Here is a 56317-nt window from a genome sequence, read left to right on the forward strand (position 1 = left end):
GCCCCCAGCCACGCCGCAAGCACCGTCAGCCGCGCCGCACCTGCCCCCAGCCCGTCCCACGCACCCCCGTCCCCTCCCACGCCCCCTCAGTCCCAGTCCCAGGTGATCCCCAGCACCCCCGCGCGGACCTCGGGTTGCACCAGATGCACCGTCCGGTGTGCGTTGAGCGTCAGCTCAACTAGCCCATCCCGGGCGGCACTTGGGGATGTACGGGTGAAGCGGCGGCAGCGCACCGGCAGGGCGCAACGGTCGAAGGCGATCTGCAGCACGTAGTCACCACCCCCGTAGGTGAAGCCCCGCACGTACTCGTCGGACGGTGCGCCGGTGCCGTCTTCGAACCGGTAGCCGAGTACCGCGGTGTCGCCGGTGCGCAGTCGGGCGTCGAGGAGCAGCTCCGCGACGATCATCCCGGAGTCGGCGTGCCTACGGACCCTGCCCACGCGGCAGTTGTTGACCGCTGTGACGCGTATTCGGTCCACGTCGCACCCCGGGTCGCCCTGGTGGATGCTGAGGTAGCGGTCGACGCCGTCGCGGTGGGCGCGCACCACGTGGTGCGAGTCGCGGTACAGCAGTTCACGGTGGGCGCCGATGCGCACCTGCTCGTAGTGGGCGACGGTGTGCAACCCGCCGTCTGTGGGCGCCTCCAGACCGGCGAGGAGGGTTTCGAGTGCCGATGCCGGTGCCAGCACGCTGCGGTAGGGGCGGGCGACCGGTTGTTCGGTGCTGGGTGGTCCCAGCAGTCTGGTCAGGGCGTGTGCGGGTAGTTCCAGTACCTCTTCGAGCGCGGTGACGGCGCGCAGTGACTCGGGGCGGTCGGGGCGCCGGATGCCGCGCTGCCAGTAGCTCAGGCTGGTCACCCCCACTCTTATGCCGCGTTGGGCGAGCCGGTGTTGGACCCGGCTGAGGGCCAGGCCCCGGGCGGCGAGGGCGGCGCGCAGCGCGACCGGGAACGGGCCGGTGTGCAGCGCGTCGGCCAGGTCGGCTTCCAGGCGGCTGGTTTGGTGTGCTCTGGGTCGGGCCGGATTGCCCTTTGAATTCGCTTGTTGTAGGCCTTGTTGGGCTGGCTCTGCTGACTGTGCTGGCATGGTTCCTTCCCCGCGTCTGGTGAAAGCCGTTGCCGCAGGCGGCGATTGCCGCGCTGGCGTTGTGGTGTGGTGTGGTGTGAACGTTTACTTCCGGGCGCGCGGGACCGGTATCCGCGTGCCGGGGGCATCCGCTGTTATCGGCGGTGTGTTCACAAAGTACGGCTGGTGTTCACACCCCAGCCACCCCTGTGGATAACTTCATTGACCTGAACCCGACAACTGCCTGATGCTGCTGTCGCAGCGTCCGGACGCGCTCCTCCATCAGCCCCTGACAGCGAGGAACGCCATGTTCAAAACCCCCCACCTCGGGCCGCCCGGCCAAGGCCGCAGACGCTTCGCGGCGGCGGCCCTGGCGCTGGTAGCGGCACTGTCCGCGAGCATCGCGACGGCCGACGGCGCGAGTGCGGACAGCGGCTCGAAGCAACTGAACGTCACCATGCAGGCGCAGCAGCAGAGCAACTGGTGCTGGGCCGCCAGTGGCAACACCATCGCCACCTGGTTCGGTCGCGACTACACCCAGAACCAGTTCTGCGACGCCGCCTTCAACGAGCCGCAGGGCACCCAGTGCGGCAACTGGCAGGCGGCACTGGACGATGTGCAGAACGCCCTGGACTGGATGGGCATCAACCCCGGTTCATATGTGACCGGTTATCTGCGCTACAGCACGGTGCAGAGCGAAATCGACGCCAACCGCCCGATCGAGACCCGTATCGAGTGGAGTTCCGGTGGTGGGCACATGCACGTGCTGTACGGGTACGACACCTCCAGCAACTGGGTGTACTGGGGAGACCCGTGGCCGTCCAACTACCGCTACAACTGGGCGGATTACAACTACTACGTGAGCAACGACTCGTTCACGTGGACCCACTCGCTCTACCGGATCGGAGCGTGACCGCCATGAACCCGATCCGCGGGTGCGCCGCCGGTCTGCTGGCGGCCACCGTGCTGACCGTCGGTGCCGCCTCCGTGGCGCACGCCGACTCCCCGTCCGTCCCGGCCCCGTTCACCGCGGCGCAGACCGCCCAGGCGCGCGCCGCGGCAAACGCCCCGGCCACCCTGGCCACGCTCTCGCGGTTCTTCGCCCGCGACGGCAGGCACCCGGCGGCGGCCGCCCAACCGCGTCTGGCCGGGCCGACCGTCACCGTGTTCACCCTCGACCCCGGATTCGTCGCCGGACGCGCGGGCGCCCCGGTGGCCGATCCGGACTTCCTCGCCAGCAAGGCGGTCTCCGCGGACGGCCAGGCCGCCTCGCTGTGGACGGTGCGTACCGCCACCGGCTGGAAGGTCGTCAACATCGCCACCGGTGGTGACGAGGTCGACCGCGTCACCGCGGCGCACGGAGACGGCACGGTCTTCCGTGAACCGCAGATCGACGCCTGGTACGTGCTGCGTTCCGGGCGGGTGCTGCCGCTGGACGCCGAGGCGCGGCACGCGGTGGGCGCCGACGGTGTCACGCTCGCCGACTACCAGCGGCTGGTGCACCGCGAGTACGGCGACAAGCTGCCGGGCTCGGCGTATGACCGGGCTGGCAGGGCCGGTGGCTACGGCGGCCAGGCCGCCCCGGCCGCCGTAGTGCGCGAACCGGCCGCCGCCACCGGCGCATCGGCCGCCGCGGCCGGTACCGCCGCCGCGGCGGGCGTGCTGCTCGCCGGGGCCGCGGCCCTCGCCGCCCGCCGGTTGCGCCGCTCCCACCGCACCGCCTGACCCGCACCCGCCCCGCACCGGGCGTTCCGGCCCCGGTGGTGCCCCCACGCGCCGCCGGGGCCGGGATTGTCGGTGGGCGCCAGTAGGGTTGACCTCATGGCCGACCCCTCCAGCTACCGCCCGAAGCCGGGGCAGATCCCGGACTCTCCCGGGGTGTACAGGTTCCGCGACGAGCACGGTCGTGTGATCTACGTCGGCAAGGCCAAGAGCCTGCGGCAGCGGCTCTCCTCGTACTTCCAGGACCTCGCCGGACTGCACCCGCGCACCCGGACCATGGTCACCACAGCCGCCTCCGTGGAGTGGACGGTGGTCACCACCGAGGTCGAGGCGCTGCAGCTGGAGTACTCCTGGATCAAGGAGTTCGACCCGCGGTTCAACGTCAAGTACCGCGACGACAAGAGCTATCCGTCGCTCGCCGTCACGATGAACGAGCAGTTCCCGCGTGTTCAGGTGATGCGCGGCCCGAAGCGCAGGGGCGTACGGTACTTCGGGCCGTACGCGCACGCGTGGGCGATCCGCGAGACGGTCGACCTGCTGCTGCGGGTCTTCCCCGTGCGCACCTGTTCCGCCGGGGTGCTCAAGCGCTCGCAGCAGATCGGCCGCCCCTGTCTGCTCGGTTACATCGGCAAGTGCTCCGCGCCCTGCGTGGGCAAGGTGACCGCCGAGGAACACCGCGAACTGGCCGAGGAGTTCTGCGACTTCATGGCCGGGCACACCGGCACCTATCTGCGCCGCCTTGAGCGGCGGATGCAGGAGGCGGCGGCCGAGATGGAGTACGAGAGGGCGGCCCGGCTGCGCGATGACATCGAGGCGCTCAAGCGTGCGATGGAGAAGAACGCGGTGGTGCTCGCCGACGCCACCGACGCCGACCTGATCGCCGTCGCCGAGGACGAACTCGAAGCCGCCGTGCAGATCTTCCACGTACGCGGCGGGCGGGTGCGCGGCCAGCGCGGCTGGGTCACCGACAAGGTGGAGGCGGTCGACACCGCCGGGCTGGTCGAGCACGCCCTCCAGCAGCTCTATGGCGAGGAGAGCGGAGACACCGCCGGAGCGGGCGGGAGCGGAGGTGTGCCCAAGGAGGTGCTGGTACCGGCGCTGCCCGATCCTGTCGAGCCGCTGGCGCAGTGGCTGACCGCACGGCGCGGGTCCAACGTCAGCCTGCGCGTGCCGCAGCGCGGCGACAAGAAGGACCTGATGGCCACCGTGCAGCGCAACGCCCAGCAGGCGCTGGCGCTGCACAAGACCAAGCGCGCCTCGGACCTGACCACCCGCTCGCGCGCCCTGGAGGAGATCGCCGAGGCGCTTGGGCTGGACTCGGCGCCGCTGCGCATCGAGTGCTTCGACATCTCGCACCTGCACGGCGAGGACGTGGTGGCGTCCATGGTCGTGTTCGAGGACGGGCTCGCTCGTAAGAGTGAGTACCGGCGCTTCCAGATCAAGACGTTCCAGGGGCAGGACGACGTACGGGCCATGCACGAGGTGGTCTCCCGGCGGTTCCGCCGCTATCTGCGGGAGATGCAGAAGGCCGGGGAGTGGGGGCTCGCCGAGGGCGGGGCAGAGCGGGAGCAGGACGCGGCTGCCCATGAGGATCTGGACGCGGCGGTGGGCGGCCCGATCGACCCGGACACCGGTCGGCCGCGCAGGTTCGCCTACCCCCCGCAGCTGCTGGTGGTGGATGGCGGCCAGCCGCAGGTCGCGGCGGCCCGGCGGGCACTGGACGAGCTGGGCATCGAGGACGTCGCGGTCTGCGGCCTGGCCAAGCGCCTGGAGGAGGTGTGGTTGCCGGCCCAGGAGGACCCGGTGATCCTGCCCCGCACCAGCGAGGGCCTGTACCTGCTGCAGCGGGTGCGGGACGAGGCGCACCGCTTCGCCATCAGGTACCAGCGCGGCAAGCGCGGCAAGGCGATGAGGGCCGGTGCGCTGGACGCCGTCGCCGGGCTGGGGGAGACCCGTAAGCAGGCGCTGCTGAAGCACTTCGGCTCCCTCAAGCGGCTGCGTGCCGCCACCATCGACGAGATCTGCGCGGTCCCGGGCATAGGCCGCAAGACGGCTGAAGCCGTCGCCGCGACGCTCGCCCAGGCTTCACCTGCTGTTCCCGCTGTCAACACCGCCACAGGAGAGATCATGGAAGACGAGCTGGCGGCCACGCAGGGGACCGCCCAGGGAACGCCTCCGGCGGAGCCGGGGGACGAACGGGGGCTGGAAAGATGAACCAGGTCAATCACAGCGATGACCACGACACGTACGGAGCACAGGTGACGACGGGCGGAGCGGGCGAAGCTGCCGAGGCCATCCCGGAACTGGTGATCATCTCGGGCATGTCCGGGGCGGGCCGCAGCACGGCGGCCAAGTGTCTGGAGGACCTCGGGTGGTTCGTGGTCGACAACCTGCCGCCCGCGCTGATCCCCACCATGGTCGACCTCGGTGCCCGCTCCCAGGGCAACGTGGCGCGGATCGCGGTGGTGGTGGACGTGCGCGGCCGCCGCTTCTTCGACAACCTGCGCGAGTCGCTCGCCGACCTGGACACCAAGAGTGTCAAGCGCCGGGTGCTGTTCCTTGAGGCCTCCGACGACGCGCTGGTGCGCCGCTTCGAGTCGGTGCGCCGCCCGCACCCGCTGCAGGGTGACGGCCGCATCGTGGACGGCATCGCCCAGGAGCGCGACCTGCTGCGCGAGCTGCGCGGCGAGGCCGACCTGGTGATCGACACCTCCAGTCTCAACGTGCACGAGCTGCGGGCGAAGATGGACGCCCAGTTCGCCGGTGAGGAGGAGCCGGAGCTGCGGGCGACCGTGATGTCGTTCGGCTTCAAGTACGGGCTGCCGGTCGACGCCGATCTGGTGGTCGACTGCCGCTTCCTGCCCAACCCGCACTGGGTTCCGGAGCTGCGCCCGTTCACCGGCCTCAACGACGAGGTCGCCACCTATGTGTTCAACCAGCCCGGCGCCAAGGAGTTCCTGGACCGCTACGCGGAGCTGCTGCACATCATCGCCGCCGGATACCGGCGCGAGGGCAAGCGCTATGTGACCATCGCGGTCGGCTGCACCGGCGGCAAGCACCGCAGCGTCGCCATGTCGGAGCGGCTGGCCCGGCGGCTGTCCTCGGACGGGGTGGAGACCGTTGTGGTCCATCGCGACATGGGGCGCGAGTGATCACTTCCAGGACCACCAGGCGGCTGCGCCGCACCACCCGTCGCTCCGGTGCCACCCCGAAGGTGGTGGCGCTCGGCGGCGGTCACGGACTGTCCGCCTCGCTCGCCGCGCTGCGCCGGATCACCCAGGACCTGACCGCCGTGGTCACCGTCGCCGACGACGGCGGCTCCAGCGGCAGGCTCCGTGACGAACTGGGCGTACTGCCCCCCGGGGACCTGCGCAAGGCGCTGGCCGCGCTGTGCGGGGACGACGAGTGGGGGCGCACCTGGTCACGGGTGATCCAACACCGGTTCACCAGTAAGGGTGAGATGCACGGGCACGCGGTCGGCAACTTGCTGATCGTCGCCCTGTGGGAGCAACTGGGCGATCCGGTGGCCGCGCTGGAGTGGGTGGGCCGACTGCTGGGCGCGCACGGCCGGGTGCTGCCGATGTCCGCGGTCCCGCTGGAACTGCAGGCCACCGTGCGCGGCCACGACCCGGCGCACCCGGACGCGATCAGCACGGTGCGCGGGCAGGCGACGGTCGCGCTCACCCCGGGCGAGGTGCAGGAGGTACGGGTGGTGCCGCAGGACCCGCCCGCGGTGCCGCAGGCCGTGCAGGCGGTGCTGGACGCGGACTGGGTGGTGCTCGGCCCCGGCTCCTGGTTCTCCTCGGTCATACCGCACCTGCTGGTTCCTGAGCTGGCCGAGGCGCTGATGCAGACCCGGGCGCGCCGGGTGCTGACGCTCAACCTGGCACCGCAGCCCGGAGAGACCGAAGGTTTTTCTCCGCAGCGTCACTTGGAGGTTTTGGCCCGACACGCCCCTAAACTCACCATCGACGTGGTGCTGGCCGACAAGGCCGCCGTTCCCGACCGCGAGAGCCTTGACCAGGCCGCCGCGCGCCTGGGCGGCACGGTCGAGCTGGCCGCGGTCGCCGCCCCGGACGGGCCGCGGCACGACCCCGAGCAGCTGGCCGCCGCGTATGACCGGATTTTTCGGATGCATGGAAGGATCGGCCCATGGCGATGACGGCAGCGGTGAAGGACGAGATCTCCCGGCTCCCCGTCACCCGTACCTGCTGCCGCAAGGCGGAGGTGTCGTCGATCCTGCGGTTCGCGGGCGGGCTCCATCTCGTCAGCGGCCGCATCGTGATCGAGGCGGAGCTGGACACCGGTATCGCGGCCCGGCGCCTGCGCAAGGACATCCTGGAGATCTTCGGTCACCCCTCCGACCTGGTGGTGATGGCCCCCGGTGGGCTGCGCAGGGGCAGCCGCTATGTGGTGCGGGTGGTCGCCGGGGGCGACCAGCTGGCCCGGCAGACCGGTCTGGTGGACGGCCGGGGCCGCCCGATCCGCGGACTGCCGCCGCAGGTGGTGTCCGGGGCCACCTGCGACGCCGAGGCCGCCTGGCGCGGCGCGTTCCTGGCGCACGGCTCGCTGACGGAGCCAGGCCGCTCGTCCTCCCTGGAGGTGACCTGCCCCGGCCCCGAGGCGGCCCTCGCCCTGGTCGGCGCGGCCCGGAGGCTCGGTATCCCGTCCAAGGCCCGCGAGGTGCGCGGCGTTGACCGCGTGGTGGTACGGGACGGTGACGCGATCGGCGCGCTGCTGACCCGGCTCGGGGCGCACGAATCGGTGCTGGCGTGGGAGGAGCGCCGGATGCGCCGCGAGGTGCGGGCCACCGCCAACCGGCTGGCCAACTTCGACGACGCCAACCTGCGGCGCTCCGCGCGGGCCGCGGTCGCCGCGGGGGCGCGGGTGCAGCGGGCGCTGGAGATCCTCGGGGACGAGGTGCCCGAGCACCTGGCCGCCGCCGGGCGGTTGCGGATGGATCACAAGCAGGCGTCGCTTGAGGAACTGGGGTCGTTGGCGGATCCGCCGCTGACCAAGGACGCGGTCGCCGGACGCATTCGGCGGCTGCTGGCGATGGCGGACAAGCGGGCCGCGGATCTGGGGATTCCGGGGACGGAGTCCAATCTGACCGAGGAGATGGTCGGCTAACTGCCGCGTGGCGGCGGGGGGTTGGGGGTGCCTGCGGCGGGCCTGTTCCCCTATCCCGCCCCTTCCCTGAACTGGGGGCTCCGCCCCCAGACCCCTGGCGTTGTGCCCACCCGTTCCGCCCTGCGGAACGACTGCCCACAACGTGGCGGGGCAGCGGGCCGGAAAGCGGGCGTGCTCGATGTCACTCTGGACATCCGGGCGAGGTAGGGTCGTGGGTGGTCGGGGACGTTCTATACGGCGCGCCGGAGGCATCCGGCACATCAACGAGGAGATCGGTTCGTGACGATCCGCGTAGGCATCAACGGCTTTGGCCGCATCGGTCGTAACTTCTTCCGCGCCGCGCTTGAGCAGGGTGCGGACTTTGAGATCGTCGGTGTCAACGACCTGACCGACAACGCGACCCTGGTGCACCTGCTCAAGTACGACACCATCCTGGGCCGCCTCAAGCAGGAGGTCTCCCACACCGACGACACCATCACCGTCGGCGGTCAGACCTTCAAGACGATGGCCGAGCGCGACCCGGCGAACCTGCCGTGGGGCGAGCTGGGCGCGGACATCGTGATCGAGTCCACCGGCATCTTCACCAAGCGTGAGGACGCCGCCAAGCACCTCGCCGCCGGCGCCAAGAAGGTCATCATCTCGGCCCCGGCCAAGGACGAGGACATCACCATCGTCATGGGCGTCAACAACGAGAAGTACGACGCCGCCAACCACCACGTCATCTCCAACGCCTCCTGCACCACCAACTGCGTGGCGCCGATGGCCAAGGTCCTCGACGAGAACTTCGGCATCGTCAAGGGCCTGATGACGACCGTCCACGCCTACACCAACGACCAGCGCATCCTGGACTTCCCGCACAAGGACCTGCGCCGCGCCCGGGCCGCCGCCGAGAACATCATCCCGACCACCACGGGTGCCGCGAAGGCCACCGCCCTGGTCCTCCCGCAGCTCAAGGGCAAGCTGGACGGCATCGCCATGCGCGTCCCGGTCCCCACCGGCTCGGTCACCGACCTGGTCATCGAGCTGGAGCGCGAGGTCACCAAGGACGAGGTCAACGCCGTGTTCCAGAAGGCCGCCGAGGGCCAGCTCAAGGGCATCCTGGAGTACACCGAGGACGCGATCGTCTCCTCCGACATCGTCAACTGGCCGGCCTCCTGCACCTTCGACTCCTCCCTGACCATGGTCCAGGGCAAGTCCGTCAAGGTCGTCGGCTGGTACGACAACGAGTGGGGCTACTCCAACCGCCTGGTGGACCTGACCACCTTCGTCGGCGGCCAGCTCTGACCACCGCGTAGATTGTGACCGACGGGGCCGCTCGCACGACGCGCATGTCGTACGGGCGGCCCCGTGCCACGACCCAGGAGCCCTTCACCATGAAGACGATCGACGACCTGGAGGTCGCCGGACGACGGGTGTTCGTCCGCGCCGACCTCAACGTCCCGCTGGACGGTGACCAGATCACCGACGACGGCCGGATCCGCGCCGCCGTACCGACCATCACCAAGCTCGCCGAGCGCGGCGCGAAGGTGATCGTCGCCTCCCACCTCGGCCGCCCCAAGGGCGCGCCGGACCCGCAGTACTCGCTCGCGCCGGTCGCCAGGCGGCTCGGCGAACTCCTCGGCAAGCCGGTCGCGTTCGCGACCGACACCGTGGGTGACAGCGCGAAGGCCACCGTCGCCGCCCTGGCCGACGGCGAGGTCACGCTGCTGGAGAACCTGCGCTTCAACGCAGGCGAGACCGCCAAGGACGACGCCGAACGCGGCGCGTTCGCCGACGAGTTGGCCGCGCTGGCCGACGCCTACGTCGGCGACGGCTTCGGCGCCGTGCACCGCAAGCACGCCTCGGTGTACGACCTGCCGGCACGGCTGCCGCACGCCGCCGGTGACCTGATCGCCACCGAACTCGGGGTGCTCAAGAAGCTCACCGAGGACGTGAACCGCCCGTACGTGGTGGTGCTCGGCGGCGCCAAGGTCTCCGACAAGCTCGCCGTCATCGACCAGTTGCTCGGCAAGGCGGACCGGCTGCTGATCGGCGGCGGCATGGCGTACACCTTCTTGAAGGCCAATGGCCACGAGGTGGGCAGGAGCCTGCTGCAGCAGGACCAGATCCCGGCCGTCGAAGAGTACCTGGCGCGCGCCGAGAAGAACGGCGTCGAACTGGTGCTGCCGGTCGACGTGTTGGCCTCGGACGACTTCCCGGACCTGAAGACCAAGGCCCCGGCCGACTACGTCACGGTCGACGCCGACAAGATCCCCTCCGACAAGGAGGGCCTGGACATCGGCCCGAGGACCCGCGAACTGTTCGCCTCGAAGATCGCGGACGCCGCGACGGTGTTCTGGAACGGCCCGATGGGTGTCTTCGAGCATCCCGACTTCGCCGGGGGCACCAGCGCCGTCGCCCAGGCCCTGGTGGACAGCGACGGCTTCACCGTCGTCGGCGGCGGCGACTCGGCCGCCGCCGTACGCACCCTGGGCTTCGACGAGAACGCCTTCGGCCACATCTCGACCGGTGGCGGCGCCAGCCTGGAGTACCTCGAAGGCAAGACGCTGCCCGGCCTCGCCGCACTGGAGGACTGACCCCCCGATGAGCAACCGCACGCCGATCATGGCGGGCAACTGGAAGATGAACCTCAACCACCTTGAGGCCATCGCGCACGTCCAGAAGCTCGCCTTCGCCCTGACCGACAAGGACTACGAGGCCGTTGAGGTCGCGGTCCTGCCGCCGTTCACCGACCTGCGCTCGGTGCAGACCCTGGTCGACGGCGACAAGCTGAAGATCAAGTACGGTGCGCAGGACCTGTCCGCGCACGAGTCCGGCGCGTACACCGGGGAGATCTCCGGTGCCATGCTCGCCAAGCTCAAGTGCGCCTTCGTGGTCATCGGCCACAGCGAGCGCCGCCAGTACCACGGCGAGGACGACGCGCTGGTCAACGCCAAGGTGAAGGCCGCCTACCAGCACGGCCTGACCCCGATCCTGTGCGTGGGCGAGGGCCTGGACGTCCGCCGGGCGGGCAACCAGGTCGCGCACACCCTCGCTCAGGTCGACGGCGCCCTGAAGGACATCCCGGCCGACCAGGTGCGCTCCATCGTCATCGCCTACGAGCCGGTGTGGGCGATCGGCACCGGCGAGGTCGCCACGCCCGCCGACGCCCAGGAGGTCTGCGGGGCGATCCGCGGCCGCCTGGTCGAGCTGTACGGCCAGGAGGTGGCCGACGAGGTGCGCATCCAGTACGGCGGCTCGGTGAAGTCCGGCAACATCGCCGCGATCATGGCACAGCCCGACGTGGACGGTGCGCTGGTCGGCGGGGCCTCGCTGGACGCCGAGGAGTTCGTCAAGATCGTCCGCTTCGCTGACCAGGCAGTAGGCTGACGGCCTCGTTCCGAAGTACGCTTGCGGGGGCCGGGCGGTACGCCGCCCGGCCCCCGAGGATCGCAACACGTCACCGAGAGAGTTGGTCCAGCCGTGGTTATCGGGTTCTCCATCGCCCTCATCATCTTCAGCCTGCTGCTGATGCTGCTGGTCCTGATGCACAAGGGCAAGGGCGGCGGCCTCTCCGACATGTTCGGCGGCGGTATGCAGTCCTCCGTCGGCGGCTCCTCGGTGGCCGAGCGCAACCTCGACCGGATCACCGTCATCGTCGGCCTGCTGTGGTTCGCCTGCATCGTCGGGCTCGGCCTGGTCCTCAAGCTCCAGCACTGAGCCGGGGGCGCGGGGACATCGCGTCCACATCGCCCTACTTCCGCTCGTTTGGGCATAACTGACGCCCCATTGCTCCGGCGGCTTATCATTGAACGACGTCCGCGAGCCCAGGTACAGTTCCCCACCACCGTGGGGTGAGCCGCTGGACGACCTCGCAGCACCATCACGCAGGGAGTTACGACCGTGGCAAGTGGCAACGCGATCCGTGGCAGTCGGGTCGGAGCGGGGCCGATGGGGGAGGCAGAGCGCGGTGAGTCCGCGCCGCGTCTTCGCATCTCCTTCTGGTGCTCGAACGGGCACGAGACCCAGCCGAGCTTCGCCAGCGACGCGCAGATCCCGGACACCTGGGACTGCCCCCGCTGCGGCTTCCCGGCCGGGCAGGACGAGAACAACCCGCCGGACCCGCCGCGTACCGAGCCGTACAAGACCCACCTGGCCTATGTGCGGGAGCGGCGCAGCGACGCGGACGGTGAGGCGATCCTCGCCGAGGCGCTCGCCAAGCTCCGCGGCGAGATCTGAACATGTGAAGAGGGTCCGGGGTACAACCCCGGACCCTCTTCACGTCCGTTGCCGTCAGGCGGACGCCAACGGATAGAGCTGCTTGGGTAGTTGGGCCGCGGCGGCCCGGTCCAGCAGCCACAGTGTCCTGCCGCGACCGTACGCCCCGGCGGCCGGAGCCTGGATCTCGCCCGCGCCGGACAACGCGATGGCGGCGGCGTTGGCCTTGTCCGCACCGGCCGCCAGCAGCCACACCTCACGCGCCGCCCGGATCGCCGGAAGCGTCAGCGAGACGCGGGTCGGCGGCGGCTTGGGCGCCCCGCGCACCCCGACCACCGTCCGCTCCGTCTCCCGGACCCCCGGGTGCTCGGGGAACAGCGAGGCGACATGGGTGTCCGGACCGACGCCCAGCATCAGCACGTCGAAGGTGGGCACCGGCCCGTGGTCGTACGGCCCGGCCGCCCGGGCCAACTCCTCGGCGTACGACTCCGCGGCGGCGTCCACGTCATGGCCGAACGGGCCGTCCGAGGCGGGCATCGGGTGCACCCGGGCCGGATCCAGCGGCACGGCGTCCAGCAGCGCCGCTCGCGCCTGGATCACGTTGCGCTCCGGGTCGCCCTCCGGCAGGAACCGTTCGTCACCCCACCACAGGTCAAGCCGCGACCAGTCCACCGCGTCCCGCGCCGGGGCCTCGGCGAGCGCCGCCAGCAAGGCGTTGCCGTTGCGCCCGCCGGTGAGCACCACGCTGGCCGAGCCGCGGGCGGCCTGGGCGTCCACCACCTTGGTGATCAGCCGGGCCGCCGCGGCCTGGGCCATCAGCTCCTTGTCGCGGTGCACCACGACCTGAGGCGTCGTCATTTAGCCTTCTCCGCACCGGAGTCGGCGGACTGCCTCGCCGGCTCCGCGGCCTTCTTGGCGGGCGCGGCCTTCTTCTGCGCACCGCCCGACGGCGGTTGGGCGGCCGAACCGTCCTGCGGTGGCTGGGCGCCCAGCCGGTCCACGCCGAAGCGGACGGCGGAGCGGTAGCTCTCGTCCGGGTCCAGCCTGCGCAGTTCCTCGGCGATCAGCTCGGCGGTCTCCCGCCGCTTGAGCGCCACCCGGCGGTCCGGCTGGCCGGGCATCGCCAGCTCGGCCAGCGCGCCGTCCGCGCGGTCCAGGCAGATCGTGCCGTCCGCGGTGGTCATCCGTACCGCGGTCAGCCCTGGGCCGTCCGAGACCCGGCGCTCGACCGGCACCTGCAGCCGGTCGGCCAGCCACATGCCGAGCAGCTCGGTGCTCGGGTTGTACGGCTCGCCCTCGACCACCGCGGCGCTGATCGCCGAGTGCTTCTGGTCCAGCGCCGCGGCCAGCATGCTGCGCCACGGGGTGATGCGGGTCCAGGCCAGGTCGGTGTCGCCGGGGGAGTAGGAACCGGCGCGCAGCCGCAGCGCGCCGACCGGGTCCTCGGCCGCGGCGGCGTCGGTGATCCGGCGCTGGGCCAGCTTGCCCAGCGGGTCCCCGGCCGGGTTGTCGGGGGCGTCCTCCGGCCACCACACCACTACGGGCGCGTCCGGCAGCAGCAGCGGCAGCACCACCGACTCGGCGTGGTCGGCGAGTTCGCCGTGCAGCCGCAGCAGCACGGTCTCACCGGCACCCGCGTCGGAGCCGACCCGGATCTCGGCGTCCAGGCGCGACTTGGCGCGGTCCCGCGGACTGCGGCCCGGCCGCCTGATGACCGCGAGGATTCGCGAGGGGTGCTCGTGGGAGGCGTCACCGGCGGCCTTGAGGGCGTCGTACGCGTTGCCCTCGTCGGTGACGATGACCAAGGTGAGCACCATGCCCACGGCCGGGGTGCCGATGGCCCGGCGCGCGTCGATGAGACCGGAGTTGATCTTCGAGGAGGTGGTGTTCGTGAGATCGATCTTCATGGCCGACGCCAGCTCCTGCCGTCTCGTGCGAGCATCTCGTCCGCCTCCGCGGGGCCCCAGGTCCCGGCGGCGTACTGCGCGGGCTTGCCGTGCTTGTCCCAGTACTCCTCGATCGGGTCGAGGATGTTCCAGGACAGCTCGACCTCCTGATGGCGCGGGAAGAGGTTGGCGTCGCCGAGCAGCACGTCCAGCAGCAGGCGCTCGTACGCCTCGGGGCTGGACTCGGTGAAGGACTCGCCGTAGGCGAAGTCCATCGTCACATCGCGCACCTCCATCGAGGTGCCCGGCACCTTCGAGCCGAACCGCACCGTGACGCCCTCGTCCGGCTGCACCCGGATGACCAGGGCGTTCTGCCCCAGCTCCTCGGTGGCGCCGGACTCGAACGGCAGGAACGGGGCGCGCTTGAAGACCACCGCGATCTCGGTGACCCGACGGCCGAGCCGCTTGCCGGTGCGCAGGTAGAACGGGACGCCCGCCCAACGGCGGTTGTTGATGGTCAGCTTGATGGCGGCGTAGGTGTCGGTCTTCGACTTGGGGTCGATGCCCTCTTCCTCCAGGTAGCCGAGTACCTCCTCGCCACCCTGCCAGGCGTGCGCGTACTGGGCGCGCACGGTGTGCTTGCCGAGGTCCTCCGGGAGCTCGACGGCGGAGAGCACCTTGAGCTTCTCGGCCACCAGCGCCTTGGGGTGGAAGGAGCCGGGCTCCTCCATCGCGGTCAGCGCCAGCAGTTGCAGCAGGTGGTTCTGGATGACGTCACGGGCCGCGCCGATGCCGTCGTAGTATCCGGCCCGGCCGCCGATGCCGATGTCCTCGGCCATGGTGATCTGTACGTGGTCGACGTACGACCGGTTCCAGATCGGCTCGAACATGGTGTTGGCGAAACGCAGCGCCAGGATGTTCTGGACCGTCTCCTTGCCGAGGTAGTGGTCGATCCGGAAGACGTCCACCGGCTCGAACACCTCGTGCACGACCCGGTTGAGCTCCTGCGCGCTGGCCAGGTCGTGGCCGAACGGCTTCTCGATGACCGCGCGCCGCCAGGAGTCCCCGGGGCCCTGGGACAGCCCGTGCTTCTTGAGCTGCTGGACCACCTTGGGGAAGAACTTCGGCGGAACCGACAGGTAGAAGGCGAAGTTGCCGCCGGTGCCGCGGGCCTTGTCCAACTCGTCGATGGTGGCCCGCAGGGTCTCGAAGGCGTCGTCGTCGTCGAACTCACCGGGGACGAACCGGAAGCCCTCGGCGAGCTGCTGCCAGACCTCCTCGCGGAACGGGGTCCGCGCGTGCTCCTTGACAGCGTCGTGCACGACCTGGGCGAAGTCCTCGTCCTCCCAGTCGCGGCGGGCGAAGCCGACGAGCGAGAAGCCCGGCGGCAGCAGCCCGCGGTTGGCGAGGTCGTACACCGCGGGCATCAGCTTCTTACGGGACAGGTCGCCGGTGACCCCGAAGATCACCAGGCCCGACGGCCCCGCGATCCGCGGGAGCCGTCGATCCTGGGGGTCACGCAGCGGATTGCCGCTGGTGGTCACTGTTCTCACGCCTCCGAAGGGGCGAGGCGCGCCAGCTCCGCCTCGGTGGACTTCAGCAGGTCGTTCCAGGACGCCGCGAACTTCTCCACGCCCTCGTCCTCCAGCAGCTGGACCACGTCGTCGTAGGAGACGCCGACCGCCGCCAGCGCGTCGAGGTCGGCCTGGGCCTGCTCGTAGCTGCCCTGGATGGTGTTGCCGGTGATCTCGCCGTGGTCGGCGGTGGCCTGCAAGGTGGCCTCCGGCATGGTGTTGACCGTGTTGGGTGCGACCAGCTCGGTCACGTACAGGGTGTCCGGGTACGCCGGGTCCTTCACGCCGGTGGAGGCCCACAGCGGGCGCTGCTTGTTGGCACCGGCCTTCTCCAGCGCCAGCCAGCGCTCCGAGGAGAACACCTCCTCGTACGCCTGGTAGGCGAGCCGGGCGTTGGCCAGCGCCGCCTTGCCGCGCAGCGCCTTGGCCTCGTCGGTGCCGATCTTGTCCAGCCGCTTGTCGATCTCGGTGTCCACCCGGGAGACGAAGAACGAGGCGACGGAACGGATCTTGGACAGGTCCTGGCCAGCCGCCTTGGCCTTCTCCAGGCCAGACAGGTAGGCGTCCATCACCTCGCGGTACCGCTCCAGCGAGAAGATCAGCGTGACGTTGACGCTGATGCCCAGGCCGATGACCTCGGTGATCGCGGGCAGACCGGCCTTGGTCGCCGGGATCTTGATGAGCGTGTTGGGACGGTCCACCAACCAGGCCAGCTGCTTGGCCTCGGCGATGGTGGCCGTGGTGTTGTGCGCCAGGCGCGGGTCGACCTCGATGGACACCCGGCCGTCCTGGCCGCCGGTGGCGTCGAAGACCGGGCGCAGGATGTCGGCGGCGTCGCGGACGTCCGCCGTGGTGATCATCCGGATCGCCTCTTCGACGGTGACCTTGCGGGCGGCCAGGTCGGTGACCTGCCGCTGGTAGCCGTCGCCGCCGGAGATCGCCTTCTGGAAGATGGACGGGTTGGTGGTGACACCGACGACATGGCTGTCGTCGATCAGCTCGGCGAGGTTGCCGGACGTGATCCGCTTGCGGGACAGGTCGTCCAGCCAGATCGCGACGCCTTCGTCGGAGAGGCGCTTGAGTGCGTCTGTCATGGGTTCTGCATCTCCTCGTAAGGTCGTTGAGTGATCAGCGGTTCGCGGCGGCGATGGAGTCGCGGGCGGCGTCGACGACCGCCTCGCTGGTGAGTCCGAACTCACGGAACAGCACCTTGTAGTCGGCGGAGGCGCCGAAGTGCTCGAGGCTGACGATGCGTCCGGCCTCGCCGACGAACTTGTGCCAGGTCAGGCCGATACCGGCCTCGACCGCCACCCGCGCCTTGACGTTCGGCGGCAGCACGTGGTCGCGGTAGGCCTGGTCCTGCTCCTCGAACCACTCGACGGACGGCATCGAGACCACCCGGGTCGGGATGCCCTCGGCCTGGAGCACCTCGCGGGCCTCCACGGCCAGCTGGACCTCGGAGCCGGTGCCGATCAGGATGACCTGGGCCTGGCCGCCCTCGGCATCCAGCAGGACGTAACCGCCCTTGGCGGCGTCCTCGTTGGCCTCGTAGGTCGGCACGTTCTGCCGGGTCAGCGCCAGACCGTGCGGGGCGGGCTTGGCGGAGTAGCGGCGCAGGATCTCCCGCCAGGCGATGGCGGTCTCGTTGGCGTCGGCCGGGCGGACCATGTTCAGGCCCGGGATGGTGCGCAGCGCGGCCATGTGCTCGACCGGCTGGTGGGTCGGGCCGTCCTCGCCGAGGCCGATGGAGTCGTGCGTCCACACATAGGTGACCGGCAGCTTCATCAGCGCGGCCAGCCGCACCGACGGGCGCATGTAGTCGGAGAAGACCAGGAACGTACCGCCGTAGACACGGGTGTTGCCGTGCAGCGCGATGCCGTTCATGGTCGCGCCCATGGCGTGCTCGCGGATGCCGAAGTGCACCGTGCGGCCGTACGGGCTGGCCTCCGGCAGCGGGTTGCCCGCGGGGAGGAAGGACGACGAGGCGTCGATGGTGGTGTTGTTCGACCCGGCCAAGTCGGCCGAGCCGCCCCACAGTTCGGGGATCACCGCGCCCAGCGCCTTGAGCACCTCGCCGGAGGCCTTGCGGGTGGCAATGGCCTTGCCGGGGGCGAAGGTCGGCAGCGCCTGCTCCCAACCGGCGGGCAGTTCACCGGCGTTGATCCGGTCGAACTCGGCGGCGCGCTCGGGGTTGGCGGTGCGCCACTCCTCGAACCGCTTGTGCCAGGTGGTGTGCGCCTCACGGCCGCGGTCGGCGGCGGCGCGGGCGTGCGCCAGGACCTCGGGGGCGACCTCGAAGTCCTGGTCCGGGTCGAAGCCCAGCACCCGCTTGGTGGCGGCGACCTCCTCGGCGCCGAGCGCGGAGCCGTGCGAGGCCGCGGTGTTCTGGGCGGTCGGCGCGGGCCAGGCGATGGTGGTGCGCAGGACGATGAGCGACGGGCGCTCGGTCTCGGCCTGGGCGGCCCTCAGCGCCTGGTACAGCGCGCGCACGTCGATGTCGCCGTCGGCGCCCTGGGCGACGTGCTGGACGTGCCAGCCGTACGCCTCGTAGCGCTTGGCGACGTCCTCGCTGAAGGCGGTCTCGGTGTCGCCCTCGATGGAGATGTGGTTGTCGTCGTAGAGCGCGACCAGGTTGCCGAGCTTCTGGTGCCCGGCGAGCGAGGACGCCTCGGCCGAGACGCCCTCCTCCAGGTCACCGTCGGAGACGATGGTCCAGATGGTGTGGTCGAACGGGGACTCGCCCGCCGGGGCCTCGGGGTCGAACAGGCCGCGCTCGTAGCGGGCGGCCATCGCCATGCCGACCGCGTTCGCGATGCCCTGGCCGAGCGGACCGGTGGTGGTCTCCACGCCCACGGTGTGGCCGTGCTCGGGGTGGCCGGGGGTGCGCGAGCCCCAGGTGCGGAAGGCCTTCAGGTCGTCGAGTTCCAGGCCGTAACCCGACAGGTAGAGCTGGATGTAGAGCGTCAGGCTGGTGTGGCCGCAGGACAGGACGAAGCGGTCGCGTCCGGTCCAGTCGGGGTTGGCAGGATCGTGCCGCATCAGCTTCTGGAACAGCAGGTAGGCGGCGGGTGCCAGGCTCATGGCCGTGCCCGGATGGCCGTTTCCGACCTTCTGGACGGAGTCCATGGCCAGTACCCGGGCGGTGTCAACGGCCCGCTTGTCCAGATCGGTCCAGTCGAGGTCTGCGGTGGTCGGCTGCGTGCTCACCCTGGGTCAGGGCTCCTCTCCACGTGTCTCAAGCGCCGCCAGCCCGTGCGGCCACCGGCGATTTCGAGCCTACCCTCGTACGGGCGGGCGTTCGGCTCCGTCTCAGGCAACGGGAAACCGACTTTGTTCATTCCCGGTACATATTCTCCCCTGCCGGGTTCCAGCCTGCTCCATGGGGTCCGGTTCCGCCCGGTGTACCGCGCGCGGCGGCACGTGAGCGTCACGCTGGGTACCGCTTCACGCCGTTTCACGCCGTGCCGCGGGGCTACGCCAACACGGGTGCCCCCCGCGACAGGTCCCGTAACGGCAACGTCTAGAGTGGCGTGGTACGCGCAGGGACTTGCCCGGTCTTTCACAACTGGGAGGGCCTTGCTGGTCTTTCTTCCTCTCAGAGGTGTTCGTGACGGCCGTCGAAACCCGACCTCCCGGGGTCGTTGGGACGAGCCCTGGGCACCGGCCCCTCGGGGCGCGGGTCAAGGCGTTCGTGGAGCTGACCAAGCCGCGCATCATCGAGCTGCTGCTGATCACCACGGTGCCGGTGATGTTCCTGGCCGCGCACGGCGTACCCGACCTGTGGCTGGTGCTGGCGACGGTCGTCGGCGGCTACATGTCGGCGGGTGGCGCGAACGCCCTGAACATGTACATCGACCGCGACATCGACGCGCTGATGCACCGCACCGAGCAGCGGCCGCTGGTCACCGGCATGGTCTCGCCGCGCGAGTGCCTGGTCTTCGGCATCTCCCTTTCGGTGGTCTCCACGGTCTGGTTCGGCCTGCTGGTCAACTGGCTGTCGGCCGCGCTGTCGCTCACGGCCATCCTCTACTACGTCTTCGTCTACACGCTGTGGCTCAAGCGCCGCACCACGCAGAACATCGTGTGGGGCGGCGTGGCCGGTTGTCTGCAGGTGTTCATCGGATGGTCAGCGGTGCGCAACGAACTGGCCTGGGCGCCGTTCGTGCTCTTCCTGGTGCTGTTCTTCTGGACCCCGCCGCACTACTGGCCGCTGTCGATGAAGGTCCGGGACGACTACGAGCGGGTGGGCGTGCCCATGCTGCCGGTGGTCGCGGGCAACCTGGCGGTCGCCAAGCAGATCCTCGCCTACAGCTGGGTGATGGTGCTGGTCTCGCTCACCCTGTGGTGGCCGCTGGGCGCCACGGGCTGGCTGTACCCGGTGGCCGCGGCACTGCTCGGCGGCTTCTGGCTGAAGGAGGCGCACGCGCTGTACTCCCGCGCGAAGAACGGGGTGACCGGCGCCAAGCTGAAGGAGATGCGACTGTTCCACTGGTCGATCACCTACGCCACGCTGCTGTTCGTGGTCGTCGCCGTGGACCCCTTCGTGCGCTGACCCTTCGGCTGGGCAGGCCGGGCGAGGTGGCGCCCCGAAGGGGCGCTGGGAACCGCGCGACCAGCCACAAGGCGCCACAGACGATCGACGGCATACCGCACCCCAGCGGAGCGCTTGCGCTCCGTCAGGTGTCCCCGCCCTGTTCAGTGGGCTGGGACACCTTTTCCGTCGCCCCTTCCAGCGGTGATTACTCGCGAGTAGCATTTGGTCCATGGCAGAGACCGAGGCCCCGAACCACACCCCCGACGCCCGCGCGGAGCGTCGCGCACAACGACTCGCCCAGCAGATCGGCGCCTTCGCGCGCGGCCACGGCGGCAGCGCGGAAGGCCAGATCGCGTACGTCGGCGAGGTCGGCACCCGCATCGTGCTGGTCGGCGAGAACGGCGAGTGGGGTGACCTGGTGGCTCCCTCCTACGACATCGCCAAGCGCGCGGTGGAACTGTCCGGGATCACCGCCCATGAGGACTTCGACGGCGAGCTGGCGGCCAAGGTCCGTACCGGACGGTACGAGTGGACGAGGATGGCCGGAATTCAGATCGGGGGAACCCGAAACACCTGACACCCACCTGTCCCGTTAGCACCATGGACACGATCACCCGCTGGTGATCGTGAACCGGACCTGGACCAGGGGAGTTACATGGGTGTGCGGGAAGTACGGGAACAACGGCACCGGCTCGCGCGCCAGGAGGCCGCGCGGCTCGGTACCGAGGGTGTGCACACGGTCGCCCTCACCTGGGTGGACACCGCCGGGGTGACCCGGGTCAAGGTGGTGCCCACCGGCCGGCTCGCCCACGCCGTGCGGCACGGCGTCGGCATGTCACCGGTGTTCGACGTCTACACCTCCGACGACACCATCGCCGCGGTGCCCGAACTCGGCCTCGGCAGCCCCGACGGCGACCTACGGCTCGTCCCCGACCTCGACCGCCTCACCACCCTTGCCGCGCAGCCCGGTTGGGCCTGGGCGCCGGTCGACCGCTACGACCAGCAGGGCGCCCAACACCCCGGCTGCGCGCGGCTGTTCGCCCGGCGGATGGTGGAGCGGGCCAAGGAGCGCGGGCTGCAAGCCCGCATGGGATTCGAGACCGAGTGGCTGGCGCTGCGGCCGGGCGAGCCGCCCACCCCGGTCACCTCGGCGCCCGCCTACGGGATGACCCGGGTCGTCGAACTCTCCGACTATCTGCGCGACATCGTCGAGGCGCTCACCGCCGAGCACCTGGAGGTGCTCCAGATCCACCCCGAGTACACCGCCGGCCAGTTCGAGCTGTCCACCGCCAGCGCCGACCCGCTGCGCGCCGCCGACGAGTTGGTCCTGGTCCGCGAGACGGTACGCGCCGTCACCGGGCGGCACGCTCTGCGCGCCTCGTTCGCGCCCACCGTGTTCGCCGGACAGGTGGGCAACGGCTGCCATCTGCACCTGAGCCTGCGACACGACGGTGAGGACCTGTTCCGCGGCGGCGGCGGCCGCGACGGGCTGACCGGCACCGCGGAGGCCTTCCTCGCCGGAGTGCTGGACGCGCTCCCGGCCCTGATGGCGATCGGCGCCCCGTCGCCCGCCAGCTATCTGCGGCTGGTGCCCTCGCACTGGGCGGGCGCCTTCCAGTGCTGGGGAGTGGAGAACCGGGAGGCCGCGCTGCGGCTGGTGCCCGGCCCGCCGGACGAGGCCGGCAGCGCCAACGCCGAGGTCAAGTGCTTCGACGCCGCCGCCAACCCGTACCTGGTGGTGGGCGCGGTCATCGCCGCCGGACTGCACGGCGTCGACGCGGGCCTGAAGCTGCCCGACCCGGTGCAGGGCGACCCGGCCAGCACCGCGCCCGACACGCCCCGGCTGCCGCGGTCACTGACCGAGGCGGCGGACCGCTTCGCGCAGTACGAGCCGCTGCGCGGCGCACTGGGCGAGTGGGCGCACGGCGCGGTGCTCGCGGTGCGCCGTGCGGAGGCGGAGCAGTTCGCCGACGCCGACCCCGAGCAGATCGCCTCGGCCATCCGCTGGCGCTACTGATGGCCGAACCGCCACCACTGCCCCCACTGGTCGACCACCACTGCCACGGCGTGGTCCGCCGCGACCTCGGCCTCGGCTCGTTCGAGCCGTACCTCACCGAGGCGCACGCGCCCGCCGCGCGCGGCACCACGTACTTCGACACCCAGACCGGGTTCGCGGTGCGCCGCTGGTGCCCGCCGCTGCTCGGCCTGGAACCGCACTGCCCGCCCGCGCGCTACCTGGCCCGCCGCCGCGAACTCGGCGCGTACGAGGCGACCCGGCTGCTGCTGCGCGGTACCGGCATCGGCACGTTCCTGGTCGACACCGGACTGCCCGGCGACCTGACCGAACCGGCCGAACTGGCCGCCGCCGTGGGCGGATCGGCGCGGGAGGTCGTCCGGCTGGAAACCCTCGCCGAGCAGGTCGCCGACACCTCCGGCACCGCCGCGGCGTTCGTCGCCAACCTGGCCGAGGCGGTACACACCGCGGCGCAGGCCGCCGTCGGTTTCAAGTCAATCGCCGCCTACCGGTACGGCCTGGCGCTCACCCCCGAGCCGCCGCGCCCCGCCGAGGTGGGCCGGGCCGCCGAGGAGTGGCTGGCCGCCCGTGCCGCGGGCGGCCGGATCCACGACCCGGTGCTGCTGCGGCACCTGCTGTGGACCGCGGTCGCCACCGGGCTGCCGCTGCAGCTGCACACCGGATTCGGCGACCCGGACCTACGGCTGGACCAGGCCGACCCGACGCTGCTCACCGACTTCATACGCGCCGTGGGCGGGCTCGGTACGGACCTGGTACTGCTGCACGGATATCCGTACCACCGGCAGGCTGGATATCTGGCGAGCGTGTTCCCGCATGTGTACGCCGACGTGGGGCTGGCCCTCACCCACACCGGCGCGCGGGCGGCGACGGTGCTGGCCGAGACGCTCGAACTCGCCCCGTTCGGCAAGGTGTTGTTCTCCACCGACGCCTACGGGCTGCCCGAGCTGTACGTGGTCGGCGCCCGGCTGTTCGCCGAGGCGCTCCAGCGGCTGCTCACCGGCTGGGTCGAGGAGGGCGCCTGGGCCGCGCAGGACGCGGCCCGGGTCGCCGCGATGATCGCGGCGGACAACGCCCGGCGGGTGTATCGGCTGCCGTGAGGCGGTGCCGGTTCGGGCGCACTGTGCGGACCCGCTTCGGGGGCTTCCGCCTCCGAAATCCTGAGCGCTCCGCCGGGGGTGCGCAGATATGCCGTCGATCGTCTGCGGCGCCGTTGTGGCTGGCCGCGCCCACGCGGCGGAGCCGCACATGAACACAGCCCCGCGGCCCTTCGGAGCGCTACCGAGCCGCAGCGGGAACGGCCGGTTCCTGCGCCGGGATGTCCGCCGCGCCCGCCGCGCCGGACTCGTCCGGCCGCTCGCGCAGCGCCAGCGGAACCCGCAGCACCGCGATCCACACCAGGCACGAGCCGAGCATGTGGATGCCGACGACAACCTCCGGTAGATGCGTCGCGTACTGCACGTACCCCACCACACCCTGCGCCATCAGCACCGCGAACAGCTCAACCACCCGTCGCCGGGCGGCGGTTGGGCCGTTCACCGCGCGCAGCACGAACCACAGCGCGACGGTCAGGCCGATGACGATGTACACGAAGTCGACGTGCAGCTGGGTGATCTCCCGCCAGTTCACCGGGATGCGGTGCACGGTGTGCGCGTCACCCGCGTGGGGACCGGCGCCGGTGACCACCGTGCCGACCACGACCAGCAGCCCCGTCGCGGTGACCAGCAGCCAGGACAGCTGCCGCACCGGCCGCACCACCAGATCGCGCACCGGAAGGTCGCCCTCCCGCGACCGCTGCCACATCAGCACGGCGACGGTCAGCAGCGCCGTGGCCGACAGGAAGTGCGCCCCCACGGTGTACGGGTTCAGCCCGGTCAGTACCACGAGGCCGCCGAGCACCGCGTTGCTCATCACCAGCCAGAACTGCGCCCAGGCCAGCCGGGTCAGGCCACGCCGCCACGGGGTGCGGGCGCGGGCGGCGATGATCGCCACACCGACGAAGACACAGAGCACGTCGGTCAGCATGCGGTTGCTGAACTCGATGATGCCGTGCAGGCCCATCGCCTTCGTCGGCGTCAGACTCTGCGGGGTGCAGGTCGGCCAGGTGTTGCAGCCGAGGCCGGAGTCCGTCAGCCGCACCGCGCCACCGGTGACCACGATGATCACGGCCATCACCACGGTGGCCAGCGCGGCCCGCTCCACGAACTTGGCGGACGGCTGCCAGCGCTCGGCGATCAGCGCGAAGGGATTGAGCGATTTGAGCACCCGCCCATCGTAGGCGGGGCGCTTGTGCATTCCTTCACGAGGGTCCCGGTAAGGCCCCCGGCACCGGCTACTCCCAGCGGAAGAAGCGGGCCGCCGCGCCCAGTCCCAGTACCGCCCACACGGCCAGGATCCCCAGGTCCGACCAGGGCATCGCGGAGCCGTGCTGGAGCACCCCGCGCAGTCCGTCGGACAGCGCGGAGATCGGCAGCAGGTCGAGCGCCGAGCGCACCCCGCCGGGGAACTTGTCGAGCGGCACGACCACCCCGCCGCCGACCAGCAGCAGCAAGAAGACCAGGTTGGCGGCGGCCAGCGTCGCCTCGGCCCTGAGCGTTCCGGCCATCAGCAGCCCCAGCCCGGAGAACGCCGCCGTACCGAGCGCCAGCAGCAGTACCACCGCCGCCGGGTCGCCGTGCGGCGACCAGCCGAGGGCCAGCGCGATCACCGACAGCAGCACGATCTGGAGGGCCTCGGTGACCAGCACGGAACCGGTCTTCGCGGTCATCAGCGCCCAGCGCGGCAGCGGCGAGGCGCCGAGCCGCTTGAGCACCCCGTACCGCCGCTCGAAGCCGGTGGCGATGGCCTGGCCGGTGAAGGCGGTGGACATCACGGCGAGCGCCAGCAGGCCGGGGGCGAGGAAGTCCACCCGCCTGCCGCCACCGGTGTCGATGATCGGCACGGCGCTGAACAGCACCAGCAGCACGGTCGGGATCACGATGGTCAGCAGCAGCTGCTCGCCGTTGCGCAGCAGCATCCGCGTCTCCAGCGCGGTCTGCGCGCCGATCATGCGGGGCAGCGGGGCCGCGCCCGGTTCGGGGGCGAACGTTCCGGTGCTCATGGGCGCAGCTCCTTGCCCGTCAGTTCCAAGAAGACGTCCTCCAGCGTGCGGCGCTCGACCGCTATGCGGTCCGGCATGACGCCGTGCTGGGCGCACCAGGAGGTGACGGTGGCCAGCATCTGCGGGTCGACCCTGCCCTCCACCCGGTAGTTGCCGGGGGTGAGTTCGGCCGCCGCGCTGTCCGGGGGCAGCGCCTTGAGCAGCGAGAGCAGGTCGAGTCCGGGGCGTCCGGAGAACCGCAGGGTGTCCTCGGCGCCGCCCCGGCACAGCTCCTCGGGGGTGCCGCGGGCGATCACCTTGCCGCCGTCCACGATCGCCACGTCGTCGGCGAGCTGCTCGGCCTCGTCCATGAAGTGGGTGGTCAGCACGGTGGTCACGCCGTCGGCGCGCAGTTCGCGGACCAGGTCCCAGGTGGCCCGGCGGGCCTGCGGGTCCAGCCCCGCGGTGGGCTCGTCCAGGAAGACCAGTTCCGGGCGGCCGACCACGGCCATGGCGAGCGCCAGGCGCTGCTGCTGTCCGCCGGACAGCCGCCGGTAGGGGGTGCGGCCGCAGGAGCCGAGGCCGAGGCGCTCGATGAGCAGCGCCGGGTCGATCGGGTTGGCGTGCAGGCTGGCGGTGTGCCGCAGCATCTCCTCGGCGCGGGCACCCGGATAGACGCCGCCGGACTGGAGCATCACGCCGATGCGCGGCCGCAGCTGGGCCGACTGGGTGACGGGGTCGAGGCCGAGGACCCGCACGGTGCCCGCGTCGGGGCGGCGGTATCCCTCGCAGCTCTCGATCGTGGTGGTCTTTCCGGCGCCGTTCGGTCCCAGCACGGCGGTCACGGACCCCCGCGGCACGGACAGTTCGAGCCCGTCCACCGCGGTCTTGGTCCCGTACCGCTTCACCAGGCCGACGACTTCGACCGCGGGGGTGCTCTGCATGAGCCCGAGTGTAAGGAGCCGTCGGGCGGCGTCAGCAGGGGGTCCGGGAAACTCCGCCCACACGAGTACGGAAAGTGAGGTTCGCCTTACGTGATGGACCTAACCGGTGAGTGATCCACTCGCCGCTTGTCGTTGCCCACGGAATTACGCAACAATGGCGTTGTGAAATACGCGGGCAAGAAGGTGGCGAAGGAGAAGGCGACCGCGACGGCGGCCGCCGCTTCCGTCGTGCCCGTGCCCGAGGGTAGTGAGGCCGAGGCGCACCGCGGCACCCGCAACCGGGTGGCCCGCTCCATCCTCGACCACGGCCCGTCCACCGCGGCCGACCTGGCCGAACGGCTGGAGCTCACCCCGGCCGCGGTCCGCCGTCACCTCGACGCGCTGGTCGCCGAGGGCATCGTCGAACCCCGGGAGCAGCGGGTCTACGGATCGCGCTCCCGTGGCCGCCCGGCGAAGGTCTTCGCGCTCACCGACTGCGGCCGGGACGCGTTCTACCAGGCCTACGACCAGCTCGCCGCCGACGCGATGCGCTGGATCGCCGAGAGCGCGGGCGACGCGGAGTCCGGCGAGGCGGCGGTGGCCGCGTTCGCCAGGGCCCGTGCGGCGGGCCAGGCCGAGCGGTACCGCGCCCAGGTCGAGGCGGCGGCCCCGGAGGACCGGGCCAGGGCACTCGCCAAGGCGTTGACCGAGGACGGGTACGCTGCTACCACGCGCAGCGCGCACGCCTCCGCCGGCGAGCAGCTCTGCCAGCACCACTGCCCGGTGGCTCATACCGCCGAGCAGTTCCCGCAGCTGTGTGAGGCGGAGGCCGAGGTCTTCTCCCGCCTGCTCGGAACCCATGTGCAGCGTCTGGCCACCATCGCCCACGGCGACGGAGTGTGCACGACGTTCATTCCGAAAGCACCACAAACCAACACGTCCGACAGCGCACCTGCGTCCGCATCCGCATCTGCCAGCAAGTCCGGGAGGAACCCCGCATGACTGCTCCTACGGAGACCACTCACCCGGAGCTCGAAGGCCTGGGCACCTACGAGTACGGCTGGGCCGACTCCGACGTGGCGGGCGCGTCCGCCCGGCGCGGCCTCGACGAAGCGGTCGTCCGCGACATCTCGGCGAAGAAGAACGAGCCGGAGTGGATGCTCAAGCTGCGCCTGAAGGGCCTGAAGCTGTTCGAGAAGAAGCCCATGCCGACCTGGGGTTCGGACCTGTCCGGCATCGACTTCAACAACATCAAGTACTTCGTGCGCTCCACCGAACAGCAGGCGGAGTCCTGGGAGGACCTGCCCGAGGACATCAAGAACACCTACGACAAGCTGGGCATCCCGGAGGCGGAGAAGCAGCGGCTGGTCGCGGGTGTCGCCGCGCAGTACGAGTCCGAGGTCGTCTACCACAAGATCCGTGAGGACCTTGAGGAGCAGGGCGTCATCTTCCTGGACACCGACACGGGGCTCAAGGAGCACCCGGAGCTGTTCAAGGAGTACTTCGGCACCGTCATCCCGGCCGGTGACAACAAGTTCGCGTCGCTGAACACCGCCGTGTGGTCCGGTGGCTCGTTCATCTACGTGCCGAAGGGCGTGCACGTCGAGATCCCGCTGCAGGCCTACTTCCGGATCAACACCGAGAACATGGGCCAGTTCGAGCGGACGCTGATCATCGTGGACGAGGACGCCTACGTCCACTACGTCGAGGGCTGCACCGCGCCGATCTACAAGTCCGACTCGCTGCACAGCGCGGTCGTGGAGATCATCGTCAAGAAGGGCGCCCGCTGCCGTTACACGACCATCCAGAACTGGTCGAACAACGTCTACAACCTGGTCACCAAGCGCGCCGTCGCTTACGAGGGCGCGACCATGGAGTGGGTGGACGGCAACATCGGCTCCAAGGTGACGATGAAGTACCCGGCCGTCTACCTGATGGGCGAGCACGCCAAGGGCGAGACGCTGTCCATCGCCTTCGCGGGCTCCGGCCAGCACCAGGACGCGGGCGCCAAGATGGTGCACATGGCGCCGAACACGTCGTCCAACATCGTCTCCAAGTCGGTGGCGCGCGGCGGCGGCCGCACCTCGTACCGCGGCCTGATCGAGATCGGCGAGGGCGCGGGCGGCGCCAAGTCCAACGTGCTGTGTGACGCGCTGCTGGTGGACACCATCTCGCGGTCCGACACCTACCCGTACGTCGACGTCCGCGAGGACGACGTGTCGATGGGCCACGAGGCGACCGTCTCCAAGGTCAGCGAGGACCAGCTGTTCTACCTGATGAGCCGCGGCCTGAGCGAGACCGAGGCCATGGCGATGATCGTCCGCGGCTTCGTCGAGCCCATCGCGCGCGAGCTGCCGATGGAGTACGCACTGGAGCTCAACCGGCTGATCGAGCTGCAGATGGAGGGCGCGGTCGGCTAATCCCGCCTCCCGACTTCAGCGACGACGTTCTTACCGAGAGAGAGCAAAATCAGCCATGGCTGAAACGATCCCGGCCGGTAGCACCACCGACGGTGCGATCCAGGTTGGCCAGCCCGCCGACGCGCGGGTCAGCGCCGCCCCGTCCTACGACGTGGCCGACTTCCCCGTGCCGCACGGCCGTGAGGAGGAGTGGCGCTTCACCCCGCTGGAGCGGTTGCGCGGCCTGCACGACGGCACCGCCGAGGCCACCGGCGGCCTGCGGGTCGAGGTGACCGCCCCCGAGGGCGTCACCGTCGAGACCGTGGACCGCACCGACCCGCGGCTCGGCCGGGCGGGCAAGCCGGTGGACCGGGTGGCCGCCCAGGCGTACAGCTCCTTCGAGAAGGCCTCGGTCGTCTCGATCGCCAAGGACGCGGTGCTGACCGAGCCGGTGCGCATCTCGGTGCACGGCGAGGGCGGTGTCGCCTACGGCCACCAGCTGGTCGAGGTCGGCGCGTTCGCCGAGGCCGTGGTGGTCATCGACCACACCGGCGACGCCACGCTCGCGGGCAACGTCGAGTACGTCATCGGCGACGGCGCCAAGCTCACCGTCGTCTCGGTGCAGGACTGGGACCGCCAGGCCGTGCACGTCGCCCAGCACACCGCGCTGGTCGGCCGGGACGCCAGCTTCAAGTCGGTGGTCGTCACCTTCGGCGGCGACGTGGTCCGGCTGCACCCGCGGGTCATCTACGGCGGTCCGGGCGGTGAGGCCGAGCTGTACGGCCTGTACTTCACCGACAACGGCCAGCACCAGGAGCACCGCCTGTTCATCGACCACGACACCCCGCACTGCCGCTCCAACGTCGCCTACAAGGGCGCGCTGCAGGGCAAGGACGCGCACGCGGTGTGGATCGGCGACGTGCTGATCCGCTCCGTCGCGGTCGGCACCGACACCTACGAGCTCAACCGGAACCTCGTCCTCACCGACGGCGCCCGGGTGGACTCGGTGCCCAACCTGGAGATCGAGACCGGCGAGATCGTCGGCGCCGGGCACGCCTCGGCGACCGGCCGGTTCGACGACGAGCAGCTGTTCTACCTGATGGCCCGCGGCATCCCGCACGACGAGGCGCGCCGTCTGGTGGTCCGCGGCTTCTTCGCCGAGCTGGTCCAGCAGATCGGCCTGCCGGACATCGAGGAGCGGCTGCTGACGAAGATCGAGCACGAGTTGGAGGCGTCCGTCGCATGACCGCCGCCAATGGTTTCGTCCGCGTCTGCGCGCTGAGCGAGCTCGAAGACGACACGCCCAAGCGTGTCGAGGTCGGTGACACCCCGGTGTCCATCGTGCGCACCGAGGGCGAGGTGTTCGCGATCAACGACATCTGCTCGCACGCCAACGTCTCGCTGTCCGAGGGCGAGGTGGAGGACTGCCAGATCGAGTGCTGGCTGCACGGCTCCAGCTTCGACCTGCGCACCGGAAAGCCGTCCGGGCTGCCCGCGACCCGGCCCGTCCCCGTATACCCCGTCAAGATCGAAGGGGACGACGTGCTCGTCTCCGTCACCCAGGAGTCCTGAAGCACCCATGGCAACGCTTGAGATCCACGACCTGCACGTCTCCGTCGAAGCCGAATCCGGTCCCCGCGAGATCCTGCGCGGTGTCGACCTGACCGTGAAGCAGGGCGAGACGCACGCCATCATGGGCCCCAACGGCTCGGGCAAGTCCACCCTGGCCTACTCACTGGCCGGTCACCCCAAGTACCAGGTCACCGGCGGCACCGTGACCCTCGACGGCGAGGACGTGCTGGCCATGTCCGTCGACGAGCGGGCCCGGGCCGGTGTCTTCCTGGCCATGCAGTACCCGGTCGAGGTCCCGGGTGTCTCGGTCTCCAACTTCCTGCGCACCTCGGCCACCGCCGTGCGCGGCGAGGCCCCGAAGCTGCGCACCTGGGTGAAGGAGGTCAAGGAGGCCATGGAAGCGCTCCAGATGGACCCGTCCTTCGCCGAGCGCAACGTCAACGAGGGCTTCTCCGGCGGTGAGAAGAAGCGGCACGAGATCCTCCAGCTCGAACTGCTCAAGCCGAAGATCGCGATCCTGGACGAGACCGACTCCGGTCTGGACGTCGACGCGCTGCGCGTGGTCTCCGAGGGGGTCAACCGGGTGCGCGAGTCCGGCGAGGTCGGCACCCTGCTGATCACCCACTACACGCGCATCCTGCGCTACATCAAGCCCGACCACGTCCACGTCTTCGCCAAGGGCCGGATCGTCGAGTCCGGTGGCGCGGAACTCGCGGACAAGCTGGAGGAAGAGGGCTACGCGGCATACGTGGAAGGCGGCGCATCGGAGTGACCGTACAACTGCCGGGCCTCCTCGACACCGAGGCGATCCGCAAGGACTTCCCCGTCCTGGACCGCACGGTCCACGACGGCAAGAAGCTGGTGTACCTGGACAACGCGGCGACCTCGCAGAAGCCGCGCCAGGTGCTGGACGTCCTGAACGAGTACTACGAGCGCCACAACTCCAACGTCCACCGCGGCGTGCACGTACTCGCCGAGGACGCCACGGCGTTGTACGAGGGCGCCCGCGACAAGGTGGCCGGGTTCATCAACGCGCCCAGCCGGGACGAGGTGATCTTCACCAAGAACGCCTCGGAGTCGCTCAACCTCGTTGCCAACATGCTGGGTTGGGCCGACGAGCCGTACCGGGTGGACCGCGGTACCGAGATCGTCATCACGGAGATGGAGCACCACTCCAACATCGTCCCGTGGCAGCTGCTGGCGCAGCGCACCGGCGCGAAGCTGAAGTGGTTCGGCCTCACCGACGACGGCCGTCTCGACCTGTCCAACATCGACGAGGTCATCACCGAGAAGACCAAGGTCGTCTCGTTCGTGCTGGTCTCCAACATCCTGGGTACCCTCAACCCGGTCGAGGAGATCGTCCGCCGGGCCCAGGAGGTCGGCGCCCTGGTGGTGATCGACGCCTCGCAGGCCGCGCCGCACATGCCGCTGGACGTGCAGGCGCTGCAGGCCGACTTCGTGGCCTTCACCGGTCACAAGATGTGCGGCCCGACCGGCATCGGTGTGCTGTGGGGCCGCCAGGAGCTGCTGGAGGACCTGCCGCCGTTCCTGGGCGGCGGCGAGATGATCGAGACCGTCTCGATGCACTCGTCCACCTACGCACCGGCGCCGCACAAGTTCGAGGCCGGTACCCCGCCGATCGCCCAGGCGATCGGGCTCGGCGCGGCGGTGGACTACCTGACCGGCATCGGCATGGAGAACATCCAGGCCCATGAGCACGCCATCACCGAGTACGCGGTGCGGCGCCTGCTGGAGGTGCCGGACCTGCGCATCATCGGCCCGACCACGGCCGAGGACCGCGGTGCGGCGATCTCGTTCACCCTCGGTGACATCCACCCGCACGACGTGGGCCAGGTGCTGGACGAGCAGGGCATCGCGGTGCGCGTCGGGCACCACTGCGCACGGCCGGTCTGCCTGCGCTACGGAATTCCGGCGACCACGCGGGCGTCGTTCTATCTGTACTCCACCCCGGCCGAGGTCGATGCCCTGGTCGACGGGTTGGAGCAGGTCCGGAACTTCTTCGGCTGACGAGAGTGCTGACGCTGTGAAGCTTGATTCGATGTACCAGGACGTGATCCTGGACCACTACAAGCACCCGCAAGGGCGCGGCCTGCGGGACGGCGACGCGGAGGTGCACCATGTCAATCCCACGTGCGGCGACGAGATCACGCTGCGCGTGAAGCTTGACGGCGAGACGATCGAGGACGTCAGTTACGAGGGCCAGGGCTGCTCGATCAGCCAGGCCAGCGCCTCCGTGCTGTTCGAACTGCTGGTCGGCAAGGAACTGGCCGACGCCCGCAAGGTCCAGGAGCTGTTCTTGGAGCTGATGCAGTCCAAGGGCCAGCTCGAGCCGGACGACGCGATGGAGGAGGTGCTGGAGGACGCGGTGGCGTTCGCCGGTGTCTCCAAGTACCCCGCACGCGTGAAGTGTGCTCTGCTGAGTTGGATGGCGTGGAAGGACGCGACCGCGCAGGCGCTGTCCGGCGACGGCGCGAAGGAGACGGCATGAGCGAGAACGAGACCACCACGACCAAGCCCGCCACCGAGGACGAGGTCCGCGAGGCGCTCTACGACGTGGTCGACCCCGAGCTGGGCATCGACGTGGTCAACCTCGGCCTGGTCTACGGCATCCACGTCGATGACTCCAACGTCGCGACCCTGGACATGACGTTGACCTCGGCGGCCTGCCCGCTGACCGACGTGATCGAGGACCAGGCCAAGTCCGCGACCGACGGCATCGTCAACGACCTGAAGATCAACTGGGTCTGGATGCCGCCGTGGGGCCCCGACAAGATCACCGACGACGGTCGGGAGCAGCTGAGGGCGCTCGGCTTCAACGTCTGACCCCAGCACCCCGAATACGACCCCCGCGCCCCGCGCGGGGGTCGTTTCGTGTGCGTTCACCCTCCGTTTATGTACGACCGTACACAACGATGCGTACACTCGTACACATGGAGTACATAACGCTGGGCGGCGCCATCTGTGCCGAGGTGCTGGGGACCACGTCGATGAAGTTCAGCCACGGCTTCACCCGGCTGTGGCCCTCGCTGGGGACGCTGGTCGGGTATCTGGTGGCGTTCGCGCTGCTGGCGCAGACGCTGAAGACCATGCAGGTCGGCACGGCATACGCGATCTGGGCCGGGGTAGGGACAGCCGCGGTGGCCGTCATCGGGATGGCCTTTCTCGGCGAGGCCGCGAACCTCGCCAAGCTGATGGGAGTCGCCCTGGTGATCGCCGGAGTCGTCGTGCTCAATCTGGGAGGGGCGCACTGAGATGGCCCGGCGGTACGACCCCGAGCGGCGGCAGCGGATCATCGACGCGGCGATCCGGGTGGTGGGCGAACGCGGTATCGCCGGGCTCAGCCACCGCGCGGTGGCCGCGGCGGCCGACGTACCGCTCGGGTCGACCACGTACCACTTCGCCACCCTGGACGACCTGCTGGTCGCCGCGCTGCGGCAGACCAACACGGCGCTGTTCACCGACCTCGGGCAGCGGGTGGCCCGGATCGCCCCGGACGCCGACCTGGCGGCCGAACTCGCCGATCTGGTGGGTGAGTTGCTCACCGAGCAGCGGGACCGCAGCGTCCTTGAGTACGAGATCTATCTGACCGCGCTGCGCCGCGCCCCGGTCCGCCCGATCGCCGCGGAGAGCGTGGACGGCATGGTCGACGTCCTCACCCCGCGCACCGGAGCGGCCACCGCGCGGGCGCTGGTCGCGCTGATCGACGGGCTCTCGCTCCAGGTGCTGCTCACCGGTCGCGACTACGACCGGGAACAGGCCCGCGCGATGATCGCCCGGCTCCTCGACTGACCCACCGCACCACGGCTTCGCGGAATGGATCTTCCGGCATCCGGGCCGGTTGGGCATCGCCCGCGGCCAGCGACTAGCGTTCGGTGCATGACTGAAACGACTGCCACGACGCCCTCCCGCGCCACCGGCGCCGCCGCGGCCGGGCTCGCCACCATTGCCGCCGACGGAACCGTGCTGGACACCTGGTTCCCGGCCCCCGAACTCGTCGCCGAGCCCGGCCCGGCCGGGACCGAGCGGCTGTCCGCCGAGCGCGCCGCCGAACTGCTGGGCGAGACCGCGCCCAACGCCCTCGGGTCCGACCCGCGGCGCGGGGTCGAGGTCGTCGCGGTCCGTACGGTCATCGCCTCGCTCGACGACAAGCCGCTTGACGCGCACGACGCGTACCTGCGGCTCCACTTGCTCAGCCACCGCCTGGTCCGCCCCAACGGACAGAACCTGGACGGCATCTTCGGCCTGCTGGCCAACGTCGCCTGGACCTCCCTCGGCCCGGTGCCGGTGGACAACATCGAGCGCGCCCGGCTCGCTGCCCGCGCCGAGGGCCAGCACCTGTCGGTGTACGGCGTCGACAAGTTCCCGCGGATGACCGACTACGTGGCCCCGTCTGGCGTGCGCATCGCCGACGCCGACCGGGTACGGCTCGGCGCCCACCTCGCCGCGGGCACCACCGTGATGCACGAGGGCTTCTGCAACTTCAACGCGGGCACCCTGGGCACCTCCATGGTCGAGGGCCGGATCAGCCAGGGCGTGGTGGTCGGCGACGGCTCCGACATCGGCGGCGGCGCCTCGATCATGGGCACCCTCTCCGGCGGCGGCAAGCAGATCGTCTCGATCGGCGAGCGCTGCCTGCTGGGCGCCGAGGCGGGCCTGGGCATCTCGCTCGGCGACGACTGCGTGGTCGAGGCGGGCCTGTACGTCACCGCGGGCACCCGGGTCACCCTGCCGGACGGCCAGGTGGTCAAGGCCCTTGAGCTGTCCGGCGCGGACAACCTGCTGTTCCGCCGCAACTCCATGACCGGCACGGTCGAGGCGCTGCCGCGCACCGGCTCGTGGGGCGGTCTGAACGCGGTGCTGCACAGCCACAACTGACGTACGCCGTAAGCGGGTCGCGGCGCCGTTCGCCTCGGTCCGGCGCCGCGACCCGCCGCCGTCAGGACTCCGCCAGCTCGAAGGACTTCTTGCCGTCCAGCGTCTCGCGGATGATGTCGGCGTGGCCCCAGTGCCGGGCCACCTCCTCGATGAGGTGCAGCAGGATCCACCGCGCCGAGCGCTTGGTGTCCGGCGGGAACCACGGCATCCGCAGGGGGACCGTGACCCCCAGGTCCGGCAGCGCCCGTACGATCTCCTCGGTCTCCCGGGCCACCGCCTCGTAGGCCTTGAGCACCCCGGCCAGCCTCTCGCCCTCGACCAGCCGGAAGGAGTCCGCCCAGTTGGACTGGTCGCGCTGGGGCAGCTCGTCCCGGCGGCCGTCGAGCGTGCCGACGATCCAGTTGCGCTCGACCTCCATGTTGTGCTTGATCAGCCCGCCGATCGACAGCGAACTCGCGGTCGGAGTCGCGCTCACTTGTTCGTCGGTCAGCCCCCGCGCCGCGCGGCGCAGTCCGGCGCGCTGTGCCTCCAGGAAGGTCAGCAGCCCTTCGCGCTCATCGCCCACCTCGTCAACCAGATTCGGCATCCCCCATCACCTTTCTGTTGTCCGTCGGCCTCTTCGCGGGCCGTGGCAGGAGGAACACTACGGCTCAATGAGGTCAGCCACTGTCCGCATTGCGCGTTCGCATTCCGTAAGAAGAGGCTCGCGTACCGTAGTGTGCGTTGCGGATCGGGGTAACAGGGGTCCAGAAGGAGTGAAGCGGGCCGCGGCCCGCGCCGTGCGTCTAGGCTGGGACGCGAGCGCTCGCGCGCCTTACGGATTCCGGTCCCGGTACCGGTCCTGATCTCGTACGAGGAGAACACCCCCCATGGCTGCTGACAGCCGCGACATGCCGCCGGTGCGGCTGCTTCCCGACGCCGAACTCGCGCGGCACGCGCTCGCCGCGCCGCTGTTCCAACGGGCGGTGCGGCTCGCCCGCTGGGCCGCGCCGCAGGTGCGCATCGACGCGGCAGCCGAGCTGGCCCCCGACGAACTCGCCCGCGCGGTAACCGAGTTGGGGCTTGAGGGCGAGCCGGAGGGCGATGCCGAGGCCGCCGACGCCTGGGCGTTCGCCGTGGACACCGGCCTGGTCGAGGCGGAGCTCGCCGACGAGGCGGACCGGGCCGGGCGGGGCGGAACGGCCGTGCCCGGCAAGGCACTTGAACTGCTCAGCCGCGGCGGGCCGCGGGACGTGCTGGAGCTGTGGCGGACCGGCCTTGACGCGGTGCTCGCCGAGGCCGCCGCGCCCGGCCTGCCCGAGCTGTACGACGACACGGACGGCGAGGGCGCCCGGCCGGAACCCGGCTGGGACCCGGAGGAGGAGGCCGAGTTCCTGGACGGGGCGCTCGCCAACCTCTATCTGCTGACCGCCATCGAGGCGTTCGAGTCCGCCTCGAACGGCGACGCCTCCGCCGCAAGGCCGGTACCGCTGCCCGTGCTGGCCGCCTCGATGGTGGTCCCGGAGCACATGGAGGTGCCGACCGACGCCGCGCTGGAGGAGGTGTCGGAGGCGATGATGCGCCTTGACGACCACTTCCGGCTGCTCGCCCCCACCGGTGCGGTCGACTACCACCCGGTGGACGACGCGCTGATCTCGGACGAGCCCGAAGATCCGGGATCCTCACGGGAGTTGCCCGAGGAACTGGGTGAGGAGGAGGTCTCCCGGTACGGGATGGTGCGGCTCACTCCGCTGGGTGTCCTGGGCGTACGAGACCGGCTGACCGACGCCGGGGTAGGCGCCCCCGCCGTGGGCGACCTCGCCGGGCAGGACGCCGCCGTGCTGCTGGACGCGTTGGTGGGCTACCCCGAGGCGGCGGCGTACGCGGAGGGCGAGCAGTGGCTGGCGGCGCGCCAGCCGGTGGACGCCGCCCGGGAACTGCTGGCCGCCGCGCGCGGCCGGGACCAGGGCGCGCCCGCGCGGCGGCTGGTCTGCCAGCAGACGCTGAGCCGGTTGGGCATCGAGGCCGAGCCCGCGCTGCGTGAGGTGCTGGACGACCGGGAGTTGGGCGGGCTCGCCCGGGTGTGGCTGGTGGAGCGGGCGGCGGCTGATGTGCCGTCGCCCGATGAGGAGATGGTCTTCTGGCTCACCGTCGACACCATCGCCGCGCAGCTCGACGTCGATGACGACCCCGAGTTGCTGCGGGACCTGGTGAACGATCTGGTGGCCCGGCACGACGGCTTCTTCGACGCGGCCTGGCGGGTCGATCACCCCTCGACCGCGGAGGTGTTGGAGGCGATGGGACGCTTGCATCCGGACCGCAAGACCGCCAAGGAGGCCCGCAAGGCAGCCTTCAAGGCCCGCTCCGCGGGCCGCTAACGCCGTCTCGGGGGCCTGCGCTTGGGGGTTGCGGTGGTTGCGCACCGCCGGTCTCCGCCGCGGTGGTTGCTCGCCGCTGCGGCGGGCTATTCGCCGGGGGCAAGCCCCGTGGCCTCAGTGCCGCCGCCACATCGGCGGGTCCGTGCAGAAGTGGCCGCCGAGGTAGACGCGGTCCGGATCGTCCGGCCCGGGTTCGCCCTGCTGGGCGATCAGGCCCGCCGCGAACGACTCCGAGTCGTCCAGCGGCTCGTAGCCGAGCGCTCGGGCGGATGAAAGGTCCCACCACAGCCGGGTGTTGGCGGAGCTGCCGTACACGACGGTGTGGCCCACGTGCTCGGCGGTCAGTGCCGCGTGGAACAGCCGGGCGGCGTCCGCCGGGCTCAGCCAGATGGACAGCATCCGCACCGTGGTCGGCTCGGGGAAGCAGGAGCCGATGCGCACCGAGACGGTCTCGATGCCGTGCCGGTCCCAGTACAGCTGGGCCAGGTCCTCACCGAACCCCTTGGACAGCCCGTAGTAGGTGTCCGGGCGGTGCGGGGTGTCGACCGGGATCAACTGACCGTCGCCGACCGGGAGTGGCGTGAAGCCGACCGCGTGGTTGCTGGAGGCGAAAACGATCCGCCGTACGCCTTCGGCGCGCGCCGCCTCGTAGAGGTTGAACGTGCCCTCGACGTTCGCCCGCAGGATTTCCTCGAACGGCGCCTCCACCGGGATCCCGGCGAGGTGCAGCACCGCGTCCACCCCGCGCACCGCCTCGCGCAGCGCGTCCTGATCGGCCAGATCCGCGGTGACGGCGTCCGGCTCGCCGGGGACCGGCGCCAGATCGAACAGCCGCAGCGCATACCCGTACCGCGGCAGCAACTCGCGCATCATGGTGCCGATGCTGCCCGCGGCACCGGTGAGCAGGAGGGTACGCGGAGTCGGCATCGGCGGCTCTCCTCGTTTCGGTCTGGTCTCTGCCGGATTCGGCCGGTGGGCTACGCGATGGCATGAGCGTTGATCTTCCTCGACCGGCTACCCTGGCGTGGCGTCGTTCACACATGCGCACATGAATCAGAACGCAGAACGATGGGGGTGTTCCGATGACCGCGGCACCGCTGGCCGACCGTCTCGACGGGCTGCTGTTCTTCCCCGTGACCGCCTACCGCGCCAGCGGCGAGGTGGACCTGGACGCCTACCGCGACCATGTGCGCCGCGGCGTCGAGGCGGGCGCGGGCGCGGTCTTCGCCTGCTGCGGCACCGGCGAGTTCCACGCGCTGACCCCCGAGGAGTTCCACGACTGCGTGGCCGCCGCGGTCGAGGTGGCCGCGGGCCGGGTGCCGGTGGTGGCGGGCACCGGGTACGGCACCGCGCTGGCCCTGCGATACGCCGCGCTCGCCGAACAGGCGGGCGCCGACGGGCTGCTCGCCCTGCCCCCGTACCTCGTGACTCCCGACCAGCAGGGGCTGTCGCGGCACTACACGGCGCTGGCCGCCGGTACCGGCCTCGACCTGATCGTCTACCAGCGCGACAACGCGGTCCTCACCCCGGACACCGTGGTGGAACTCGCCCGGGTGCCGAACATCATTGGCCTCAAGGACGGCATCGGCGACCTCGACCTGATGCAGCGCATCGTCAGCGCGGTGCGCACCGAACTGCCCGACCGCGACTTCCGGTACTTCAACGGCCTGCCCACCGCCGAACTCACCGGCCTCGCCTACCGCGGCGTCGGCGTCACGCTGTACTCCTCCGCCGTCTTCTGCTTCGCCCCCGAGATCGCCCTCGCCTTCCACCACGCGCTCACCACGGGCGACGACGCCACGGTCAACCGGCTGCTGGACGGCTTCTACCGGCCGCTGGCGGAACTGCGCGGCCAAGGCAAGGGGTACGCGGTGTCGCTGGTCAAGGCGGGGGTACGGCTGCGCGGCGGGCGGGTCGGTACGGTACGGCCGCCGTTGACCGAACCGTCGGCGGCGCACATCGAGCAGTTGCGACAACTGCTCGACAAAGGACTGGCGTTGGTGGGCGGCGGGCGGTGAGCCGCCCCAGGACATCGGTGTTCCGCTACCCATGGGACGTGCTGGGCGCCCCGAACGCGCCGCGCAGGGTCGCCCAACTCGCCGTCCAGCGGGTCACGGTACGTGACGCGCTCGCCACCCGCTGAACGGTTGGTGGGCGCTCCAACCCCTTATTCCTGACCGTCCTGGTTCCAACAGACCCACCCTCACGCCTTCGACCAGCCGTTTTCCGCTCGGATACTGGAACACATGGATCACCACGCCGAGCTGAGCGAGTTCCTGCGCTCCCGCCGCGCCCGTCTCACCCCGCCCGAGGCGGGAGTGCCGACGGACGGAGGACCGCGCAGGGTGCCGGGGCTGCGGCGCGAGGAGCTGGCCCGGCTGGCCGGGGTGAGCACCGACTACTACACGCGGCTGGAGCAGGGGCGCACCCCCAACTGCTCCGACGCGGTGCTGGACGCGGTGGCCCGGGCGCTGCGGTTGAGCGACACCGAACGGGTCTACCTCTTCGAGCTGGCCCGCCCCAAACGCACCCGCCGCCGCCCGGTGGTCCGCCCGCAGCGGGTCCGCCCCGGGGTGCACCGGATGCTGGAGACCCTGGACGGGCACGCTCCGGCGTTCGTCCTCGGCCGCCAACTGGACGTGCTGGCCGCCAACCGGCTGGCCCGCGCGCTGATCACCGACTTCGACGCGCTGCCGCAACGGCAGCGGAACATGGCCCGGCACATGTTCCTCGACGAGTCCGCGCGCGAGCTGTACGTCGACTGGGAGGCCTGCGCGGCCGAGACCGTGGGCGCCCTGCGGCTGCTCGCCGCACGCCACCCCGACGACCCCCGGCTGACCGACCTGGTGGGCGAACTGAGCATCAAGAGCCCGCAGTTCCGCACCTGGTGGGCCGACCACAACGTGCGCGAACGCACCCACGGCAGCAAGCGCTACCACCACCCGGTCGTCGGCGACCTCACCGTCGCCTACGAGTCCATGACCTTCCCCGGGGACCCCGACCAGACGATGTTCGTCTACACCGTCGAGCCCGGCTCCCCTTCCGAAACAGCCCTGCGGCTACTCGCCAACTGGACGGCGGGCAACGCACCGCAGGCCGCACCATCCACGGCATCCGCCACGCAAGGAGACACCCCCCGATGACGACCAACGTCACCGCCTACGCCGCACCCGCCGCCAAGGCCCCGCTGGAGCGCACCACGATCCCGCGCCGCGCGGTGGGCGAGCACGACGTTCTGATCGAGATCAAGTACGCGGGCATCTGCCACTCCGACATCCACCAGGCCCGCGACGAGTGGGGCGGCGCCACCTTCCCGATGGTGCCCGGCCACGAGATCGCCGGAATCGTCGCCGAGGTCGGCTCCGGCGTCACCAAGTACGCCGTGGGCGACCGGGTCGGCGTCGGCTGCATGGTCGACTCCTGCCGGGAGTGCGACAACTGCCGTGCGGGACAGGAGCAGTACTGCACCGGCGGCGGCATGATCGGCACGTACAACGCCACCGGCCGGGACGGCGAGCCGACGTACGGCGGCTACAGCACCCACATCGTGGTGGACGAGGCGTACGTGCTGCGCATCCCCGAGGGCGTCGCGCTGGACGCGGCCGCTCCGCTGCTGTGCGCGGGCATCACCGTGTACTCGCCGCTGCGGCACTGGAACGCCGGTCCCGGCAAGAAGGTCGCCGTCGTCGGCATGGGCGGCCTCGGCCACATGGCCGTCAAGATCGCGCACGCGCTGGGCGCCGAGGTCACCGTGCTCAGCCAGTCGCTGCGCAAGAAGGACGACGGGCTGAAGCTGGGCGCCGACCACTTCCACGCCACCAGCGACCCTGCCACCTTCCAGGAACTGGCGGGCAGCTTCGACCTGATCGTCAACACGGTCTCCGCCAATCTCGACGTGGACGCCTTCTTGGGGCTGCTGAAGCTGGACGGCGCCATGGTGAACGTCGGCGCGCCGGAGAACCCCAGCTCGTTCAACGTCTTCTCGCTGCTCACCGCGCGGCGCACGCTCGCCGGTTCGATGATCGGCGGCATCCGGGAGACCCAGGAGATGCTGGACTTCTGCGCCGAGCACGGTCTCGGCGCGGAGATCGAGTTGATCGGCGCCGACCAGATCAACGAGGCCTACGAGCGGGTACTGGCCAGCGACGTGCGGTACCGCTTCGTGATCGACATCGCCTCGCTGCGCGACTGATCCACGGGCCGGGCACGGCCTCCCGAGGCCAAGTTCTTATCGCCTTAACGGGGTTCGGGGGCCTGCCCCCGAAGAAGTCCCCGCCGCGACGGTGAGCAGCCCCCGCGGCGGGGACCGGCGGTGTTCGCGCTCACCGCGACCGAGCGCACCGCACCGTCAGAGTCACCATCGGCAGGTCGAACTCGCCGGAAGCGGTCTCCGGCCGTGACGCCAGATACTCGCGGACGCGCCCCAGCAGGGCCGCTCGTTCGCCGGGCGGGACGACCAGGGTGTGCGAGTGGGTGCCGATCGTGGCGGTCAGGGAGTCGGCGGTACGGCGGTGGGCGTGCGGGAACTCCGCGAGCTCCCAGCCGCCGAACGCCGGATGCGCGGGCAGCTTGCGCTGGTTGTACCCCTTGGCGCTGGACGCCTCGCCGCGGGCCACCTTCTGCAGCCCCGCGATCCACTCGACCCGGTCGTCGTCCCGGTTCCACAGCGCTGCCAGCACCCCGCCGGGGCGCAGCACGCGGGCGATCTCGGGCAGTGCGCGGTCGTGGTCGAACCAGTGGAACGCCTGGCCCACCAGGACCGCGTCGAACGAGGCGTCCGGCGCCGGTATGGCCTCCGCCGTGCCCTGACGCGCGTCCACCTGCGGCGTCCGGCGCCGCAGCTCGGCGAGCATCCCGGCGTCCGGCTCCACCGCCGTCACCTCCAGGCCGCACCGGAGCAGCACCTCGGTCAACTTGCCGGTGCCCGCGCCGAGATCGAGCACCCTCAGCCCCAGCCGGTCGGCCACGGGCTCGACCGCCCACTCCACCGCGGCCCGCGGATAGTCCGGCCGGTGCTCGGCGTACGCGCTGGCATGCTCGCCGAACGAACTGGCCCGCCGGGCATGCAGGTTCTGGTCCTGAGCGTCATCAGTCATGGCAGGACTCTAGGATCAACGGCCTGAGTCGGCCGCTCGATTACAGCCGCCGAGTGGCCAGCGTCAGCCGGTCGCGGGCGTCGAACAGGGCGTCCTTGATCATCTGCTCGTGGGCCGTGGTGAGCCGGGCCACCGGCACCGAGCAACTGATCGCGTCCCGCGCGGGCGTGCGGTAGGGGATCGCGACACCGAAGCAGCGCAGGCCCAGGGTGTTCTCCTCGCGGTCCACCGCGTACCCGTGCTCGCGGACCGTCCGCAACTCCTCGATCAGCCGCTCGCGGTCGGTGATGGTGTGCTCGGTCAGCGGATCCAGCTTCTCCGGCAGCATCTGGCGTACCTGCTCGTCGGTGTGGGTGGCCAGCAGCGCCTTGCCCAACGAGGTGCTGTACGCGGGCAGTCGGCGGCCCACCCGGGTGAACGGCCGCAGATAGTGCTGGGATTGACGGGTCGCCAGGTACACCACGTCAGTGCCGTCGAGCCGGGCGAGGTGGATGGTCTCGGTGGTCTCGTCGGAGAGCCGGTCGAGGGTGGGGCGGGCGGCGGCCACCACCTCGTCGCCGTCGATGTACGAGGTGCCGACCAGCAGGGCGCGCACCCCGATGCCGTAGCGGGTGCCGGTGGCGTCCGTCTCGATCCAGCCGAGGTCGACCAGGGTGCGCAGCAGCATGTAGAGGCTGGACTTGGGGTAACCGACGGCTTCCTGCACGGCCGCGAGGCTGTGCATACCGGGGCGGCCCGCGAAGAACTCCAGCAGCTCCACCGTACGGACCGCGGACTTGACCTGGGACCCGCCGCCCTCGCCCGTAACCATGATCCGAACCCCTCTTGTCCGAGTCGGGCGCCGCCAGTGCGCACCCCACAGGATTCACGAACGAAGACGGCGTTCACTCTACCGAACAGACGATGTTCCGGTTGAGCGAGCCGTGGAGGCATAACCGCCAGTTGCGGGCCTCCGCCGACGTGGTGGACGAAGTACCAGGCACCCCGGCCGCGCTGCTGCCGCCGCAACTGCGGGACCGGCGACCCGCTCGGCATGCCGCGACGCGTCGACGGTCAGCGCTACCCATGAGTCGGCCGTGGGGTGTGGCTATCCTGGGCGCCGCTCGGGCCTACCGCAACACAGCCGCACAGAAAGAGACCGCCTGCCGTGTCTCATCGCACGAACCGCACCCTGCTCCGCCCCGCCGCCGCCGTCGCGCTCACCGCCGCCCTGGGCCTCACGCTCGCCGCGTGCGGCTCGGGCGGCAGCGCCTCCGGCAAGACCGCCGCCAGCGCCGCCGCACCGCAGAGCGCTGGCCGGACCGCTGTCCCGGCCGCCCCCCGCACCACCGCGCAGGGCCGTACCACCCTGCCGCCGTGGGATGCCCCCAGTGACGCCAGCGCCCGGGCCAAGGCCGCCCAGCTGCCGATGCTGGGCGCCGAGGGCCAGGTGATGCACATCCACACGCACCTGGACATCCTCGTGGGCGGGCAGCCGGTGACCGTCCCCGCGTACATCGGCATCGACATGAAGCAGCAGCGGATCAGCCCGCTGCACACCCACACCCCCGACGGGGTGATCCACATCGAGTCGCCGGTGAAGGCCGACTTCACCCTCGGCCAGTTCATGACCGAATGGAACGTCGCGCTGAGCGCCGACCAGCTCGGCGGGCTGAAGGCGGGCGGCGGCAAGGAACTGCGCGCCTACGTCAACGGCAAGCAGATCAAGGGCGATCCCGCCGCGATCGTGCTCAAGGCACACGACGAGATCGCCCTTGTCTACGGTCCGGCGGGCCAGCAGGTGAAGGTCCCCAACACCTTCAACTGGCCCGCCGGAGAGTGAGCCTCACCGCACCGGCGTGAAGTCCCGTGCCCCGATGAAGTCGGGGCGCGGCGCCGGGGCCGCGAACGGTTCGACCGCGGTGTTCTCCACGCTGTTGAACACGATGAACACGTTGCTGCGCGGGAACGGGGTGATGTTGTCGCCGGAACCGTGCATGCAGTTGCAGTCGAACCAGGTCGCCGAACCGGCCGGGCCGGTGAACAGCTTGATGCCGTGCCGCCCGGCCAGTTCGGTCAGCGCCTCGTTCGACGGGGTGCCCGCCTCCTGCATCTGCAGCGACCGCTTGTAGTTGTCCTTCGGCGTCACGCCCGCGCAGCCGACGAACGTACGGTGCGAGCCGGGCATGATCATCAGGCCGCCGTTGGTGTCGTGGTTCTCGGTCAGCGCGATCGACACCGACACCGTGCGCATCCTCGGCAGACCGTCCTCGGCGTGCCAGGTCTCGAAGTCCGAGTGCCAGTAGAAGCCGCTGGCGCCGAAGCCCGGCTTGACGTTGACCCGGCTCTGGTGGACGTACACCTCGGAGCCGAGGATCTGCCGGGCGCGGTCGAGCACCCGCGGGTCGCGGACCAGTTCGGCGAAGACCTCGCTGATCTTGTGCACCTCGAAGACCGAGCGGATGTCCTGGGACTTCGGTTCTATGATGGCCCGTTCGTCGGCTCGGACCGCCGGATCGGCGAGCAGCCGGTCCAACTCGGCGCGGTAATGCGCCACTTCCTCCGGCGTCAGCAGCCGGTCCACCGTCAAGAACCCGTCGCGGTCGTAGCCGCGCAGCTCGGACGGCTGGATCGGGCCCGACACGCCGGGGGTCGCCCACACCACCGGGTCCTGGCGCGGGGTGCTGACTTCGGCGGTGCCTCGGGTCGGGTACAGGTCGGTTATCGTCGTCATCGCTCAGTCCTCCTCCGTCAGCAGCGGGTACACACCGTTCTCGTCGTGCTGCTCGCGGCCGGTGACCGGCGGGTTGAACACGCACAGGCAGCGGAAGTCGGTCTTCGGCCGCATGGTGTGCTTCTCGTGGCCGTTGAGCAGGTACATCGTGCCGGGCGTGATCCAGTGCTTCTCGCCGGTCTCCTCGTTGGTGAGCTCGGCCTCACCCTCCACGCAGACGACGGCCTCGATGTGGTTGGCGTACCACATCCTCGTCTCGGTACCCGCGTACATCACGGTCTCGTGCAGGGAGAAGCCGACGCGTTCCCCGGCCAGGACGATGCGCTTGCTCTCCCAGGTGCCCGAGGCGGCCTTCACATGGCGGTCGGTGCCTTCGAGTTCCTTGAACGATCGGACGATCACGGTGGTGCGGTGCCTTTCTTCGGAGGGGCCGTTACGCGGTCTCGCGGACGGCACGGGCGAGGGTGCGCAGCCCCTCGTCCAGTTCGTCGGGGGTGATGGTCAGCGCGGGCAGCAGTTTGACGACCTCGCTCTCCGGGCCCGAGGTCTCCAGCAGCATCCCCAGCTCGAAGGCCCGGGCGCAGACATCGCCCGCTCGCCGCTTGTCGGCGAACTCCAGGCCCCAGACCAGGCCGCGCCCACGGAATTCGACGCCGGAGTGTCGGTGCTCGCGGACGATCTCGCCCAGTGCGGCCTCGATCTGCTCGCCGCGGGCCAGCGTCTGCTTCTCCATCTGGCCGTCCGCCCAATAGGTGTCCAGCGCGGCGGTGGCCGTGACGAACGCCGGGTTGTTGCCGCGGAAGGTGCCGTTGTGCTCGCCGGGCTCCCACAGGTCCAGCTCGGGCTTGAACAGCGTCAGCGACATCGGCAGGCCGTAGCCGCTGATGGACTTCGACAGGGTGACGATGTCCGGCTCGATCCCGGCCTCCTCGAAGGAGAAGAACGGACCGGTACGGCCGCAGCCCATCTGGATGTCGTCCACGATCAGCAGCATGTCGCGGCGCTTGCACAGCTCGGCGAGGCCGCGCAGCCACTCGGCGCGGGCCACGTTGATGCCGCCCTCGCCCTGGATGGTCTCCACGATCACCGCGGCGGGCTGGTTGAGGCCCGAACCCTGGTCCGCCAGCAGCCGCTCGAACCACAGGAAGTCAGGGACCTGCCCGTCGAGGTAGTGGTCGAACGGCATCGGGGTGCCGTGCACCAGCGGGATCCCGGCACCCGCCCGTTTGAAGGCGTTGCCGGTCACCGCGAGCGAGCCCAGCGACATGCCGTGGAAGGCGTTGGTGAACGACACGATCGCCTCCCGCCCCTTGGCCTTGCGGGCCAGTTTCAGCGCCGCCTCCACGGCGTTGGTGCCGGTGGGGCCGGGGAACATCACCTTGTAGTCGAGGTCCCGCGGGCGCAGCACCACGTCCTGGAAGGTGCTGAGGAAGGCGCGTTTGGCCGTGGTGCTCATGTCCAGGCCGTGGGTGATCCCGTCGCGTTCCAGGTAGTCGAGCAGTGCGCGCTTCAACACCGGGTTGTTGTGGCCGTAGTTGAGCGCGCCCGCCCCGGAGAAGAAGTCCAGGTAGCTGTGTCCGTCCTCGTCGTGGATCCGGCTGCCCTGCGCGCGGTCGAACACCGCGGGCCAGCCGCGGCAGTAGCTGCGCACCTCGGACTCAAGAGACTCGAAGACACTGAGTGCGGGCGGGGTGATGGTCACCGTATAGGCTCCTTAGTGGGGGCCTGGGGGCGTTGCCCCAGAAGAAATCCTCATCGCGCGGTCAGGAGCAGGGGCCCGGGGGCGGCAGCCGCCGGAGCGGGCCCCTTCACCGGGAGGGCCGCAGGGGGCCGATCCGGTAGAGAACCTCCGTGCCGTGGCCGTCGGGGAACTGACCGTCGTCGAACAGCACTTCGCGCTCTATCGGTGCGCCGTGCCGCTCGCCGTACGCGGTGAACAGCCGGTTGGAGGCGTGGTTGTCAGGGGTGATCGTGGTCTCGACGCGGTCGATGCCGAGGCCGGTGACCCGTTCGGTCAGCCCGTCGAGCATCGCGGTGGCGAGCCCCCGGCCGCGGTACGCGTGGTCCACCGCCACCTGCCAGACGACCAGGGTCCCGGGCCGCTCGGGGCGGACGTAGCCGGTCACGAACCCCACCGGCTCACCGCGGCCGTCCCGGGCCACCACCGAGGTGCGGGCGAAGTCCCGGCACCACAGCAGGTAGCTGTACGACGAGTTGAGGTCCAGCGCCTTGGAGTCACGGGCGATGCGCCAGATCGCGGCACCGTCGTCCACGGTGGGCACATCCAGTCGGCAAGGGGAATTCGAGGTCTTCACGGCTTCGCGTACAAGGTCGTCTTGTGCGGCGGTCATGCGGATTGAATTTACCGAGATCAAAAGTGAAATGCATCGGCCTTCGGGGTTACCCCGGGCGCTGGAATGTGTTATCGCGCGCACGCGACCCGGCACGCAAACAGAGCAACAGGAGTGGAGTTTTGCCCGGATATACCCGGGCAAAACGGAATGCGTGTGGAGTCCGTCACAACTCCATAACACGGTTGAGATCCGCTGGACTCGGGTCATCGGGTTTAGCGGAATCTTGGTGTTTAGCCCTGGAGAGGCTGGGCAGAAGAAGACGGGAGAATGCCGTGTGAATAATTCCCGAAGTATTCCGGGAAGTCTGCCGCAGAAATGATTCAGCGTCCAGTGGCGGGTTTACCCGCCCCCGTCCCGGGCAGACGTGCGGCGTGACCGTCCCGGTGGAGCCGCCGTACCCGAGTCGTAGAGTCCTGTCCATGACGGATGGCGCGGTGTTGCACATCAAGGGGCGGGTGCTGGTCGGACCCGAGGAGGTTCGCGACGAGCTGTGGGTGGTCGCCGGGCGCGTGACGTACGAGCGGCCCGCGCACGCCGGGGATGTGGCCACCGTCCACGGATGGGCGCTGCCGGGGCTGGTGGACGCGCACTGCCATGTGGGACTTGACGCGCACGGCGCGGTGGACGAGGCGACCAGCGAGAAGCAGGCGATGGCCGAGCGCGACGCCGGGGCACTGCTGCTGCGGGACGCCGGAACGCCCGCGGACACCCGGTGGGTGGACGAGCGGGAGGACCTGCCGAAGATCATCCGGGCGGGCCGCCACATCGCCCGTACCCGCCGCTACATCCGCAACTACGCGCATGAGATCGAGCCGGGCGACCTGGCCGCCTACGTACGGCGGGAGGCGCGGCGCGGTGACGGATGGGTGAAGCTGGTCGGCGACTGGATCGACCGCGAGGTGGGCGACCTCACGCCGTGCTGGCCGCGGTGGGCGATCGACGAGGCGATCGCCGCGGCCCATCAGGAGGGCGCCCGGGTCACCGCGCACTGCTTCTCGGAGGACTCGCTCACCGACCTGGTGGAGGCGGGCATCGACTGCGTCGAGCACGCCACCGGCCTGACCGAGGAGACCATCCCGCTGTTCGCGGAGCGCGGCGTGGCGATCGTTCCCACGTTGGTCAACATCGCGACGTTCCCGGACCTGGCGGCCGGGGGAGAGGAGAAGTTCCCCAACTGGGCAGCGCACATGCGGCGGTTGCACGCCCGCCGCTATGACACCGTGCGGGCCGCCCATGACGCGGGGATCCAGATCTTCACCGGTACCGACGCGGGCGGTTCGCTGCCGCACGGCCTGGTCGCGGACGAGGTGGCCGAGCTGGTGGCCGCGGGGATACCGGCGCTCGACGCGCTCGCGGCGGCGACCTGGCGGGCCAGGGAGTGGCTCGGCCGACCGCGGCTGGAGGAGGGCGCGCCCGCCGACCTGGTGGTGTACGAGGCCGATCCGCGCGCCGACGTAAGGGTGTTGGCGGCCCCGCAGCGGGTCGTGCTGCGGGGCCGGGTGGTCGGATGACGGGTCGAGCGGTCAGTTGCCCAGCTTCTGCTTGATCTCCTCAAGGGCGCGCACTGTCCACTGCTCGGTCTCGTCCCGGGTGACGCCCAGGCCGATGAGCAGCTGCGCGGCGATCTCGTCCTCGTTGCGCAGCAGGCCGAGCAGGATGTGTTCGGTGCCGATGTAGTTGTGGCCCAGGTGCAGGGCCTCGCGCAGGGCGAGTTGGAGGGTCTTCTTCGCGCCGCGGGTGAACTTCAGCCGCTTGGGCACCGACTCGTCGGCCGGGCCGAGCGTGGCGAGGATCGTCTCGCGCACCTGCTGCTCCGACGCGCCGAGCGCCACCATGGCCTTGGCGGCGAGCCCTTCCGGCTCGGTGAACAGCGCGAGGGCGATGTGCTGGGAGCGGATCTGGGCGTGGCCGAGGTCGCGGGCCTGTTTCTCGGAGGCCTCCACCACGTTGCGGGCGCGCGGGGTGAACCGGGTGAACAACCCCGAGGTGGGCAGGTCGAGCTCGTCGGCCTTGGTCTCCTTGGGCACGAACCGCTTCTGCGCGGCCTGCTTGCTCACCCCCATGTACTGGCCGATCTCGGTCCAGGACGCGCCGGTGCGCCGCGCCTGGTCCACGAAGTGGCCTATCAGGTGGTCGGCGACCTCGCCGAGGTGGGCGGAGGTCTCCACGGCGTCCGCGAGGTGCTGTAGCGCGTCACCGTCCGGGTGCTGGCTCATGACGTGCTCGATCAGGTCGTCGAGCCGTACGGGTTGCTTCGACATGCGTCAACCGTAGGTTGTCGCGGCGCGTGCGTCAACTCTCGGTTGACGACTGGGTTTCTGTCGAACTTGCGCTCAGAAACCACCCTTTGGGGTGAAGTCGCTCCAGGTAGCTGCTCATGCACCGGCGGTGCGTAAATATTGCCGGGTCGATGTCGTCGGCGGGCGCGCTGTCCCCGATCAGCGGTGCCGACGACGCCAAGTCATCTGTGGGGGTTCCTCAGTTGTCCAACTCTGCACTCAGCCTGCCCGCACGCCGCTACGCGGCGGCCATCGGTGCGTCCTTCGCGCTCACCACGAGCGCCCTGGCCCTCGCCCCGGTAGCGCAGGCGACCACCGGCTCCGGTGACGGTGGTACCGGCGGCGGTCACTCGACCGCCTCCGTGCTCAACACCGGCCTTGACGTCTCCCTGCTCAACAAGTCCGTGGACCTGCCGCTGAACGTCGCGCTCAACGATGTCCACGCGCCGGCCGACGCGAGCCAGACCGCGCTCAGCGCCCACCTTGACGGGGTAGACGACGGGAAACCCTTCAACGTGCTCAACGCGGACGTGGCCACCGCCCGAGCCACCTCTGAGACCCGGCGGGCCGAGGGATATGTGAACCTCGTGAACGCCCGGGTGCACCTGCCCGGTCTGCCGGACACGCCGCTGATCCAGGTGCACCAGGTCACCTCGAAGGCCACCTGCGACGCGGGCCAGAAGCCGACCGCGTACTCCAACCTGCTCGGAGACGTGGCCGTGTTGGGCAAGAAGGTCACCCTCAGGGCCGGTGGTACGGCGAAGGTCGACGCACCCGGGGTCGGCGAGGTCCGGCTCGACCTGTCGAAGACCGAGACCACCTCCAGCAGTTCGGCCGCGACCGCGCTCAACCTTCAGGTCTCGGTCAACCCGGCCGCGCTCAACGTGGCCCAGGTGAGCGGCGAAGTCACCCTGGCCCGCGCCACCTGCCAGATGCCGCACGGCGGCGACAGCGGCGGCGGCACCAACGGCTCCGGCAACGGCGGCACCGGTGGCGGCGGGTCCACCAAGGGCGGCACCAACTCCGGCACAGGCAGCACCGGTTCACCGGGCGGCGGCACGGCCGGAAGTGGGGCCAAGGTCGACTCCGCCGCGGCCAAGCGGAACCTGGCCGAGACCGGTGCCGACTCCAGCACCCCGTACCTGGCCGGGGGCGCGGTGGCGCTGGTCGGCGCGGGCGGCGCGGTGATGTACGTGACCCGGCGCCGCAAGGCGGCCCGCGGCCAGCAGTGACCGCGGCCCCGGGGAGCCGGCGCGTACCGTCTCCCCGGGGCGTACCCAGTGTTCGTTCCGGATTCTTCCGGTGTACGCCAACGAGCCGTACCTTCGGGCCAGTCGCCGGGAGGGAGGGGTGCGGTGGGTCAGGCGGTGGAAGTCCGCGAACTGGTCAAACGGTACGGCGGGACGACGGCCCTGGACGGCGTGGACCTGACCGTCGCGGCTGGTGGGGTGCACGGGCTGCTGGGGCCCAACGGAGCTGGCAAGACCACGCTGCTGCGCATCATGCTCGGGCTGGTGCGGCAGGACGCGGGGGAACTTCGGCTGTTCGCCGGGCAGCCGCACCGGCTGGCGGGCTTCGTGGACAGCCCGCGCTTCTATCCGTACCTCAGCGCGGAGCGCAACCTGGCACTGCTCGCCGCCTACGACGGCGGTGACGCGGCCGACCGCATCGACGAGGTGCTGGACCGGGTCGGCTTGGCCGACCGGGCACGGCGGAAGGTCGGCGGCTACTCGTACGGCATGCGCCAACGGCTCGGCATCGCCGCCGCCCTGCTGCGCGCCCCCGATCTGCTGGTCCTGGACGAACCCGGCAACGGCCTGGACCCGGCGGGCATCCGCGACATGCGGCAACTGGTCCGCTCGCTCGCCGCCGAGGGGCTGACGGTGCTGCTCAGCAGCCACCATATGGCCGAGGTCGAGGAACTGTGCGACACGGTGAGCATCCTGCGCACCGGCCGGGTGGTCTACACCGGCTCGCTCGCCGAACTGCGCTCCCGCGCCCCCGACCCGGCGCACCGGCTCGCCACCAGCGACGACGAGTCGGCCGCCGCCCTGGCCGCCGACCAACCGGGGGTGCGGGTGACCGGCCACCCCGACGGCGGCCTGACCGTACGGGCCAGGACCGCGGAACTGGACGCCTTCGTCCTGGCGTTGGGCAGCCGCGGCATCGCGGTACGGGCGCTACGGCTGGAGGCGACCTCGCTGGAGTCGCTGTTCCTCACGCTCACCGAAGGAGACCAGCGGTGACCGCCCTGGCGCTGGGCGCCCGGCCGCGTGGCGGCGTACGCACCGTCTACCTGTGGGAGTTGGAGAAGCTGACCGCCCAGTGGCGGGTGCGGGCGGTGGCCGCCGTCTGTCTGCTGGCACCGTTCGCGTTCGTGCTGGCGCTCAAGACCCAGGACACCGTGCCGTCCGACACGCTGTTCGGCCGCTGGGTGCACGACACCGGCTACGCGGTTCCGCTGGTGGTGCTGGGATTCGCCGGGCAGTGGGGGTTTCCGCTGCTCACCAGCGTGGTCGCCGGGGACATCTTCGCCTCGGAGGACCACCACGGGACCTGGCAGACCATCTTGACCCGGTCCCGTACCCGGGCGCAGATCTTCACCGGCAAGGTGCTGGCCGCCGCCACCTTCTGCGTGGTCGTGGTGGCGCTGGCGGGCGCGGGCAGCATCGCCGCGGGCGTGCTGCTGGTGGGCCATCAGCCGCTGGTGGCGCTGGACGGCAGCCTCGTACCGTCCGGCCGAGCCGCGGAGTTGGCGGTACTGAGCTGGCTGTGCGTACTGCCTCCGGCGCTCGGCTTCACCGCGCTGGGCGTGCTGTTCTCCATCGCCACCCGGCACAGCGCGGCCGGGATCACGGGCCCGGCGCTGGTCGGCCTGCTGATGCAGCTGTACGCGTCCCTGAACGGGCTGGGCGGGCTGGGCTGGCTGGACCTGGTCTCGCACGCGCTGCTGACCACGCCGTTCGACGCCTGGCACGGGCTGATATCGGCCGCCCCGTACTACCGGCCGCTGGTCGAGGGCTGGGTGGTGAGCGCCGGTTACACCGCGGTCTGCCTGGCGGCCGGATACCTGCTGCTGCGCCGCCGGGACTTCACGAAGGGGTGAGCGTTGAACAGAACCGTCCCGCGCGCGGCGCTGGCCGCGACCGTGGTCGCCGTGCTGGCCGCGACCACCGGATGCGGCGGCTCCGACATCACCAGCGGACGCCTTGAGCACGCCCTCGGCCCGACCTTCCGGAACCTGTTCGTCCTACAGCAGACCGAACTGCACGGTACCGACAACGCGCCCTCGCCGGACACCTGGGCCAACTGCGCCAAGGGCGGCCGCGCTTCGGGCGGCAGCGGCCCGGGCGACGACTGGGTCTGCCTGGTGCACTGGCCCGCCCCCAGTGGCATCACCCAGCCCGTCGCGTACGAGGTCACCGTGCGGCCCACCGGCTGCTACACCGCGCAGGGTCCGGCCACTTTGGTGGGCCAGCAGTGGATCAAGGGCGCCGACGGGCATCAACACACCAATCCGCTCTACGAGTTCGACGGCTGCCTCGACACGGCGTGAGCGCCCGCTCCTACGCCACCCGCACTCGACAGGGGACACCGAATGAGCAAGCCACACCGCACCTTCCGCCGAACAAGGACCAGATCCCGCGGACTTGGCGGGACGGCCGCCGCCGCTCTCGCCGTCACCGCGGTGCTGGGGGTCACCGCGGCGGCCACCGCCGTTGGCATCTCCGGCGGCTTCGGCACCGACAAGGTGGACGGAGAGCAGACCGCGAAGGGCGTCCTGCTGCCGTCCAACCAGCGCATCACACCGCTGGGCACCCGGCACCTGGTGGACAACGGACGACTGCTGGCCAGCACCCTCAGCCCGGACGGCGGCAAGCTCGCCGCCCTCACCTACCGGCAGGGCACCGGCTTCCTGACCATCATGGACGTGCGCACCGGGCGGATCGTGCAGCAGATCGGCACCGGGGTCGGCGCGGACAAGCGGATCGGTGACGGCAAGGTGGCCGCCGACGGCCCGCTGTACTCGCCGGACGGCCGCACCCTGTGGTTCCCGCAGGCCTCCGACCTCGTCCGGTTCAGCCTGGACGCGGACGGCAAGGTGACCTCGGCGCCGCCGGTGGTCATCAAGCTCACCGGCAGGAACGGCGCGGACCTGCCGTCCGGCATGGCGCTGTCGCACGACGGCCGCACCCTCTACACGGCGTTGAACGGCAGCAACACCCTCGGCGTGATCGACACCGCCAGCAACACCCTGGTCAACGAGATCCCGGTGGGCATCGCCCCGCGCCAGGTGGTGGTGTCCGGAGACCAGGCGTACGTCTCCAACGAGGGCGGCCGACCGGCCGGTTCGGGCGACAACACCAACCTGACCGACCGCACACCGGTCGTCGCCGACCGGACCAACGGGGCGGTCACCAACGGCACCGTCTCCGTGGTGGACCTGCGCCGCCAGGCCCAGACCGACACCATCAAGGTCGGCCTGGAACCCACCGCCCTTGTGGCGCACGGCGGTTCCCTGCTGGTCGCCAACTCCAACGACGACAGCGTCTCGGTGATCGACACCCGCGTCCGCCGGGTCACCCAGACCTTCAACGTCAACCCGCTGCCCGGCTCCTCAGTCGGCAGCTACCCCAACGCCCTGGCCTTCACCGACCCGCACACCCTGCTGGTCAGCGTGGGCCGTGACAACGCCCTGGTCCGGTACGGCTGGGACGGCGCCCGGTCGCCGGTGCGGTACGAGGGGCTGATCCCCACCGACTGGTACCCGGTGAACGTGCAGCGCAGCGCCGCCACCGGCCGGATCGTGGTCACCAACGACAAGGGCATCGGCACCCGGGGCGCCCCCTCCACCATCAGCGAGGGCCCCGGCACCAACCCCGCCACCGGCCACAACACCTACGACGACACCGGCTCCGTCACCACCTTCCGCCAGCCCTCCGAGGAGGCGCTGGGCCAGCTCACCCACCAGGTGTTCGTCAACAACGACTGGGAGAAGCTGCTGCGCTCCGGTTCGTCCTACGGCTCGGCCAGCGACCCGGCGGCGGTCGTCCCGGCGCGGCTCGGCAGCCCGTCGAAGATCAAGCACGTCTTCCTGATCGACAAGGAGAACCGCACCTACGACCAGGTGCTGGGCGACATCGGCAAGGGCGACAGCGATCCCGCACTGGCGCAGTTCGGCGCGCACGTCACTCCCAACCTGCACGCGCTGGCGAACCGCTACGGGGTGATGGACGACTTCTACGACGTCGGCACGCTGTCCGCGGACGGCCACAACTGGCTGGTGCAGGCGGACGCCAACGACTACATCGAGAAGGAGTTCGGCGCCTTCTACCGAAGCTACCCCGCCCTGGGCAATGACGCGCTGGCCTACCAGCGCAGCGGCTTCCTGTGGAACACGGTGCAGCGCGCGGGGAAGACGGTGCAGGACTTCTCCGAGTACGCGGGCAACATCGCACTGCCCGCCACCGGCGCGCCGAGCTGGGCGGACTGGTACCACGACTCCCAGGTCCTGGAAGGCAAGGCGGCAGGTCCGCTGCACACCCCGATCGGCAAGTACCCGACCACCTCCGACGTGCCGTCGGTGAACGCCATCAACCACCCGGACTACCCGACCTTCGACACCGACATCCCCGACCAGTACCGGGTGGACATCTGGCAGCGGCACTTCAACGACTCCGTGAAGTCCGGCCAGTTGCCCAACTTGACGATGATTCAGCTCCCGCAGGACCACACCAACGGCATCAGCGGCACCGACCCGTACCCGACCGCGATGGCCGCGGACAACGACCTGGCCGTCGGCCGGATCGTGGACACCATCTCGCACAGCAGGTTCTGGAAGGACAGCGCGATCTTCGTCCTGGAGGACGACTCGCAAAACGGCGTCGACCACGTGGACGGCCACCGCGCCCCGCTGTGGGTGATCAGCCCGTACGCCAGGCGCGACGCCGTGGTCTCGACCTACTACTCGCAGGTCAACGTGGTCAGGACGATCGAACAGATCCTGGGCGCCCAGCCGATGAACCAGGTTGACCGGGCCGCCGAGCCGATGTCCGACCTGTTCACCGACCACCCCGACTTCACCCCGTACTCCGCGCTGCCCAACCAGATCCCGCTGGACTACGGCCTCAAGCCCACCCATGACGTACCGCAGCGCTACCAGGGCATCGCCCGCCAGTGGCAGTCATGGAGCGCCATGCAACACACCGGCGGCGCCAGGCCCCAACTGGACCAGGTCAACCCGGCCCAGCTGAACCGCATCGACTGGTACCAGGCAACGGGTTGGACCCGCCCCTACCCCGGCGACCAGCGCATCCTCGCCCCGAACGAGGTCCCGGGCCGGGACGCGCCGCCGCAGGAACTGCAGTGATCAGCCCTGGGAAGCCAGTTCGCTCACCGCGTCCGTGGCTTCCCGCAGGCTGGTGCCGGTTGCCTCGCGGTAGGCCTTGACGGCTTGGATCGTTTTGCCCTCGCGGATGAGCTCTCGGACCTCGCGGAGGTCGGGGTGGT

Annotated in this window: 56 protein-coding genes (1 of these 56 cut by a window edge); 37 read left to right on the forward strand and 19 right to left on the reverse strand. The window is 70.5% G+C overall.

What is annotated here, in order from left to right; genetic code table 11:
* Positions 1–86 precede the first annotated feature (86 nt).
* On the reverse strand, positions 87–1085 hold the full coding sequence (locus tag NON19_RS23475; RefSeq protein WP_255930978.1) for a hypothetical protein: 999 nt from the start codon (positions 1083–1085) through the stop codon (positions 87–89).
* A 286-nt stretch (positions 1086–1371) separates the two neighbouring features.
* Between NON19_RS23475 and NON19_RS23480 the strand changes: the two genes are divergently transcribed.
* The 11 genes from NON19_RS23480 to NON19_RS23530 all read left to right on the forward strand — a co-directional run bounded on the left by NON19_RS23480 (position 1372) and on the right by NON19_RS23530 (position 12134).
* Positions 1372–1977, forward strand: coding sequence for a papain-like cysteine protease family protein (locus NON19_RS23480; RefSeq protein WP_255930979.1), 606 nt, complete (start codon positions 1372–1374; stop codon positions 1975–1977).
* A 5-nt stretch (positions 1978–1982) separates the two neighbouring features.
* Positions 1983–2789: a hypothetical protein gene (locus NON19_RS23485; RefSeq protein ID WP_255931090.1), complete on the forward strand. Its 807-nt coding sequence runs from the start codon at positions 1983–1985 to the stop codon at positions 2787–2789.
* Between the two features lie 96 nt (positions 2790–2885).
* Positions 2886–5000: an excinuclease ABC subunit UvrC gene (uvrC, locus tag NON19_RS23490; protein WP_255930980.1), complete on the forward strand. Its 2115-nt coding sequence runs from the start codon at positions 2886–2888 to the stop codon at positions 4998–5000.
* Positions 4997–5938: an RNase adapter RapZ gene (gene rapZ / locus NON19_RS23495; RefSeq protein ID WP_255930981.1), complete on the forward strand. Its 942-nt coding sequence runs from the start codon at positions 4997–4999 to the stop codon at positions 5936–5938. Before uvrC ends, rapZ begins: the two co-directional genes overlap by 4 nt.
* The gene (locus NON19_RS23500) at positions 5935–6948 is read left to right on the forward strand and encodes a gluconeogenesis factor YvcK family protein (protein WP_372514250.1); all 1014 of its coding nucleotides are present in this window, start codon (positions 5935–5937) and stop codon (positions 6946–6948) included. Before rapZ ends, NON19_RS23500 begins: the two co-directional genes overlap by 4 nt.
* Positions 6939–7916 carry a DNA-binding protein WhiA gene (gene whiA, locus NON19_RS23505; protein ID WP_109450922.1) on the forward strand — a complete coding sequence of 326 codons (978 nt, stop codon included), beginning with the start codon at positions 6939–6941 and terminating at the stop codon, positions 7914–7916. The genes NON19_RS23500 and whiA overlap by 10 nt, the downstream gene beginning before the upstream one ends.
* 279 nt (positions 7917–8195) lie before the next feature.
* Complete coding sequence (gene gap / locus NON19_RS23510) at positions 8196–9200, forward strand: type I glyceraldehyde-3-phosphate dehydrogenase (protein ID WP_255930982.1); 1005 nt, start codon at positions 8196–8198, stop codon at positions 9198–9200.
* An 89-nt stretch (positions 9201–9289) separates the two neighbouring features.
* Positions 9290–10492 (forward strand): phosphoglycerate kinase, encoded by a 1203-nt coding sequence (locus tag NON19_RS23515; RefSeq protein WP_255930983.1) that lies wholly within the window; start codon positions 9290–9292, stop codon positions 10490–10492.
* Between the two features lie 7 nt (positions 10493–10499).
* The gene (tpiA, locus tag NON19_RS23520) at positions 10500–11285 is read left to right on the forward strand and encodes a triose-phosphate isomerase (protein WP_255930984.1); all 786 of its coding nucleotides are present in this window, start codon (positions 10500–10502) and stop codon (positions 11283–11285) included.
* A gap of 93 nt (positions 11286–11378) precedes the next feature.
* The gene (gene secG, locus NON19_RS23525; RefSeq protein WP_255930986.1) at positions 11379–11615 is read left to right on the forward strand and encodes a preprotein translocase subunit SecG; all 237 of its coding nucleotides are present in this window, start codon (positions 11379–11381) and stop codon (positions 11613–11615) included.
* A gap of 183 nt (positions 11616–11798) precedes the next feature.
* Positions 11799–12134, forward strand: a complete 336-nt coding sequence (locus tag NON19_RS23530; RefSeq protein WP_109450932.1) for an RNA polymerase-binding protein RbpA — start codon at positions 11799–11801, stop codon at positions 12132–12134.
* A gap of 54 nt (positions 12135–12188) precedes the next feature.
* Here the strand turns inward: NON19_RS23530 and pgl are convergent, their stop codons facing one another.
* The 5 genes from pgl to tkt are packed head-to-tail and all read right to left on the reverse strand — an operon-like array spanning position 12189 to position 18780.
* The gene (gene pgl, locus NON19_RS23535; protein ID WP_255930988.1) at positions 12189–12971 is read right to left on the reverse strand and encodes a 6-phosphogluconolactonase; all 783 of its coding nucleotides are present in this window, start codon (positions 12969–12971) and stop codon (positions 12189–12191) included.
* The gene (opcA, locus tag NON19_RS23540) at positions 12968–14020 is read right to left on the reverse strand and encodes a glucose-6-phosphate dehydrogenase assembly protein OpcA (protein WP_255930990.1); all 1053 of its coding nucleotides are present in this window, start codon (positions 14018–14020) and stop codon (positions 12968–12970) included. The genes pgl and opcA overlap by 4 nt, the downstream gene beginning before the upstream one ends.
* A complete protein-coding gene (zwf, locus tag NON19_RS23545) occupies positions 14017–15543 on the reverse strand; it encodes a glucose-6-phosphate dehydrogenase (protein ID WP_255931088.1) in 1527 nt (508 codons plus the stop codon). Before zwf ends, opcA begins: the two co-directional genes overlap by 4 nt.
* Positions 15544–15548: 5 nt before the next feature.
* A complete protein-coding gene (tal, locus tag NON19_RS23550) occupies positions 15549–16667 on the reverse strand; it encodes a transaldolase (protein WP_255930992.1) in 1119 nt (372 codons plus the stop codon).
* A 34-nt stretch (positions 16668–16701) separates the two neighbouring features.
* On the reverse strand, positions 16702–18780 hold the full coding sequence (tkt, locus tag NON19_RS23555; RefSeq protein WP_255930994.1) for a transketolase: 2079 nt from the start codon (positions 18778–18780) through the stop codon (positions 16702–16704).
* 394 nt (positions 18781–19174) lie between these two features.
* On the opposite strand from tkt, the gene NON19_RS23560 reads away from it, so the two are divergent.
* The 4 genes from NON19_RS23560 to NON19_RS23575 all read left to right on the forward strand — a co-directional run bounded on the left by NON19_RS23560 (position 19175) and on the right by NON19_RS23575 (position 23239).
* Positions 19175–20125: a heme o synthase gene (locus tag NON19_RS23560; protein WP_255930996.1), complete on the forward strand. Its 951-nt coding sequence runs from the start codon at positions 19175–19177 to the stop codon at positions 20123–20125.
* A gap of 211 nt (positions 20126–20336) precedes the next feature.
* Positions 20337–20684, forward strand: a complete 348-nt coding sequence (locus NON19_RS23565) for a hypothetical protein (protein ID WP_255930999.1) — start codon at positions 20337–20339, stop codon at positions 20682–20684.
* 78 nt (positions 20685–20762) lie between these two features.
* Complete coding sequence (locus tag NON19_RS23570; protein WP_255931001.1) at positions 20763–22124, forward strand: type I glutamate--ammonia ligase; 1362 nt, start codon at positions 20763–20765, stop codon at positions 22122–22124.
* Positions 22124–23239: an amidohydrolase family protein gene (locus NON19_RS23575; RefSeq protein ID WP_255931002.1), complete on the forward strand. Its 1116-nt coding sequence runs from the start codon at positions 22124–22126 to the stop codon at positions 23237–23239. The genes NON19_RS23570 and NON19_RS23575 overlap by 1 nt, the downstream gene beginning before the upstream one ends.
* Positions 23240–23417: 178 nt before the next feature.
* Here NON19_RS23575 and NON19_RS23580 read toward each other — a convergent pair whose 3' ends face one another.
* From NON19_RS23580 to NON19_RS23590, 3 genes are all read right to left on the reverse strand, one after another.
* Positions 23418–24404: a COX15/CtaA family protein gene (locus NON19_RS23580; RefSeq protein WP_255931004.1), complete on the reverse strand. Its 987-nt coding sequence runs from the start codon at positions 24402–24404 to the stop codon at positions 23418–23420.
* 67 nt (positions 24405–24471) lie between these two features.
* Positions 24472–25239: an ABC transporter permease gene (locus NON19_RS23585; RefSeq protein WP_255931005.1), complete on the reverse strand. Its 768-nt coding sequence runs from the start codon at positions 25237–25239 to the stop codon at positions 24472–24474.
* Positions 25236–26162: an ABC transporter ATP-binding protein gene (locus NON19_RS23590; protein WP_255931006.1), complete on the reverse strand. Its 927-nt coding sequence runs from the start codon at positions 26160–26162 to the stop codon at positions 25236–25238. The genes NON19_RS23585 and NON19_RS23590 overlap by 4 nt, the downstream gene beginning before the upstream one ends.
* Before the next feature lie 162 nt (positions 26163–26324).
* Here NON19_RS23590 and NON19_RS23595 point away from each other — a divergent pair, with 162 nt between their 5' ends.
* From NON19_RS23595 to dapD, 11 genes are all read left to right on the forward strand, one after another.
* Complete coding sequence (locus tag NON19_RS23595; RefSeq protein WP_255931007.1) at positions 26325–27143, forward strand: helix-turn-helix transcriptional regulator; 819 nt, start codon at positions 26325–26327, stop codon at positions 27141–27143.
* Positions 27140–28561 carry a Fe-S cluster assembly protein SufB gene (gene sufB, locus NON19_RS23600; RefSeq protein WP_255931008.1) on the forward strand — a complete coding sequence of 474 codons (1422 nt, stop codon included), beginning with the start codon at positions 27140–27142 and terminating at the stop codon, positions 28559–28561. Before NON19_RS23595 ends, sufB begins: the two co-directional genes overlap by 4 nt.
* Before the next feature lie 55 nt (positions 28562–28616).
* Positions 28617–29786 (forward strand): Fe-S cluster assembly protein SufD, encoded by a 1170-nt coding sequence (gene sufD, locus NON19_RS23605; RefSeq protein WP_255931010.1) that lies wholly within the window; start codon positions 28617–28619, stop codon positions 29784–29786.
* A complete protein-coding gene (locus NON19_RS23610; RefSeq protein ID WP_255931011.1) occupies positions 29783–30112 on the forward strand; it encodes a non-heme iron oxygenase ferredoxin subunit in 330 nt (109 codons plus the stop codon). The genes sufD and NON19_RS23610 overlap by 4 nt, the downstream gene beginning before the upstream one ends.
* Positions 30113–30119: 7 nt before the next feature.
* Entirely contained in the window at positions 30120–30884 is a 765-nt protein-coding gene (gene sufC / locus NON19_RS23615; protein ID WP_255931012.1) for a Fe-S cluster assembly ATPase SufC, read from the forward strand.
* Complete coding sequence (locus NON19_RS23620) at positions 30881–32140, forward strand: cysteine desulfurase (RefSeq protein ID WP_255931013.1); 1260 nt, start codon at positions 30881–30883, stop codon at positions 32138–32140. Before sufC ends, NON19_RS23620 begins: the two co-directional genes overlap by 4 nt.
* 16 nt (positions 32141–32156) lie before the next feature.
* The gene (gene sufU, locus NON19_RS23625; RefSeq protein ID WP_255931015.1) at positions 32157–32621 is read left to right on the forward strand and encodes a Fe-S cluster assembly sulfur transfer protein SufU; all 465 of its coding nucleotides are present in this window, start codon (positions 32157–32159) and stop codon (positions 32619–32621) included.
* Positions 32618–32956: a metal-sulfur cluster assembly factor gene (locus tag NON19_RS23630; RefSeq protein ID WP_255931017.1), complete on the forward strand. Its 339-nt coding sequence runs from the start codon at positions 32618–32620 to the stop codon at positions 32954–32956. Before sufU ends, NON19_RS23630 begins: the two co-directional genes overlap by 4 nt.
* Positions 32957–33063: 107 nt before the next feature.
* Positions 33064–33384: a DMT family transporter gene (locus NON19_RS23635; protein WP_255931019.1), complete on the forward strand. Its 321-nt coding sequence runs from the start codon at positions 33064–33066 to the stop codon at positions 33382–33384.
* Between the two features lies 1 nt (position 33385).
* A complete protein-coding gene (locus NON19_RS23640) occupies positions 33386–33922 on the forward strand; it encodes a TetR/AcrR family transcriptional regulator (protein ID WP_255931021.1) in 537 nt (178 codons plus the stop codon).
* A gap of 87 nt (positions 33923–34009) precedes the next feature.
* A complete protein-coding gene (dapD, locus tag NON19_RS23645; protein ID WP_255931023.1) occupies positions 34010–35008 on the forward strand; it encodes a 2,3,4,5-tetrahydropyridine-2,6-dicarboxylate N-succinyltransferase in 999 nt (332 codons plus the stop codon).
* A gap of 61 nt (positions 35009–35069) precedes the next feature.
* Here the strand turns inward: dapD and NON19_RS23650 are convergent, their stop codons facing one another.
* Positions 35070–35594, reverse strand: coding sequence for a DinB family protein (locus tag NON19_RS23650; RefSeq protein ID WP_255931025.1), 525 nt, complete (start codon positions 35592–35594; stop codon positions 35070–35072).
* A gap of 283 nt (positions 35595–35877) precedes the next feature.
* Here NON19_RS23650 and NON19_RS23655 point away from each other — a divergent pair, with 283 nt between their 5' ends.
* Positions 35878–37365 (forward strand): hypothetical protein, encoded by a 1488-nt coding sequence (locus tag NON19_RS23655; RefSeq protein WP_255931027.1) that lies wholly within the window; start codon positions 35878–35880, stop codon positions 37363–37365.
* 114 nt (positions 37366–37479) lie between these two features.
* Here NON19_RS23655 and NON19_RS23660 read toward each other — a convergent pair whose 3' ends face one another.
* A complete protein-coding gene (locus tag NON19_RS23660) occupies positions 37480–38292 on the reverse strand; it encodes an NAD-dependent epimerase/dehydratase family protein (RefSeq protein ID WP_255931029.1) in 813 nt (270 codons plus the stop codon).
* A gap of 155 nt (positions 38293–38447) precedes the next feature.
* On the opposite strand from NON19_RS23660, the gene NON19_RS23665 reads away from it, so the two are divergent.
* From NON19_RS23665 to NON19_RS23675, 3 genes are all read left to right on the forward strand, one after another.
* The gene (locus tag NON19_RS23665) at positions 38448–39383 is read left to right on the forward strand and encodes a 5-dehydro-4-deoxyglucarate dehydratase (protein ID WP_255931031.1); all 936 of its coding nucleotides are present in this window, start codon (positions 38448–38450) and stop codon (positions 39381–39383) included.
* Positions 39384–39611: 228 nt separating this feature from the next.
* Positions 39612–40508: a helix-turn-helix transcriptional regulator gene (locus NON19_RS23670; protein WP_255931033.1), complete on the forward strand. Its 897-nt coding sequence runs from the start codon at positions 39612–39614 to the stop codon at positions 40506–40508.
* Entirely contained in the window at positions 40505–41557 is a 1053-nt protein-coding gene (locus NON19_RS23675; RefSeq protein ID WP_255931035.1) for an NAD(P)-dependent alcohol dehydrogenase, read from the forward strand. The genes NON19_RS23670 and NON19_RS23675 overlap by 4 nt, the downstream gene beginning before the upstream one ends.
* A gap of 130 nt (positions 41558–41687) precedes the next feature.
* Here NON19_RS23675 and NON19_RS23680 read toward each other — a convergent pair whose 3' ends face one another.
* Both NON19_RS23680 and NON19_RS23685 read right to left on the reverse strand, forming a co-directional pair.
* Entirely contained in the window at positions 41688–42461 is a 774-nt protein-coding gene (locus NON19_RS23680) for a class I SAM-dependent methyltransferase (protein ID WP_255931037.1), read from the reverse strand.
* A 40-nt stretch (positions 42462–42501) separates the two neighbouring features.
* Entirely contained in the window at positions 42502–43272 is a 771-nt protein-coding gene (locus NON19_RS23685; protein WP_255931039.1) for an IclR family transcriptional regulator, read from the reverse strand.
* 336 nt (positions 43273–43608) lie between these two features.
* Here NON19_RS23685 and NON19_RS23690 point away from each other — a divergent pair, with 336 nt between their 5' ends.
* Positions 43609–44283, forward strand: coding sequence for a hypothetical protein (locus NON19_RS23690; protein WP_255931042.1), 675 nt, complete (start codon positions 43609–43611; stop codon positions 44281–44283).
* 3 nt (positions 44284–44286) lie between these two features.
* On the opposite strand, the gene thpD is transcribed toward NON19_RS23690, so the two are convergent.
* The 4 genes from thpD to ectA form a co-directional block, all read right to left on the reverse strand.
* Positions 44287–45174, reverse strand: coding sequence for an ectoine hydroxylase (gene thpD, locus NON19_RS23695; protein ID WP_255931044.1), 888 nt, complete (start codon positions 45172–45174; stop codon positions 44287–44289).
* 3 nt (positions 45175–45177) lie between these two features.
* Positions 45178–45576 carry an ectoine synthase gene (locus NON19_RS23700; RefSeq protein WP_255931046.1) on the reverse strand — a complete coding sequence of 133 codons (399 nt, stop codon included), beginning with the start codon at positions 45574–45576 and terminating at the stop codon, positions 45178–45180.
* A 31-nt stretch (positions 45577–45607) separates the two neighbouring features.
* Positions 45608–46876, reverse strand: coding sequence for a diaminobutyrate--2-oxoglutarate transaminase (gene ectB, locus NON19_RS23705; RefSeq protein WP_255931048.1), 1269 nt, complete (start codon positions 46874–46876; stop codon positions 45608–45610).
* 106 nt (positions 46877–46982) lie between these two features.
* Positions 46983–47525 carry a diaminobutyrate acetyltransferase gene (gene ectA, locus NON19_RS23710; protein WP_255931050.1) on the reverse strand — a complete coding sequence of 181 codons (543 nt, stop codon included), beginning with the start codon at positions 47523–47525 and terminating at the stop codon, positions 46983–46985.
* A 422-nt stretch (positions 47526–47947) separates the two neighbouring features.
* Here ectA and NON19_RS23715 point away from each other — a divergent pair, with 422 nt between their 5' ends.
* Entirely contained in the window at positions 47948–49039 is a 1092-nt protein-coding gene (locus tag NON19_RS23715) for an amidohydrolase family protein (RefSeq protein WP_255931052.1), read from the forward strand.
* Positions 49040–49051: 12 nt separating this feature from the next.
* Here NON19_RS23715 and NON19_RS23720 read toward each other — a convergent pair whose 3' ends face one another.
* Positions 49052–49789 (reverse strand): Clp protease N-terminal domain-containing protein, encoded by a 738-nt coding sequence (locus NON19_RS23720; RefSeq protein ID WP_255931053.1) that lies wholly within the window; start codon positions 49787–49789, stop codon positions 49052–49054.
* Between the two features lie 149 nt (positions 49790–49938).
* Here NON19_RS23720 and NON19_RS23725 point away from each other — a divergent pair, with 149 nt between their 5' ends.
* The 5 genes from NON19_RS23725 (at position 49939) to NON19_RS23745 (ending at position 56177) form a co-directional block, all read left to right on the forward strand.
* Complete coding sequence (locus NON19_RS23725) at positions 49939–51039, forward strand: SCO1860 family LAETG-anchored protein (RefSeq protein WP_255931054.1); 1101 nt, start codon at positions 49939–49941, stop codon at positions 51037–51039.
* Positions 51040–51162: 123 nt separating this feature from the next.
* Positions 51163–52053 (forward strand): ABC transporter ATP-binding protein, encoded by an 891-nt coding sequence (locus NON19_RS23730; RefSeq protein ID WP_255931055.1) that lies wholly within the window; start codon positions 51163–51165, stop codon positions 52051–52053.
* A complete protein-coding gene (locus tag NON19_RS23735) occupies positions 52050–52913 on the forward strand; it encodes an ABC transporter permease (RefSeq protein ID WP_255931056.1) in 864 nt (287 codons plus the stop codon). Before NON19_RS23730 ends, NON19_RS23735 begins: the two co-directional genes overlap by 4 nt.
* 3 nt (positions 52914–52916) lie before the next feature.
* The gene (locus NON19_RS23740; protein ID WP_255931057.1) at positions 52917–53363 is read left to right on the forward strand and encodes a hypothetical protein; all 447 of its coding nucleotides are present in this window, start codon (positions 52917–52919) and stop codon (positions 53361–53363) included.
* A gap of 42 nt (positions 53364–53405) precedes the next feature.
* The gene (locus NON19_RS23745) at positions 53406–56177 is read left to right on the forward strand and encodes a bifunctional YncE family protein/alkaline phosphatase family protein (protein ID WP_255931059.1); all 2772 of its coding nucleotides are present in this window, start codon (positions 53406–53408) and stop codon (positions 56175–56177) included.
* On the opposite strand, the gene NON19_RS23750 is transcribed toward NON19_RS23745, so the two are convergent.
* Positions 56178–56317 carry the 3' portion of a hypothetical protein gene (locus tag NON19_RS23750; RefSeq protein ID WP_255931060.1) on the reverse strand. It continues 91 nt past the right edge of the window, so the window shows 140 of its 231 coding nt (coding positions 92–231); the start codon falls outside the window, past its right edge; it ends in the stop codon at positions 56178–56180.

The organism is Streptantibioticus rubrisoli (assembly GCF_024436055.1).
GTDB classification, from domain to species: domain Bacteria; phylum Actinomycetota; class Actinomycetes; order Streptomycetales; family Streptomycetaceae; genus Streptantibioticus_A; species Streptantibioticus_A rubrisoli.

Bases quoted from the DNA above. Each gene is read 5' to 3' on its own strand.
- NON19_RS23475 (WP_255930978.1), bottom strand. From the start codon at position 1,085: ATGCCAGCACAGTCAGCAGAGCCAGCCCAACAAGGCCTACAACAAGCG.
- NON19_RS23480 (WP_255930979.1), top strand. From the start codon at position 1,372: ATGTTCAAAACCCCCCACCTCGGGCCGCCCGGCCAAGGCCGCAGACGC.
- NON19_RS23485 (WP_255931090.1), top strand. From the start codon at position 1,983: ATGAACCCGATCCGCGGGTGCGCCGCCGGTCTGCTGGCGGCCACCGTG.
- uvrC (WP_255930980.1), top strand. From the start codon at position 2,886: ATGGCCGACCCCTCCAGCTACCGCCCGAAGCCGGGGCAGATCCCGGAC.
- rapZ (WP_255930981.1), top strand. From the start codon at position 4,997: ATGAACCAGGTCAATCACAGCGATGACCACGACACGTACGGAGCACAG.
- whiA (WP_109450922.1), top strand. From the start codon at position 6,939: ATGGCGATGACGGCAGCGGTGAAGGACGAGATCTCCCGGCTCCCCGTC.
- NON19_RS23515 (WP_255930983.1), top strand. From the start codon at position 9,290: ATGAAGACGATCGACGACCTGGAGGTCGCCGGACGACGGGTGTTCGTC.
- tpiA (WP_255930984.1), top strand. From the start codon at position 10,500: ATGAGCAACCGCACGCCGATCATGGCGGGCAACTGGAAGATGAACCTC.
- pgl (WP_255930988.1), bottom strand. From the start codon at position 12,971: ATGACGACGCCTCAGGTCGTGGTGCACCGCGACAAGGAGCTGATGGCC.
- opcA (WP_255930990.1), bottom strand. From the start codon at position 14,020: ATGAAGATCGATCTCACGAACACCACCTCCTCGAAGATCAACTCCGGT.
- tal (WP_255930992.1), bottom strand. From the start codon at position 16,667: ATGACAGACGCACTCAAGCGCCTCTCCGACGAAGGCGTCGCGATCTGG.
- NON19_RS23565 (WP_255930999.1), top strand. From the start codon at position 20,337: ATGGCAGAGACCGAGGCCCCGAACCACACCCCCGACGCCCGCGCGGAG.
- NON19_RS23570 (WP_255931001.1), top strand. From the start codon at position 20,763: ATGGGTGTGCGGGAAGTACGGGAACAACGGCACCGGCTCGCGCGCCAG.
- NON19_RS23575 (WP_255931002.1), top strand. From the start codon at position 22,124: ATGGCCGAACCGCCACCACTGCCCCCACTGGTCGACCACCACTGCCAC.
- NON19_RS23585 (WP_255931005.1), bottom strand. From the start codon at position 25,239: ATGAGCACCGGAACGTTCGCCCCCGAACCGGGCGCGGCCCCGCTGCCC.
- NON19_RS23590 (WP_255931006.1), bottom strand. From the start codon at position 26,162: ATGCAGAGCACCCCCGCGGTCGAAGTCGTCGGCCTGGTGAAGCGGTAC.
- sufB (WP_255931008.1), top strand. From the start codon at position 27,140: ATGACTGCTCCTACGGAGACCACTCACCCGGAGCTCGAAGGCCTGGGC.
- sufD (WP_255931010.1), top strand. From the start codon at position 28,617: ATGGCTGAAACGATCCCGGCCGGTAGCACCACCGACGGTGCGATCCAG.
- NON19_RS23610 (WP_255931011.1), top strand. From the start codon at position 29,783: ATGACCGCCGCCAATGGTTTCGTCCGCGTCTGCGCGCTGAGCGAGCTC.
- sufC (WP_255931012.1), top strand. From the start codon at position 30,120: ATGGCAACGCTTGAGATCCACGACCTGCACGTCTCCGTCGAAGCCGAA.
- NON19_RS23630 (WP_255931017.1), top strand. From the start codon at position 32,618: ATGAGCGAGAACGAGACCACCACGACCAAGCCCGCCACCGAGGACGAG.
- NON19_RS23635 (WP_255931019.1), top strand. From the start codon at position 33,064: ATGGAGTACATAACGCTGGGCGGCGCCATCTGTGCCGAGGTGCTGGGG.
- NON19_RS23640 (WP_255931021.1), top strand. From the start codon at position 33,386: ATGGCCCGGCGGTACGACCCCGAGCGGCGGCAGCGGATCATCGACGCG.
- dapD (WP_255931023.1), top strand. From the start codon at position 34,010: ATGACTGAAACGACTGCCACGACGCCCTCCCGCGCCACCGGCGCCGCC.
- NON19_RS23650 (WP_255931025.1), bottom strand. From the start codon at position 35,594: ATGCCGAATCTGGTTGACGAGGTGGGCGATGAGCGCGAAGGGCTGCTG.
- NON19_RS23655 (WP_255931027.1), top strand. From the start codon at position 35,878: ATGGCTGCTGACAGCCGCGACATGCCGCCGGTGCGGCTGCTTCCCGAC.
- NON19_RS23660 (WP_255931029.1), bottom strand. From the start codon at position 38,292: ATGCCGACTCCGCGTACCCTCCTGCTCACCGGTGCCGCGGGCAGCATC.
- NON19_RS23665 (WP_255931031.1), top strand. From the start codon at position 38,448: ATGACCGCGGCACCGCTGGCCGACCGTCTCGACGGGCTGCTGTTCTTC.
- NON19_RS23670 (WP_255931033.1), top strand. From the start codon at position 39,612: ATGGATCACCACGCCGAGCTGAGCGAGTTCCTGCGCTCCCGCCGCGCC.
- NON19_RS23675 (WP_255931035.1), top strand. From the start codon at position 40,505: ATGACGACCAACGTCACCGCCTACGCCGCACCCGCCGCCAAGGCCCCG.
- NON19_RS23680 (WP_255931037.1), bottom strand. From the start codon at position 42,461: ATGACTGATGACGCTCAGGACCAGAACCTGCATGCCCGGCGGGCCAGT.
- NON19_RS23685 (WP_255931039.1), bottom strand. From the start codon at position 43,272: ATGGTTACGGGCGAGGGCGGCGGGTCCCAGGTCAAGTCCGCGGTCCGT.
- thpD (WP_255931044.1), bottom strand. From the start codon at position 45,174: ATGACGACGATAACCGACCTGTACCCGACCCGAGGCACCGCCGAAGTC.
- ectA (WP_255931050.1), bottom strand. From the start codon at position 47,525: ATGACCGCCGCACAAGACGACCTTGTACGCGAAGCCGTGAAGACCTCG.
- NON19_RS23715 (WP_255931052.1), top strand. From the start codon at position 47,948: ATGACGGATGGCGCGGTGTTGCACATCAAGGGGCGGGTGCTGGTCGGA.
- NON19_RS23720 (WP_255931053.1), bottom strand. From the start codon at position 49,789: ATGTCGAAGCAACCCGTACGGCTCGACGACCTGATCGAGCACGTCATG.
- NON19_RS23725 (WP_255931054.1), top strand. From the start codon at position 49,939: ATGTCGTCGGCGGGCGCGCTGTCCCCGATCAGCGGTGCCGACGACGCC.
- NON19_RS23745 (WP_255931059.1), top strand. From the start codon at position 53,406: ATGAGCAAGCCACACCGCACCTTCCGCCGAACAAGGACCAGATCCCGC.